Source organism: Veillonella sp. T14073-2 (assembly GCF_002959875.1).
GTDB lineage: Bacteria > Bacillota > Negativicutes > Veillonellales > Veillonellaceae > Veillonella > Veillonella infantium.
The window spans coordinates 634,388-692,058 of sequence record NZ_PPDC01000006.1; the positions used below are offsets into that span (position 1 = coordinate 634,388).

50 protein-coding genes, 1 tRNA gene, 2 other RNA genes and 1 other annotated feature (2 of these 54 running past the window's edge) are annotated in these 57,671 nt (G+C 39.2%); of the genes, 2 read left to right on the forward strand and 51 right to left on the reverse strand.

Annotated elements, in window-relative coordinates:
* On the reverse strand, positions 1 to 12 hold the 5' end (the start) of the coding sequence (locus VCHSUH04_RS06525; protein ID WP_105085851.1) for a hypothetical protein. The gene continues 1,209 nt to the left of window position 1, outside the view; only the first 12 of its 1,221 coding nucleotides appear in the window; its start codon is at positions 10 to 12; the stop codon falls past the left edge of the window.
* A gap of 111 nt (positions 13 to 123) precedes the next feature.
* On the opposite strand from VCHSUH04_RS06525, the gene VCHSUH04_RS06530 reads away from it, so the two are divergent.
* A complete protein-coding gene (locus VCHSUH04_RS06530; protein ID WP_158251483.1) occupies positions 124 to 360 on the forward strand; it encodes a hypothetical protein in 237 nt (78 codons plus the stop codon).
* A gap of 122 nt (positions 361 to 482) precedes the next feature.
* Here the strand turns inward: VCHSUH04_RS06530 and VCHSUH04_RS06535 are convergent, their stop codons facing one another.
* From VCHSUH04_RS06535 to infC, 5 genes are all read right to left on the reverse strand, one after another.
* Positions 483 to 1,124 carry a PdaC/SigV domain-containing protein gene (locus VCHSUH04_RS06535; RefSeq protein ID WP_105085853.1) on the reverse strand — a complete coding sequence of 214 codons (642 nt, stop codon included), beginning with the start codon at positions 1,122 to 1,124 and terminating at the stop codon, positions 483 to 485.
* Between the two features lie 141 nt (positions 1,125 to 1,265).
* Positions 1,266 to 1,817 (reverse strand): hypothetical protein, encoded by a 552-nt coding sequence (locus VCHSUH04_RS06540; RefSeq protein WP_105085854.1) that lies wholly within the window; start codon positions 1,815 to 1,817, stop codon positions 1,266 to 1,268.
* A 121-nt stretch (positions 1,818 to 1,938) separates the two neighbouring features.
* A complete protein-coding gene (rplT, locus tag VCHSUH04_RS06545) occupies positions 1,939 to 2,289 on the reverse strand; it encodes a 50S ribosomal protein L20 (RefSeq protein ID WP_005376311.1) in 351 nt (116 codons plus the stop codon).
* A gap of 46 nt (positions 2,290 to 2,335) precedes the next feature.
* The gene (gene rpmI / locus VCHSUH04_RS06550; protein WP_004696338.1) at positions 2,336 to 2,533 is read right to left on the reverse strand and encodes a 50S ribosomal protein L35; all 198 of its coding nucleotides are present in this window, start codon (positions 2,531 to 2,533) and stop codon (positions 2,336 to 2,338) included.
* Between the two features lie 21 nt (positions 2,534 to 2,554).
* A complete protein-coding gene (infC, locus tag VCHSUH04_RS06555) occupies positions 2,555 to 3,073 on the reverse strand; it encodes a translation initiation factor IF-3 (RefSeq protein WP_005386139.1) in 519 nt (172 codons plus the stop codon).
* A 435-nt stretch (positions 3,074 to 3,508) separates the two neighbouring features.
* Between infC and VCHSUH04_RS06560 the strand changes: the two genes are divergently transcribed.
* Positions 3,509 to 5,002, forward strand: a complete 1,494-nt coding sequence (locus VCHSUH04_RS06560) for a DASS family sodium-coupled anion symporter (RefSeq protein ID WP_105085855.1) — start codon at positions 3,509 to 3,511, stop codon at positions 5,000 to 5,002.
* 149 nt (positions 5,003 to 5,151) lie between these two features.
* Here VCHSUH04_RS06560 and VCHSUH04_RS06565 read toward each other — a convergent pair whose 3' ends face one another.
* From VCHSUH04_RS06565 to hydG, 45 genes are all read right to left on the reverse strand, one after another.
* On the reverse strand, positions 5,152 to 5,709 hold the full coding sequence (locus tag VCHSUH04_RS06565) for a MarR family winged helix-turn-helix transcriptional regulator (protein WP_105085856.1): 558 nt from the start codon (positions 5,707 to 5,709) through the stop codon (positions 5,152 to 5,154).
* A 678-nt stretch (positions 5,710 to 6,387) separates the two neighbouring features.
* The gene (locus VCHSUH04_RS06570) at positions 6,388 to 7,593 is read right to left on the reverse strand and encodes an MFS transporter (RefSeq protein WP_105085857.1); all 1,206 of its coding nucleotides are present in this window, start codon (positions 7,591 to 7,593) and stop codon (positions 6,388 to 6,390) included.
* Positions 7,594 to 7,708: 115 nt separating this feature from the next.
* A complete protein-coding gene (gene thrS, locus VCHSUH04_RS06575) occupies positions 7,709 to 9,619 on the reverse strand; it encodes a threonine--tRNA ligase (RefSeq protein WP_105085858.1) in 1,911 nt (636 codons plus the stop codon).
* 75 nt (positions 9,620 to 9,694) lie between these two features.
* Positions 9,695 to 9,927 (reverse strand) — a binding site (T-box leader).
* Between the two features lie 113 nt (positions 9,928 to 10,040).
* Complete coding sequence (locus tag VCHSUH04_RS06580; protein WP_105085859.1) at positions 10,041 to 11,030, reverse strand: hypothetical protein; 990 nt, start codon at positions 11,028 to 11,030, stop codon at positions 10,041 to 10,043.
* A gap of 61 nt (positions 11,031 to 11,091) precedes the next feature.
* A complete protein-coding gene (locus VCHSUH04_RS06585; RefSeq protein ID WP_105085860.1) occupies positions 11,092 to 11,367 on the reverse strand; it encodes a DUF4911 domain-containing protein in 276 nt (91 codons plus the stop codon).
* Between the two features lie 96 nt (positions 11,368 to 11,463).
* Entirely contained in the window at positions 11,464 to 12,705 is a 1,242-nt protein-coding gene (locus VCHSUH04_RS06590) for a U32 family peptidase (RefSeq protein ID WP_105085861.1), read from the reverse strand.
* Positions 12,705 to 13,313, reverse strand: coding sequence for an O-methyltransferase (locus VCHSUH04_RS06595; protein ID WP_024066665.1), 609 nt, complete (start codon positions 13,311 to 13,313; stop codon positions 12,705 to 12,707). The genes VCHSUH04_RS06590 and VCHSUH04_RS06595 overlap by 1 nt, the downstream gene beginning before the upstream one ends.
* 23 nt (positions 13,314 to 13,336) lie before the next feature.
* The gene (mltG, locus tag VCHSUH04_RS06600) at positions 13,337 to 14,743 is read right to left on the reverse strand and encodes an endolytic transglycosylase MltG (RefSeq protein WP_105085862.1); all 1,407 of its coding nucleotides are present in this window, start codon (positions 14,741 to 14,743) and stop codon (positions 13,337 to 13,339) included.
* Between the two features lie 170 nt (positions 14,744 to 14,913).
* Positions 14,914 to 15,210: a DUF1292 domain-containing protein gene (locus VCHSUH04_RS06605; protein ID WP_105085863.1), complete on the reverse strand. Its 297-nt coding sequence runs from the start codon at positions 15,208 to 15,210 to the stop codon at positions 14,914 to 14,916.
* Between the two features lie 26 nt (positions 15,211 to 15,236).
* Positions 15,237 to 15,656, reverse strand: coding sequence for a Holliday junction resolvase RuvX (gene ruvX / locus VCHSUH04_RS06610; protein ID WP_105085864.1), 420 nt, complete (start codon positions 15,654 to 15,656; stop codon positions 15,237 to 15,239).
* Entirely contained in the window at positions 15,656 to 15,916 is a 261-nt protein-coding gene (locus VCHSUH04_RS06615) for an IreB family regulatory phosphoprotein (protein WP_009351224.1), read from the reverse strand. The genes ruvX and VCHSUH04_RS06615 overlap by 1 nt, the downstream gene beginning before the upstream one ends.
* A gap of 154 nt (positions 15,917 to 16,070) precedes the next feature.
* Positions 16,071 to 18,686 carry an alanine--tRNA ligase gene (gene alaS / locus VCHSUH04_RS06620; RefSeq protein WP_105085865.1) on the reverse strand — a complete coding sequence of 872 codons (2,616 nt, stop codon included), beginning with the start codon at positions 18,684 to 18,686 and terminating at the stop codon, positions 16,071 to 16,073.
* Between the two features lie 216 nt (positions 18,687 to 18,902).
* On the reverse strand, positions 18,903 to 19,712 hold the full coding sequence (locus VCHSUH04_RS06625; RefSeq protein WP_105085866.1) for a C40 family peptidase: 810 nt from the start codon (positions 19,710 to 19,712) through the stop codon (positions 18,903 to 18,905).
* Positions 19,713 to 19,795: 83 nt separating this feature from the next.
* Positions 19,796 to 20,806, reverse strand: a complete 1,011-nt coding sequence (locus VCHSUH04_RS06630) for a glycosyltransferase family 2 protein (RefSeq protein WP_105085867.1) — start codon at positions 20,804 to 20,806, stop codon at positions 19,796 to 19,798.
* 522 nt (positions 20,807 to 21,328) lie between these two features.
* Complete coding sequence (locus tag VCHSUH04_RS06635) at positions 21,329 to 21,706, reverse strand: hydrogenase expression/formation C-terminal domain-containing protein (protein WP_060923948.1); 378 nt, start codon at positions 21,704 to 21,706, stop codon at positions 21,329 to 21,331.
* A 47-nt stretch (positions 21,707 to 21,753) separates the two neighbouring features.
* On the reverse strand, positions 21,754 to 22,332 hold the full coding sequence (locus VCHSUH04_RS06640) for a HyaD/HybD family hydrogenase maturation endopeptidase (RefSeq protein WP_024066802.1): 579 nt from the start codon (positions 22,330 to 22,332) through the stop codon (positions 21,754 to 21,756).
* Positions 22,325 to 23,134, reverse strand: a complete 810-nt coding sequence (gene cybH / locus VCHSUH04_RS06645) for a Ni/Fe-hydrogenase, b-type cytochrome subunit (RefSeq protein WP_105085868.1) — start codon at positions 23,132 to 23,134, stop codon at positions 22,325 to 22,327. Before cybH ends, VCHSUH04_RS06640 begins: the two co-directional genes overlap by 8 nt.
* A 14-nt stretch (positions 23,135 to 23,148) precedes the next feature.
* On the reverse strand, positions 23,149 to 25,050 hold the full coding sequence (locus VCHSUH04_RS06650) for a nickel-dependent hydrogenase large subunit (protein WP_105085869.1): 1,902 nt from the start codon (positions 25,048 to 25,050) through the stop codon (positions 23,149 to 23,151).
* Positions 25,050 to 26,189 carry a hydrogenase small subunit gene (locus VCHSUH04_RS06655; RefSeq protein WP_105085870.1) on the reverse strand — a complete coding sequence of 380 codons (1,140 nt, stop codon included), beginning with the start codon at positions 26,187 to 26,189 and terminating at the stop codon, positions 25,050 to 25,052. Before VCHSUH04_RS06655 ends, VCHSUH04_RS06650 begins: the two co-directional genes overlap by 1 nt.
* Before the next feature lie 273 nt (positions 26,190 to 26,462).
* Complete coding sequence (locus tag VCHSUH04_RS06660; protein ID WP_105085871.1) at positions 26,463 to 26,792, reverse strand: co-chaperone YbbN; 330 nt, start codon at positions 26,790 to 26,792, stop codon at positions 26,463 to 26,465.
* Between the two features lie 57 nt (positions 26,793 to 26,849).
* An RNA gene (gene rnpB, locus VCHSUH04_RS06665) (RNase P RNA component class A) lies at positions 26,850 to 27,200 on the reverse strand.
* 50 nt (positions 27,201 to 27,250) lie between these two features.
* Positions 27,251 to 28,354 carry a Nif3-like dinuclear metal center hexameric protein gene (locus VCHSUH04_RS06670; protein WP_105085872.1) on the reverse strand — a complete coding sequence of 368 codons (1,104 nt, stop codon included), beginning with the start codon at positions 28,352 to 28,354 and terminating at the stop codon, positions 27,251 to 27,253.
* 15 nt (positions 28,355 to 28,369) lie between these two features.
* Complete coding sequence (locus VCHSUH04_RS06675; RefSeq protein WP_105085873.1) at positions 28,370 to 29,101, reverse strand: class I SAM-dependent methyltransferase; 732 nt, start codon at positions 29,099 to 29,101, stop codon at positions 28,370 to 28,372.
* A gap of 71 nt (positions 29,102 to 29,172) precedes the next feature.
* Positions 29,173 to 29,247, reverse strand: a tRNA-Ile gene (locus VCHSUH04_RS06680).
* Positions 29,248 to 29,427: 180 nt separating this feature from the next.
* Entirely contained in the window at positions 29,428 to 30,591 is a 1,164-nt protein-coding gene (rpoD, locus tag VCHSUH04_RS06685; protein ID WP_105085874.1) for an RNA polymerase sigma factor RpoD, read from the reverse strand.
* A 23-nt stretch (positions 30,592 to 30,614) separates the two neighbouring features.
* The gene (gene dnaG, locus VCHSUH04_RS06690; protein WP_105085875.1) at positions 30,615 to 32,387 is read right to left on the reverse strand and encodes a DNA primase; all 1,773 of its coding nucleotides are present in this window, start codon (positions 32,385 to 32,387) and stop codon (positions 30,615 to 30,617) included.
* 251 nt (positions 32,388 to 32,638) lie between these two features.
* The gene (gene rny / locus VCHSUH04_RS06695; RefSeq protein WP_005386089.1) at positions 32,639 to 34,144 is read right to left on the reverse strand and encodes a ribonuclease Y; all 1,506 of its coding nucleotides are present in this window, start codon (positions 34,142 to 34,144) and stop codon (positions 32,639 to 32,641) included.
* Positions 34,145 to 34,357: 213 nt separating this feature from the next.
* The gene (locus VCHSUH04_RS06700; protein WP_105085876.1) at positions 34,358 to 34,801 is read right to left on the reverse strand and encodes a regulatory protein RecX; all 444 of its coding nucleotides are present in this window, start codon (positions 34,799 to 34,801) and stop codon (positions 34,358 to 34,360) included.
* Positions 34,802 to 34,803: 2 nt separating this feature from the next.
* A complete protein-coding gene (gene recA / locus VCHSUH04_RS06705) occupies positions 34,804 to 35,844 on the reverse strand; it encodes a recombinase RecA (RefSeq protein ID WP_105085877.1) in 1,041 nt (346 codons plus the stop codon).
* A gap of 4 nt (positions 35,845 to 35,848) precedes the next feature.
* Entirely contained in the window at positions 35,849 to 37,096 is a 1,248-nt protein-coding gene (locus tag VCHSUH04_RS06710; protein ID WP_105085878.1) for a competence/damage-inducible protein A, read from the reverse strand.
* Between the two features lie 37 nt (positions 37,097 to 37,133).
* The gene (gene rimO / locus VCHSUH04_RS06715) at positions 37,134 to 38,480 is read right to left on the reverse strand and encodes a 30S ribosomal protein S12 methylthiotransferase RimO (RefSeq protein WP_105085879.1); all 1,347 of its coding nucleotides are present in this window, start codon (positions 38,478 to 38,480) and stop codon (positions 37,134 to 37,136) included.
* Positions 38,481 to 38,546: 66 nt separating this feature from the next.
* Complete coding sequence (locus tag VCHSUH04_RS06720; protein WP_105085880.1) at positions 38,547 to 39,584, reverse strand: ABC transporter substrate-binding protein; 1,038 nt, start codon at positions 39,582 to 39,584, stop codon at positions 38,547 to 38,549.
* A 62-nt stretch (positions 39,585 to 39,646) separates the two neighbouring features.
* On the reverse strand, positions 39,647 to 41,608 hold the full coding sequence (locus VCHSUH04_RS06725; RefSeq protein ID WP_105085881.1) for a YgiQ family radical SAM protein: 1,962 nt from the start codon (positions 41,606 to 41,608) through the stop codon (positions 39,647 to 39,649).
* 30 nt (positions 41,609 to 41,638) lie between these two features.
* Entirely contained in the window at positions 41,639 to 42,091 is a 453-nt protein-coding gene (locus VCHSUH04_RS06730) for a helix-turn-helix transcriptional regulator (RefSeq protein ID WP_005386075.1), read from the reverse strand.
* Between the two features lie 48 nt (positions 42,092 to 42,139).
* Positions 42,140 to 44,884, reverse strand: a complete 2,745-nt coding sequence (locus VCHSUH04_RS06735) for a DNA translocase FtsK (protein WP_105085882.1) — start codon at positions 44,882 to 44,884, stop codon at positions 42,140 to 42,142.
* Positions 44,885 to 44,966: 82 nt separating this feature from the next.
* Positions 44,967 to 46,268: a replication-associated recombination protein A gene (locus tag VCHSUH04_RS06740; protein WP_105085883.1), complete on the reverse strand. Its 1,302-nt coding sequence runs from the start codon at positions 46,266 to 46,268 to the stop codon at positions 44,967 to 44,969.
* Between the two features lie 204 nt (positions 46,269 to 46,472).
* Positions 46,473 to 46,645, reverse strand: a non-coding RNA gene (gene ssrS, locus VCHSUH04_RS06745) — 6S RNA.
* 80 nt (positions 46,646 to 46,725) lie between these two features.
* The gene (aspS, locus tag VCHSUH04_RS06750) at positions 46,726 to 48,531 is read right to left on the reverse strand and encodes an aspartate--tRNA ligase (RefSeq protein WP_024065547.1); all 1,806 of its coding nucleotides are present in this window, start codon (positions 48,529 to 48,531) and stop codon (positions 46,726 to 46,728) included.
* Between the two features lie 8 nt (positions 48,532 to 48,539).
* The gene (gene hisS, locus VCHSUH04_RS06755; protein WP_105085884.1) at positions 48,540 to 49,811 is read right to left on the reverse strand and encodes a histidine--tRNA ligase; all 1,272 of its coding nucleotides are present in this window, start codon (positions 49,809 to 49,811) and stop codon (positions 48,540 to 48,542) included.
* Positions 49,811 to 51,238 (reverse strand): coproporphyrinogen dehydrogenase HemZ, encoded by a 1,428-nt coding sequence (gene hemZ, locus VCHSUH04_RS06760; RefSeq protein ID WP_105085885.1) that lies wholly within the window; start codon positions 51,236 to 51,238, stop codon positions 49,811 to 49,813. Before hemZ ends, hisS begins: the two co-directional genes overlap by 1 nt.
* Complete coding sequence (locus VCHSUH04_RS06765) at positions 51,231 to 51,722, reverse strand: Fur family transcriptional regulator (RefSeq protein ID WP_105085886.1); 492 nt, start codon at positions 51,720 to 51,722, stop codon at positions 51,231 to 51,233. Before VCHSUH04_RS06765 ends, hemZ begins: the two co-directional genes overlap by 8 nt.
* 40 nt (positions 51,723 to 51,762) lie before the next feature.
* Positions 51,763 to 52,398 carry an MBL fold metallo-hydrolase gene (locus VCHSUH04_RS06770; RefSeq protein WP_105085887.1) on the reverse strand — a complete coding sequence of 212 codons (636 nt, stop codon included), beginning with the start codon at positions 52,396 to 52,398 and terminating at the stop codon, positions 51,763 to 51,765.
* On the reverse strand, positions 52,398 to 54,638 hold the full coding sequence (locus VCHSUH04_RS06775; protein WP_105085888.1) for a bifunctional (p)ppGpp synthetase/guanosine-3',5'-bis(diphosphate) 3'-pyrophosphohydrolase: 2,241 nt from the start codon (positions 54,636 to 54,638) through the stop codon (positions 52,398 to 52,400). Before VCHSUH04_RS06775 ends, VCHSUH04_RS06770 begins: the two co-directional genes overlap by 1 nt.
* A gap of 11 nt (positions 54,639 to 54,649) precedes the next feature.
* Entirely contained in the window at positions 54,650 to 56,632 is a 1,983-nt protein-coding gene (gene recJ, locus VCHSUH04_RS06780; protein ID WP_105085889.1) for a single-stranded-DNA-specific exonuclease RecJ, read from the reverse strand.
* Positions 56,633 to 56,827: 195 nt separating this feature from the next.
* Positions 56,828 to 57,671 carry the 3' portion of a [FeFe] hydrogenase H-cluster radical SAM maturase HydG gene (gene hydG, locus VCHSUH04_RS06785; protein WP_060923969.1) on the reverse strand. It continues 575 nt past the right edge of the window, so 844 of the gene's 1,419 nt are visible here — the last part of the coding sequence; the start codon falls outside the window, past its right edge — the gene reads right to left on this strand; the stop codon is at positions 56,828 to 56,830.

Below are 57,671 nucleotides of genomic sequence, written 5' to 3' on the forward strand. Positions count from 1 at the left end.
ACGTTTCATCATAAACTCTCATCCTTTCACATAATGTCTCTCAAATATTATATATATAGAATATCATATTTTATTTGACTCATAGTAGTATAATATAAATATAGAAACAAGGAGGTAATATCTATGAAATTTACTAAACGTATAATTGTCATGACATTCTTAGCCGTAACTGCTGCTGTATCTACAGGATTTGCTTACGATTATGTATGCAATAACTCTCAGTACAATTGCAACACTAACACACAATACAACTCCGATAACAATACGAATAATACTAACTATGCACCAAGCAACAATAACAACCAAAATTATTGCGGTCCAAACTCTAATACTAGAGGATGCGGTGGATATAGAAGATAATATGGTAAGTATACTAAAAGCCTATAGTACTAAAAATGTACTATAGGCTTTTGTCGTATATTACAAGAATACTATTTAATTCATCAAAATACAGTTAGGATCAATATGTCAACATACTTTTATCAGGAGTTCATTCTGTTAAAGTATTCAATAGATTTTGGTGTAAAACCAATATAAGTATTACCAGCTGCGTACGGACCTAATTCATATGGTTGGTAAACTAAATCTATATTCCCCTTACCGCGTAAGCAGTAATTATCTGTCACATATTTGACACTCCATCCACTTGGAATGTAGCTCTTTGTATGATTACCTGTATAATAATTTAACACGTGGGATCGTAGGCCGTTATCCAATTGTTCTGCATTTGCAATTTTCACATAGTTATATAATGGAATACGTTGACCTGTTACTTTATTATATACAAGACCTCTTGTATTATACATACCATGAGCTGCTCCGGCGTAGTAATAATAGGTCGTTAGTAAAATTGAAACAACTTGACTATCCTCATAGGTAACCTTATAGTTTTGAGAAACTTGATAAATATGTTGATTGTAATACATATCTTTTGCTTCGAGCACATAATTTGCAATATCTGTATTAATAACTCTTTGAGCATAAGCATGATCTGTATAAACTAAAGGATACTTTAAATCTAAATTTACATCAGATTGACTACCTGTTACAACAGTTGCATACGTAGGCACAGCAATCATAACACCTAATATAGAGGTCATACATAGCTTTTTAAAGATTCCCATAATACTGTCTCCTTTTAACAAATACCTTTAAATAGGTCATTACTGTGTTACTTCTACAGGCTATGATAAAATTCCTCTTTTTCTATTTCACTTTTCTCATAATTTATTCATTATATAAAACGGCCAAAACTATCTACTATTTCACACTAAAGTGTTAGGAAGAACTCCGCCTAATACAGTAATAATAAGTCCAAGTACAATCATCCAAATTGATATAAACCTTAAAACAAAGGAAGTATGTGTATAGATTTGTATAATAAATTGATTATAATCAACCGATCCTTTAATCACCTTATCGCCTACTTTTTTCATTACTGTATCTAGCACAAAAGGATCTTCTGTAATGGACAGTCTATAGGTGCCTGGACCCGCATCAAAGGTATATAGTTCCATTCTTGAGTGAGTTAAACTATTAACCCGAGCACGCATAATAGATAGAAATAAAGGAATCGTCCTTCCCGTTGTTTCATCAACTAAGTTAAAGCCAAATTCGCCAATAGGCGCCTTTGTAAACATTTTTCCACTAAGCCACACCCCATACGTTCCTGCTTGCTCTAAAGTAAAAGTGCCTTCTTTATTTACATAAGGCATCTCATAGAGCATCTTAGCTCTACCAAAGCGAATCGTATATTTAATACCTAAATAGAACAAACAAAGTCCTAACGGTATCAACAGATAAAATAACTGTTCCATTACCTACTCCGCCTCTATTCTCCCGCTCTAACACAACACGATTGTATTTTTACTATAGCATACTTTCACCATGCAAAAAAGGACTCTCCAAAGAGAGTCCTTAGTCTGTATTGTTATGCTATTAAGCGTTTTTAGCTACTTCAACAAGTTTAGCGAATGCTGCTGCATCGTTAACTGCCAAGTCAGCCAACATTTTACGGTTAACTTCAACGCCTGCTTTAGTCAAACCAGCGATGAAACGGCTGTAAGTTGTGCCATTGATGCGAGCCGCTGCGTTGATACGAGCGATCCACAATTGACGGAATTCGCGTTTTTTCGCACGACGGTCACGACGAGCGTAGTACAACGCTTTCATTACTGTTTCGTTAGCTTTTTTGAACAAACGGGAACGAGTACCGCGGTAACCTTTAGCTAATTTTAAAATCTTTTTATGACGTGCATGAGCTGTAACGCCCTTTTTCACTCTTGCCATTGTATATTCCTCCTAAATTACGATATATCGATCTAATAGTTAACGATTAAGCGTATGGTAAGCATTTAGCTACGCGTTTGTGGTCAGCTTTTGCAACCAATGTAGCTTTACGCAAATTACGTTTACGAGCTGGAGATTTTTTCTCAAGAATGTGACTTTTGAAAGCTTTTGCACGCTTGAATTCACCAGTACCAGTTACTGCAAAACGTTTAGCCGCTGCGCGACGAGTTTTAATTTTTGGCATAATTATAATCCTCCCAAAACATTATTTACTTACTAAAATCATGGTCATGTTACGACCTTCTAATTTAGCTGCTTTTTCAATAGACGCTGTTTCTTTGAGTTCTTCAGCGAAACGTGTCAATACTGCCATGCCTAGTTCTGGATGTGAAAGTTCACGACCGCGGAACATGATAGTTACTTTTACTTTGTTACCTTCACCCAAGAATTTGGATGCGTTTTTCATTTTTACGTAAAAGTCATGGTCTTCAATATGTGGACGTAACTTAACTTCTTTTAAGGTTACGATTTTTTGTTTCTTTTTCGCTTCTTTCTCGCGTTTTTGTTGTTCATAACGATATTTACCGTAGTTCATAATGCGAGCTACCGGTGGTTTAGCGTTAGGTGCAATTTCCACAAGATCAAGATGCTTTTCTTCAGCCAATGCCAATGCCTCACGGCCAGACATAATGCCGATTTGTTCGTTTTCAGGACCTACGACACGAAGTTCACGAGCACGAATCTCTTCATTAATGCGTGGTGTATCCTTGCTAATAGCATTCACCTCCAAGAGAATAAAAAAAACGGACGGCAAACACCATCCGAATAGAGTTCTCTATATTAACCTCATACTTCATGGTATTAGGTGAGTGGCGGATGGCCTCTGCTTCATAAATTACTTAATTATAATAACAAATCGACTGATGAAAGTCAACAAAAAATATTGAACTTTTAACAATGAATTTGTTAATACAACTCTTATAGTATAACAGACATTATAAGTTCTGTATATAGGTATACTTACTGACACCTATCTCTCTTTATGTATACAATATTCCTATAAATTATACAACTAATTCTATAGAAAATACGATACAATAATATTTATAGAATAGTCTAGCTTATATAGTTTACTTTATAGGATAGTCTAGTTTATATAGCTTACCTTATTTATTATTATACAGTAATAGGTATTACACAAATTGAAAGGAGTTTTATTATGAGTGTAACAACCCCTGTCCCTCCTCAAAAGGCACGTACAACTGCTCAAAATATTGGTCTTATTTTATCTTTCATTGTTCTAGGTGGCATTTTATTATTACCTACACCAGAAACATTATCTACAGGTGGTCATCGTATGATCGGTGTTCTTGCCTTTGCTATTATCTTGTGGATGACCTCAGCTGTTTCCTATCCAGTGAGTGCTACTATGATTACAGCTCTTACAGCTTTACTATTAGGGTTCTCACCGAATCCGGAAGCACCAGCTAAAGCGATGGGTACAGCCAATGCCTTAAAGCTTATCATTTCTGGTTATTCTTCACCGGCTATGATTCTTGTAGGCGCAGCTATGTTTATCTCCGTAGCTATGCGTAAAACAGGTCTTGATCGGCGTATTGCTATGCTCGTTTTATCTAGTGTTGGTACTAAGGTGAGCCGCATCTATTTAGGTGTTATTATTACAGGTCTCATTCTCGCCTTTTTCGTACCAAGTGCAACGGCTCGAATTGCCTGCTTAGCACCGATTATCATCGGTATTGTTGAGAACCTAGGCATCGAACGTAAAAGCCGCGTAGCAGCTCTACTCATGGTAGGTGCTGTACAAGCCGATACATTTTGGAATATTATGATTCAAACTGCAGCAGCGCAAAACCTCGTGGCTGTAGGCTTTATGCAAACTCAGATGAATACTTCTATCAGTTGGATAGATTGGCTAACCGCAGCGGCTCCGTTCTCTATTATTATGGTTATCATCGCCTACTTCTTAACACAAGCATTAATTAAGCCGGAGTTTAAAGAACTTGTAGGTGGCGACGTACAACTCGCTAAAATGCGCCAAGAAATTGGTCCTATGAGCATGGATGAAAAGAAACTATTATGTATCTCTATTGGACTACTCGCATTGTGGGCTACTGGTGGCAAGCTCCATTCTATTGACACAACAACCACTACAATTGTGGCCATTGCATTATTCTTCTTCCCTAAAATTGGTATTATGGATTGGAAATTTGCACAGCCAAATATCGACTGGGGCTCCATCGTTATGTTTGGTGCTGGTATCGGTCTTGGCGCTGTATTACTTAAGACAAAAGCAGCCACTTGGCTTGCTCAAGTATTCGTAAACGCCTTCTCCCTTGAAAGCGCTAGCGTATTCATCTTAATAGCCGTAATGGCAGCCTTCCTCATTGTTATCCACCTAGGCTTTGCATCTGCTACAGCCCTATCCTCAGCTATGATTCCTATCGTAATTTCTATTGTAGTTGGACATAACGCAGAAGGTCTTAACCCAATCGGCGTAACCATGCTTATGCAATATGCGATCTGCTTTGGTTTAGTGTTACCAGTAAACTCACCTCAAGGTATGGTGGCTTACGGTACAGATACTTTCGATGTAAAAACATTTATGACTACAGGTATTCCATTGACTATCATTGGCTATGTAATGATGCTCGTATTTGCCCTTACATATTGGCACTGGATTGGTATAGCTTAAAACTAACTAACAAAACATCAAAATCCTGCAATTTCTTATTAACAAAAATTGTAGGATTTTTTGTTTTAACTGGTTAACTTACTCCATATCCCCACTTTATCTATTATGCTCACGCACTCTATCGCTTACTTCAATACTTACTCTATTTCTTACTCTATTTTTTCTGGACTAAAATGTCTAAGTATAAATGTTAGATCAGATTTAATATCACTCTTCTTATTTTTGCGCATAGCTGAAAACATATTACCTAATACTTTATCATGCACAACTTGTACTTCTTCAAATAAAAGCTTTCCTTCATAAGTTAAAGCAAGACTTTTAGATCGTCTATCAGTTGAACACACACTACAAGTCAATAAACCTTTCTTTGTTAAATTTTTTACAACTGCAAATAAATTTCCATACGACACTCGTAACTCATCAACAATAAATCCTAATGTTGGCTTACACGAGGAAACATAAACAAACTCCAAAACATTATACTGCATCGGTGTTAATCCAAACCGTTTTAATACGGCTACTTCCCTATCATAAACTACAGTATATATACGCTCAAATAAAAACCATAACTTCTTATCCTCTGGCATAAATACATCTCTAGGAACTTTTTTGGCTAACTTTAACCGTTTACCGTATCGCATAGCTCGCTCTAATCGATTAAAACCTTCTTCACTCTCACTAACCTCACGTAATCGTAATCGCGCCAATAGACTCACTCCTTTACTATTTTACAAATTTTCCATACATAACCTATTTTCCAGATACTACCAGTTAAAAATATTTATTTTTAACTGGTAGTATCTCTAAATCAGCTTATATCTCCGCTTAGCAGAATTACTTTTAACTGGTAGTATCTCTAAGTCAACTTATATCTCCACTTAGCAAAATTACTTTTAACTGGTAATATCTCTAAATCAGCTTATATCTCTGCTTATCAGAATTACTTTTAACTGGTAATATCTCTAAATCAGCTTATATCTTCACTTAGCAGAATTGCTTTTAACTGGTAGTATCTCTAAGTCAGCTTATATCTCTACTTAGCAAAATTACTTTTAACTGGTAGTATCTCTAAAATGACTTATATCTGTCCTTAAAAATTATTTTTAACTGGTAGTACCAGCAAAATAATATAATTAATTAAAGCTTGCATTGTATTTTTACATCAAAGTATGAATAACCAAAATAATATTCGACAAAGATTCTAAAACTCCTGCAAAATAACAGTATTATTCCGAATTACTAGAAATATAATTACAAATTAAAATACAAACAAAATTGAAATACAAGCACAAAAAAGCGCTGTCCGAAGACAGCGCTTAATGTAGTTAAATTATTTACTACTCTTATTTACTAGTTTTGTTTATTAATCTTATTTACTCGTTTTCTTATTCTAATTCCTTACCTTTAAGTTCAGGAATCAAGAATAGGGTTGCAAGAATATCAAGTACATAGATAATAGCTAGGAATGCAATTGCTACTTGGTAGGAGTACATAGAGATGATCATGCCTACTACCATTGGGCTAAAGCCGCCTACGGCACGACCAATATTAAATAGTACGTTTTGAGCCGTTGCACGAGCAGTTGTTGGGTAGGCTTCTGCCATCAAGGCACCATAGCCACCCATCATACCGTTTACAGCAGCACCTAAGATAGCACCAGCAAATAGCATGGCAGTTGGATCAGATAGTTGAGAGTAGATTAAAATAGATGCTACAGCACATACTTGGAATAGGATGAATGTAGGTTTACGACCTATTTTATCAGCCAAGCGACCAAATACCCAAATACCGACCATCATGCCACATACAGTAACAGCAGTCCATAAACCGGATTTTGTGAGGGAGAAACCTAATTGCTTACTTAAGAAATTAGGTAACCAAATCATAATACCGTAATAACCAAAGTTTTGAACAGATGTTAAAATAGCAACACCAATAGATGTCTTTGTAGTTCTTACATCTTTTACTAATAACTTGAAAGAGTTTGTATGTGAATGCTCTTTATCTTCTTTACTTTGTACAAAGATTTCTGGTTCATGTAGTTTCGCACGGAATACCCAAGCAATTAAAGCTGGAATAATGCCAACCATAAACATACCACGCCATCCAATAATAGGAATGAGTAATGGTGTTAACAAAGCAGCAGCCAACACGCCTAATTGCCAACCTAAGGCAACGTAGCTTGTTGCTTTTGCACGGTGTTGAGCAGGCCAAGCTTCAGCAGCGAGCGCCATACCAATACCAAATTCACCACCTAAACCAATACCTGCTATTGTGCGGTAGATAAGAAGATCCCAATAGCCTTGAGCAAAAGCACAGAGGCCAGTAAATATAGCAAATAAAACAATCGTCCAAGTTAAAACGCGAACGCGACCAAATTTATCTGACAAGGTACCGAAGATGAAACCACCAAGTACGGCACCAACCAAGGTCCACGTCACAAGAGACCCCGCTTGACCTGTGGTCAAACCTAAATCTCCAGAAATTAGTGTCAGCATAAAGCCAAGAATTAAGAGGTCAAAACCATCCATAGCATAACCAATGGAGGAACCAATAACGGCTTTCCAGCCATATGAATTTACTTCTTTCATAGTATTTCCTTTCGCTACTCACAGGTAACAATTAAAGAGATAGCCCCCACTATACAAATGGCCAACGCCTAGACTTAAGTCTAATGAAAGGCTTTAGTATATGGGGGCTACATATTTAGTTACGTTCTTTGATTTCGATTTTAATAGAATTGAAGAATTCTTCGAATGGTACAGAACCTAATTCGTCACCGCCGTGTTTACGAACGTTAACTGTGCCTTCTTCAACTTCTTTATCGCCTACCACAAGCATGTATGGAACTTTTGCCATTTGTGCTTGGCGGATTTTGTAGCCAATTTTTTCGCTACGATCATCCACTTCTACACGTACATAGTCGCGGTGCATTTGTTTTGCCAATTCTTTAGCATATTCAACATGTTTTTCAGAGATAGGTAAGATTTTAACTTGTACAGGAGCCATCCAAGTTGGGAATGCGCCTGCATAGTGTTCAGTTAAAATACCGATGAAACGTTCCATAGAACCGAAGCATGCACGGTGAATCATGATAGGACGATGTTTTTGACCATCTTCACCAATGTATTCGATTTGGAAACGTTCAGGCAAGTTCATATCCAATTGAATAGTACCACATTGCCATGTACGGCCTAAGGAATCTTCGATATGGTAGTCAAGTTTAGGGCCGTAGAATGCGCCGTCGCCAGGGTTAATTACATAAGGAATGCCTTTTGCTTCAATTGCATTGCGCAATGCTTCTGTAGCTGCTTCCCAAATGGCATCATCACCCATTGCGTTGTCTGGTTTAGTAGACAATTCCACATGATATTTTAAACCGAATTGGCTATAAATACGGTCGAACAATTCGATAACTTTCATCAATTCAGATTGCATTTGATCTGGCAACATGAATACATGCGCATCATCTTGTGTGAATGCACGTACACGGAATAAGCCGTGTAAAGCACCGGACAATTCATGACGGTGAACTAAACCAAGTTCAGCATAACGTAATGGGAAGTCGCGATAGGAATGCATTTCGTTTTGGTAAACCAAAATACCGCCTGGGCAGTTCATTGGTTTAATTGCATATTCTTCATCATCGATGATTGTAGTGTACATGTTTTCACGGTAATGGAACCAGTGACCAGATGTTTCCCATAATTGTTTATTTAAGATGATTGGTGTACGAATTTCTTCGTAATCGAATTCATGGTGAACTTCACGCCAGAAGTTTTCCAATTCGTTGCGAAGAGCCATACCTTTTGGTAAGAAGAATGGGAAGCCAGGACCTTCTTCTTTGATAACGAACAAGCCAAGTTCTTTACCAAGTTTACGATGGTCGCGTTTAGCTGCTTCTTCAAGCAAGTGAAGGTATGCATCAAGTTCTTCTTTCTTTTCAAATGCTGTACCGTAAATACGTTGCAACATTTTATTCTTTTCATCGCCGCGCCAGTATGCACCTGCAATGCTTTGTAATTTGAAAGCTTTTACCTTACCAGTAGATGCCACGTGAGGACCTGCACAAAGATCGATGAAGTCGCCTTGCGCATAGCAAGAGATAACAGCATCTTCAGGAAGATCTTCAATCAATTCTACCTTGTAATCTTCGTTTTTAGATTTGAAGAACTCGATAGCTTCTTGACGAGACATTACAGATTTAGTGATAGGCAAGTTTTCTTTCACAATACGGCTCATTTCCTTTTCGATTTTGCCTAAATCTTCAGGAGTCAAAGTATGTTCCATATCGATATCATAGTAGAAACCTTTATCGATAGCAGGACCGATAGCCAATTTAGCTTCAGGCCATAAGCGTTTTACCGCTTGAGCCAAGATATGAGATGCTGTGTGGCGCAAAGTATGTTTACCACCATCTTCTTCGAATGTTAAGAACGCTACTTCAGAACCATCGACTAATTCTTCGCGAAGGTCTGTTAATTCACCATTTACGTTTGCAGCTAGTACTTTTTTAGCCAAGCTGTTAGATAATTGTTTTACTGCTTCCCCAAGAGTAGTGCCAGCAGCGTATTCCTTTGCACTACCATCAGGTAAAATGATTTTTACATCTGCCATTTTAATTTCCTCCAATTTATTATCTAGGATAGACTGAATTTTTGTAATAAAAAAAAGACCCTCTATCCCTACAAAACAAGGGACGAAGATCATTCGCGGTTCCACCCTAGTTAACTACCTATACGAATATATGTGTATAGTTAATTCACTTCATTAAGCCCGATAACGGTGGCGGCCGTATTTGCCTACTTAGGTTCGACAAATCAGTTTAAAGGGGGTAACTCTGATATATGTGTAAGGCATTTCCAGCATCTGCCTCTCTCTGGTACACAGGGATATGAGAATCATGTCCTTTGCATAACTTTTACTAGATTATAGTATCACAGGGAATTAAAAAATTCAATACGGTTCAACAGTAAATTTCATAAATCTTATATATAACAAAACGGCCCGAGTATATCGAGCCGTTTGATATTGTATATTAGCGTTTGAAGTTTGTAGACAACATAGCACCAATTACTTTTTCCAATTTGCTATTGGAAAGGTCTGGGCCTTTGTAGAGTGTTAAAAGTACATCGTTAGAGTTATCTTGTTTAGAAACCATCATAACACCGCTACCGCGAGCACCGTTATCATCATAGTCTTTTGCTACGATAACGAGGTTCAAGTAATGATCCTTCATGTATGTGTACACTTTGCTTGTACGGGCAGAAGAACCAATCATTTTTGCCATGCTCATGCCACGGTTAAATACGATTGTATTTGCATTATGAGGATTTGCTGCTAATTGTTGTTTTTCCTCTTCATTTAAAGGCATGAGGTTTACCATGAGGGAGTCACCCATTTTACCACGGAACATAGCTGGCATTGTTTCACGCACGTCTTCAGGAATACCTGTGTCAGCAGTCAATTTTAATTCTTTAGGAACAGTCATATATAGAACGCCCTTGCTGTTTCGGCCTACCGCTGTTGTACTGAGGTCTACGGCGCTAAGCATAATAGAATCTTTAATAGTGGCTACTTGATTTGCCAATGGCTTTTCAGGAATGCCACGGCTTGCCAATTGTACGTCACCAGATTTAGTTTTTTTCAAGGTTTCTACATTCCAGTTAGCACCTTTTTTGTCAGCATCGCTAGCCTCTGTGAAAGCATTCGCCCCATCTTTTGTGCCTACATACACGTACGTTTGAGCTGGGATAATTGTATCTGGCGCACCAGTTTTATTGAACGCTGCACCATATACAACATTAGGAATCACAGTGGAGCCAACTTGTAAATTATTGTTAGTTTGACTTTCCACATCAAAGTTGATATTACCAGTGAAGGTCATATCAGGACCATGATTGATGACTACTACATCCCCTGCTTGAGGAATAATAACAGGGCCTACAGGACCTGCCATAGCTACGCCTGCCATAGATACACTTAGACAAGCTGTTAATAATGCACGTTTCAACATAGATTGTTTCATAGATATACTCTCATTTCTCTACTAGGTCTAAACATTTTGATGTAATTATAAAAATATGATATTAATCCTCGATAGTGATATAGTCCGATAGACTACTTAATAATTCAATAGCCAAGGGCCGTGTTGAAGGTGTACACCTTAGCATACATCGTCCATTTACATCAATAGATGTCATAACCCCTAAGTATTCATAGCCTTCAATGATGCGATTGATATAGTTCGTATACTTCGGTTCAAGATGAAAGTACACATACGCCTCTTCCCCAGAGGTTGCTAAATCTGGTACATCAGTAAATGCACCGATAGATTTACTCGGTTCTAAAGATGTACCACTCATAAGTCCTCCTACACATCATTACTATAAAATGTAAATGCTATACATGTCACTAGTATAGGCATCCATTAGATATGTTTGTCGTTAATATACTACGTACTAAGCTTCTTTTGGTTTGCACTCACGGCGCATCATAGAATACGGCTCAAGTGGTGTATCCATGTAGATACGTACTTTCATTTGCGCATGAGGCGCTACGTCGATTGGATTACCATCTTCGTCTGTCATTTTTTCAATTACAGTTTCCACAAGTTCACCTTTAGGTTGGCAGAATTCTACTTTATCTCCTACCTTGAAGTTATTACGTTGTTCAAGATCAACGTATTTTTCTTCTTCGTTGTAGCCCATAACTAAACCGATGAAGTCATGGCTTTGTGTATTGGTAGATTTACCATAGTTTTGAGCTGTTTCATCAGGACGACCTTCTGCAAAACCATCTGTATATGGACGGTGAGAAATCTTTTCTAATTCTGCAATCCATTCTGGACGAACATACCAGTCTTTACCTTCTTTAAGATATGTATCGATAGCTGTACGGTATACCTTTGCTACTGTTGCACAATAATGAACGGATTTCATACGGCCTTCAATTTTAAGGCTATCAATACCAGCTTCGTATAAATCTGGAATGCGGTGAATCAAGCACAAATCTTTAGAGTTAAAGATATATGTACCATGTTCATCCTCTTCAATTGGATAGTATTCACCAGGTCGGTTAGATTCCACGAGGGAGTATTTCCAACGACAAGATTGAGAACATTGACCGCGGTTCGCATCGCGATTGCCTGTCATGTAGTTAGACAATAGACAACGACCAGAGTAAGAAATACACATGGAGCCATGTACGAAGGATTCGATTTCGATATCTACATTGTCCTTCATTTCTTTAAGGTCCGCCAAAGACACTTCACGAGCTGCTACAACACGTGTAGCACCAAGTTCTTTCCACATTTGAACTGTATGCCAGTTTGTCGTAGATGCTTGTGTACTTACGTGAAGTTCAAGGCCTGGAGCTACGCGTTTAGCAAGGCTAAAAATACCCATATCGGCAACGATGATTGCATCAACGCCGATACTTTCAAGGAATTTCAAATAATCCTCTAAGCCTTCAAAGTCCTCGTTATGAGGAATGATATTACATGTTACATGGATTTTCTTGCCATGAGCATGTACAAATTCTACAGCTTCCTTTAATTCCTCGTCGGAGAAATTAGAGTTACCTGCGCGCAAGCCAAAGCGTTTACCTGCGCAATATACGGCATCCGCACCATAGCGAATTGCCATTTTAAGCTTGTCCATATTACCAGCTGGACAAAGCAATTCCATAAAATGTTCTGCCATTATTTGTTGTGCCCTTTCCACACACTCACACTCATGCCATCCCCCATTGGGTAAATGGTGGTGTTAAACAATTCTTTATTTTCAACATATGTTAAGTATTCTTTTAACCGTTTTACGATAGTTTTGAACCGTTTTGGCGGCTCCTTATCGCCCCTTACATAGCCTCTAAAGAGTACATTGTCCGCCAGGATAACGCCTCCTTCTTTCACATGAGGCAAAATGAGCTCTAATTGCTTTAGATATTGCCCCTTAGGGCCATCTAAGAACACTAGATCATATTCACCAGTGAGTTCCGTTAAGACTTGAGACGCATCGCCTTTCAACAATGTAATTTTATCGGCATAATCAGATTGGTTAATATAATATTTCGCCATTTCGTGACGCACATCATCTAATTCAATAGATGTAATGTGTCCCTCCTCTTTATCAAGTAGCGGAGCCATCAATAAAGCTGAGTAACCAATGGCGGTGCCCACCTCTAACACAGAGGTGGGCCGGTACAAACCTATTAATTCTTCAAAGAGATGAACCTCAGATTCTCGTAGAATCGGTACATCATTAATCATCGCGTAAATACGCTGTTCATTTAAAATATCATTTAATGTCATGAAAGTAGATTCAATCTCCTACATTATTTATTGCTATTACCACTAGGAACTACCAACGTAGAACGATCCACAGATTCAGCTGGCTTTACTTCAATATGGGGTACTTGTTGTGTACTTGGTACAACATTTTGCATAGATTCTGGAGCAGGTGTTGTAGTTGGCACATAAGAGTTAGAACTAGATGATTGAGTTGCTGGTGCAGATTGAGCTGGTGCTTGTGGAGCTGGTGTTGGTGCTGGAATTTCAGCAGCTGGAACAGTTGTTGGCGTGTATTTATACGTAGGTTCAACGTCAACATATTGAGAATCAGCTTCGACCGCTTCTGCAGAACTATAGTTGTAGTCAGGCTCCGTAGTTGCCACAGCCACGTCATAGTTAGGACCTGCTTGTACTGCAGCCCCAGTATTAGAAGAAGTAGCCGTATCATTACCATAAATTTTATGAACCGCTGCTAAATGCTCTTCATATGTTTTAGAGAAGTGGTTATGTCCATCTTTATCTGCTACAAAGTATAAATAATCTGTATCTTCAGAATGCAATACTGCATCTAACGCTTTTTTACCAGGGTTAGCAATCGGTCCTGGTGGTAAACCTTTAGACACATAGGTGTTATAAGGACTTTGTAACTGCGTATCACCAATAGTTACATCTTCCTTCGCATAACCTAGAACATAGGAAATGGTTGCATCCGATTGCAATGGAATACCATGGGCTAACCGTTTTTTAAATACCCCTGCAATTGTTGGACGGTCTGCATCAAACAAAGATTCACGTTCAACAATGGATGCCAATGTTACAAAGTCATGAATACTCATGTGTTGAGCTTGAATTTGTTTCTTCACAGCTGGTGTGAGGTAACGATTCATTTCGTCAGCCATCATTTGAATCACTTCACGTGGCGTTGCACCTACTGGAATTTCATAGGTACTTGGGAATAAGAAGCCCTCTACCGGATATGTAGCAGGTCTTGTACCTTTCATATAAGGATATGGTACAAAGGTCTTTGCTTCTGCTAAGAAATCCTTTGCCTTCATAATTTGATTTTTTTCAAGAACGATAGCAATATCACCAACTGTGTATCCTTCAGGAATTGTAACACGAATAGATTCTACATGACCTTCTTGTAATAAAGAAATGAGTTCGCGCACAGTTACCTTGTTAGGAATTTGGTAGTGACCAGTTTGAAGTTTATCATTGGTGCCGCTCAAATATAACCAAAGCTTAAAGCCTTGTGTGGAACGAATAAGACCTCGTTCATAGAGCATGTCTGCAATTTCAGTACCAGTCTGCCCTTTTTCAATGACAAGAACTTGTGTACCATCATCTTGAGCAAAGGTATTTGGCACTAAATAAATTGCTCCCAAACCACCTGCGATGATTAATACGCCTACAATAATAAGGATTAAAATATATCTTAAGGCTTTTCTCACGACGTTGAGTTCCTTTCTGTAACATAACAGTATTTATCATCTTATTATACCATAAAGTCCATATTTCCCCTATATAAAAGGACATTATCATATTATGGACCCCTTAATAAATAGCAAATAAAAATAGCGTATTGCCCAAAGACAACACGCTAGATTTATAAAGAATACGACTACTCGCCATCTTCCATTTCTTCATACAATTTTACTAGAGTTTCAAAGTTTTCATCATCTTCATCTAAAGGTACGTATTCTTCTACGCCTTCTTCATTTTTTTCGATGCGAGCCAAGATCATGTATGTATCATCTTGACCTTCGTGGTCAGCCTCTTCATCTTGTACATGTACAAGAACAGCATATTCTTGGCCTTCATGACTTAAAATAATGTCCTCTGTGAAGTACTGTTTGTTACCATTTTCATCTTCGAATTCCAAGTAATATACTTCGCCTTCAAAATTTTGGTCAACCATCGGAAACCCTCCTTAAGAAAAAATACTTATTTATTAAACTGCAAGCGATCTAAATATCCTTGCAAAATTACAACCGCTGCCATTTTATCAATAACGGACTTACGTTTTTTACGACTCACGTCAGCTGCAATGAGTTGGCGTTCAGCCATAACTGTAGATAACCGCTCATCCCAATATGTAACAGGTAAATCGATGACTTCCTTCATCTTTTCAACGAATTCTTCGGTCTTTTCAGCCCGTTCACCTTTTGTACCATTCATATTTTTCGGCATACCTACTACAAGTTCATGTACTTCATACTCAGTAATGAGTTCTTGTAAGCGGTTAAAGTCTTTTTCAAGAGATGTTCTACGAATGGTTTCAATACCTTGTGCTGTCATGAGCAGTGCATCACTACAGGCAATACCGATAGTACGGCTGCCCACATCTAATGACATAATTCTCATTATAGTTGTTTTGCCTTTGCGTATTCTTTCAACAATTCCTCAATCAAGTCATCCCGTTCTAAACGACGGATATCAGAACGTGCATTATTATAGCTTGTAATGTACGCTGGATCCCCAGAAATAAGATACCCTAAGATTTGATTGATTGGATTGTAACCTTTTTCTTGAATAGATTGATAAACACGAGTAAGAACCTCTTCAGCTGTCATCGGTTCATCGTCTACTTTACGGAATAACATAGTTTCATCAGAAACCTTCATCGTATCCCTCCTTTTTATTACATTGGCAGGTTTCACTGTAAAAGTGAAACCTCGCCTCCTATTATACTTGAATTAAAGCTACAAAGTCAGTAACTTTTTATGCATTATAAGATTTTTCTATAACAGATACAAGTATAATTATAAAATTATATGCCTATTGTAACATAGATGTTAAAGCTTCACCACCAGCTTTTAACGCTTCCATCAATTTAGCTGGTTCTTTACCACCTGCTTGAGCCATATCTGGACGGCCACCGCCATTACCACCAGCTACTTGAGCTGCTGCTTTTACGATATTACCAGCTTTAGCGCCTTTAGCCACTACATCTTTGGATACTTTACATACAAAGTTGACTTTGTCATCACCCATAGCAGCGCCTACAAGCACTACGCCAGAACCATCTAATTTATCAAGGCCCATATCAGCCATATCACGTAACTCATCAATAGAGGAAGCTTTTACAGCAGCCGCTACAAATGCTACATCGCCAATCATTACCTTACCAGCAATGATATCTGCCGCACCAGCTGCAGAAACCTCTTTGCGAATTTGTTCTAATTCTTTAGCAGTTTCTTTTGCTTCAGCCAATACTTGGTGCAAACGTTCTTCTACTTGAGGTGCTTTAGTTTTAAGTTCGCCTGCCATGCGTTCAATAGTCAAGCGATCATGTTTTGCTGCATCTAGAGCTGCGCGACCTGTAATTGCTTCAATACGACGTACACCAGAGCCGATACCCGCTTCAGATGTTAAGCGGAAGGAACTAATGAAAGCTGTATTACCTACATGAGAACCACCACATAATTCAACGGAGAAACCAGGAACCTCTACAACGCGAACTACATCACCATATTTATCACCAAAGAGTGCCATCGCACCTTTAGCTTTTGCTTCGTCCATAGACATTTCAGCAATAGCTAAATCTGTAGCTTTTAAAATCTCTTCATTTACAAGAGCTTCAATTTGATCAAGTTCCTCTTGTGTTACAGGAGAGAAGTGAGTGAAGTCGAAACGCAAGTAATCTGGAGTTACTAAGGAACCAGCTTGGTTAACATGCTCGCCTAGAACCTTTTTCAATGCTGCATGTAACAAATGTGTTGCTGTATGATTACGAGCCATAGCAGCACGGCGATTTGTATCTACTTCAAGTGTTACATCATCGCCTTCGGAAATGGAGCCTTCCACAACAGTACCAATATGGTATACAGTGCCTTCAGGTAAACGTTTCGTATTATGAACCTCTACCTTACCCATTGGGCCAACGATAAAGCCTGTATCACCTAATTGACCGCCCCCTTCAGCGTGGAATGGTGTGGTGCGTACGATAACAGTAATTTCATCGCCATCAGCAGCTGTTTGCAAACGTTCAGAGCCTTTGCCGATCATCAATACGGAAGAAGCAGTTACAGCTTCATCTTCAAGAAGCTCTTCGTCTTTCAAGAATGTGATGTCAGGTGTTGCTACCTTAGCATCTTCTTTTACACGAGCTTCACGAGCGCGTTCACGTTGTTCCTTCATAGCTGCTTCAAAACCTTCATGGTCGATTGTAAAGCCGCGTTCAGAAGCGATTTCTTCTGTTAATTCCCAAGGGAATCCGTATGTATCATATAGTTTGAATACTTCTGTACCAGGCACTACAGTTGCTTTTTCAGCCGCAAGTGTATCAATCAAAGAATTCAACAATTCAAGACCTTGTTCCAAGGTTTGGTTGAATCGTTCTTCTTCATTTTGTACAACCCGTTTAACGAAGTCTTGTTTCTCAGCAATAGATTTAATACCAGGGCCAAGAATATCTACTACTACATCAATAAGTGGTGTTAAGAAGATACCTTCAATACCAAGTAAACGGCCATGACGAACAGCACGACGTAAAATACGACGCAGTACGTAACCACGACCTTCGTTAGATGGCAATACGCCATCGGAAATTAATGCAGTTACAGCGCGAGCATGGTCAGCGATAACCTTTAAAGAAACATCAGTATTTGGATTTTCGTTATATGTAACACCAGCGCGTTTAGCTGTAGCTTCAATAATTGGGAAAATCAAATCTGTTTCAAAGTTTGTTTTACAACCTTGTAATACGGAAGCCAATCGTTCAAGACCAGCGCCGGTATCGATGTTTTTATGTTGCAATGGTTCATAAGAACCATCTGGCATTTTATTAAATTGAGTGAATACTAAGTTCCAGATTTCAAGATAGCGATCGCAGTCACAACCTGGTGCACAGTTAGGATCATCACAACCATGTTCAGGACCTTGGTCGAAGAAGATTTCACTATCAGGACCACATGGGCCTTCACCGATTTCCCAGAAGTTATCTTCAAGGCGTGTAATATGACTTTCTTCTACGCCACAATCATTGTGCCATGTATCATATGCTTCTTGGTCATCTGGATATACAGTAACATACAATCTATTTTTATCGAGTTTAATAACTTCAGTTAAGAACTCCCACGCCCAGTGAATTGCTTCTTTTTTGAAGTAGTCACCAAAGGAGAAGTTGCCAAGCATTTCAAAGAATGTATGGTGACGAGCTGTGCGACCTACGTTTTCAAGGTCACCTGTACGCATACATTTTTGGCTTGTTGTAATACGATGACAAGGAGGTACCAATTTACCTGTAAAGAAAGGCTTTAATGGCGCCATACCTGCCCCAATCAATAATAGAGATGGATCGTTTTCTGGTATAAGAGAAAAACTATCTAATTTTAAATGTCCTTTGCTTTCAAAAAACTGCAAGTATGCTTGACGCAGTTCATTACCCTTCATGTGTATATTCCTCCTAAAATTATTTACTCTTCATTATATCGTAAAAATGACATAAAATCTATTAAAAACATTGAGATTATGCGGAATTTACCGACTTTCACAATAGCAAATATAAGGATAAAATTCAATATTTCTAGAAATAAGAAAAAGAGGTTATACAAATCAACAGAACATAATTGATTCGTATAGCCTCTTTTAAAGCTAGTATGTATTGGTTTATACAACGCGTTTTGCGCCGATATAGCGTTCACCCCAATAGCCAGTATCAAGATCTGCTACTGCTACACCACGACTGGAAGTGGCGCTGATGAACTTGCCATCACCAATGTAAATACCGGAGTGAGATGGACCTGGTTCATATGTTTCAAAGAATACCAAATCCCCTGCTTTTAAGTTTGCACGAGAAACCTCAACACCTACGTTATATTGTTCATCTGCTAAACGTGGCAAAGAAATACCTTGTTTTGCAAATACATATTTAACGTAACCAGAGCAGTCGAAACCACTTGGTGTAGTACCACCAAATACATACGGTACACCGCGGTATTTATCCGCTTCAGCCAAGATAGCGTTGATACTGCTTGGAGTTGCATTTTTTGTAATATTATTTAATTTAATATTTTTGCCAGTAATGGATTGACCAGCAATACGACGAGATGTCGCATTGTTGTTTGTGAAAGCGGATTTTGTTGCTACTGCTTTAGTCGCAGCATTTTGAGTCAATACTGCCTTCGTAGAACGAGGAGCGCTCATCAATGCATTATATGTAGCAGGACCTACAATACCGTCCACTGGTAAGCCACGATCTTGTTGGAACAGACGAACTGCCCATTTCGTTTCTTTACCATATACACCATTTTTATCTGTAGCATTATAACCGTGTTTAATTAGTTGTTGTTGAACCGCTGTAACACTTTTGCCCTTATCACCATATTGTAATGTTGTTGCACCTACCATGGCTGTTGTGGCACACACAAAAGTTAATGTTAATGCCGTTATTTTAACCTTACTATATTTTGACTTCATATGCTTCCTTTCCAAAAACTTTTAAAGTAAGTTATTTATTCAAAATATACTAACCGTCTATTTATTTGCATTCACAAATACAGCTAGTCTTCTTTGCTTTTGTTAGTATAAGTCTCAGGTGCCATAAACACATCTGCACTACTCGGTCCAAGTAATGGAGCCTCTTCATGCTCATCAAAGTTTATAGCTGACTTAACCCAATACAAAGGCCGTTGCTTCACCTCTTCAAAAATACGACCTACATACTCGCCAATAATTCCCAGTCCGACGAGTTGAATTCCACCAATGAACAAAATTGATACGCCCAAGGTAGTCCATCCATTCAAGGCTTGTCCCGTAAGATATACATACAAGAGGTGTAATATAAGCAAGAAGCTTAACCCACCACATAGTACACCGACGTATAAAGCAGCCCGTAAAGGAACTCTTGAAAAGGCGGTTACCCCATCGAGAGCAAATCGTATCATTTTACGCACACTAAACTTTGAGACACCTGCAAAACGAGGTGGCGCCACAAAGTGCAACTCAGCTTGTCTATACCCCAAGGCACCGACAATACCGCGCAAGAAACGACCATGTTCTCTAAACCGTTTCAATGTGCCCAATGCTTTACTATTCATGAGACGGAAATCAGATCCACCTTCAACAATAGGAACATCGGCCATTTTGTTCATTAGTTTGTAATAATACTTAGACGTAAAAGATTTAGCCCAACTAGCATCTTCAGTTGAATCACGTATGGTGCGCACCACATCATAGCCTGACTCCCACAACCTAACAAGTTCAGGAATCAAAGCCGGTGGATGCTGCATGTCACCGTCCATTGTAATAACTGCATCTCCATGAGCATAATCAAGACCACAAGTAAGCGCAGTCTGATGCCCAAAATTACGAGCAAGCAATAACACTTTGACATGTTTATCATTGTAAGCAATTTCACGCAATATCATAGCTGACGAATCACTAGAACCATCATCTACGAAGATTAGTTCATAATCGTACGTGAGTCCTGACATAACATCAGTTACAGCTTTATAAAAATTTGCTATGTTCTCTTCTTCGTTATATACAGGCACTACAATAGAAAGTAACATAAATCCTCCAAAGTATTTTACTCACATATTTTATGTTAATTAGTAAATTAAGGCAAATCATCGAGGTTAACAATAGGAAAAATAATATCTATAACCCCAGTAATCATGCGATTTCTACAAACTCTATAGATATTTCTCTTCATTTACTCTATATATAAGTATGATGAATAAGTTATTATTTCACTTATTCGAATAACTACTCAATAATCCATATTATAAAATAAATTTATATCACTAAAAATCTATGAAATACTTTTAATTACTGATTTAATTGCTAATTAATCAAAATATCAAATATATTTTTTACTATAAATATAAGAGTTTCAACTAATTTCATCTTAAATTCATGAAAATTGAAATAATTTCACTAATCACTCTGTGCATAAACCAATTATATATGCCCTAAAATATGCATAAAATACTAATAATATAAAAAACTAACATTATGGTATTAACAAAATAGATTTACTAGAATCTTTTCATCAATAGAGAAGAAAGAGACCCTTATTAGGGTCTCTTTTATTATAGGCCAGCAGCATCAATCCAAGATTGTAAATCTTCCTCTGCAAGCTCCATATCCTCTTCATATGCACCAGCTACCACAGGATACTTTGAAACCTCTACGGTGTGCAAAATCGAATCATCTCGGCCATTTTTAAAAGTTCCAATCCAAATTCCAGAGAATTGAGATTCATACCACTCTACAGGCTGATCAGTTTCATTGAAGTTAATCGTAATATGACCACGGCCAAGTGTTTCTAATACTTCCACTTGTTCTTCCTCTGTGAGCCCTGTTTTCTCAATATAAATTGAATATGTCTCACCCGTTTCTCGCAAGTTTTTAAGAGCTAAACGCAACTCATTTAAAACAGCGCGAACATTACTATAATTCTCAATCATAAATACTCCTATTAGAGATACTCTTTATATCCTATAAACGCATTATTTTAAGTATTAAGCTCTGCAGTTACGCCCCATTCTTGTAGAACATGTAATACACGCTCTTTTACCTCTGGTAATGCTCGTTGTACAGGCGCACTAGGTTCAAAGCCAATTTCTAGTGATTCTGGTTCTACGCCAATAACCACTGCATCCTCTAATGGATCCTCTTGAATAGCACGAATACGTAAAATATCTTGCATCCCTACTTCATGTACAGAAATATGCTCTGTAAAATATTGTTCTAATTCCTTATGAGGAAACTCATATATAGTTCCTGGTGCTTCTCCACCATTGATAGCATCTACAAGAAGAATTTTCTTCATACCACGCATATACGTAAGTAGCTCCATCCCCATTGTGCCACCATCAATAATGGAAATGGCTGGTGTAAATGTGAAAGATTCTTTCAACTCTTTCACTACATGAACACCTAATCCCTCATCCGTAAGCAATATATTCCCTACGCCAAGTAGAACAATTTCATTATTCCCATCATCATAAAGGCTATTTAAATCAATACGCGGACCCTCAGAGTCCGCGTATTGTTCCAAGCCGCTGATGATATCAGTACTTGTATTAGTCATTATCTTGTAATTCTCTTTCTCTAGGATCATTAGGGTCACTTGGACGATATGTTGTACCAGATGGTTTATCAATACGTTCACCACGACGGCGTTTACCGTTTAGATCTTCAATATCGATTGGATCATGAGCATAATACTTCATACCGGAAACCATAGCAGATACTTCGCCAGATTCCTCCATAACGTCTTCTCGGAATGCCATGTACACATGGACAATAGTAAAGAACAAGAAGCCCCAAGCAATATAGTGATGGATAATATGAACTTTATATTCCCCACCAAATAATGTAACTACTGGTGCAAATAAAGTTCCTAAAATACCATTAGGGTTAACCATAGAAAACATTGCAAACCCCGTTAAGATTTCAAAGAAAAACATTACATACACCATCATGTATGCTGTTCTTGCTAAAGAATTGCGAAGCCAATGATGTTCATGTTTTTGTGGAATCATCAAATAGTGCAATGTAGTTTCTTTAAGACCATACCAATACCGTTTTTGGCGGAATTTAGGTAATAATCTATCTCCTCGATTCCAAAGCGCACCTGCAAATCGGAAAATAAAGGAGAATGTTAAGATAACCCCTGCAATGAAATGGATACGACGCATAGTTTCCATAGAGAACCAGCCATCAATAGCAAAAGTTGGCTCTGGATTACCTGTAATAGCAGCAAACCCTGGATCACCAATATATAAACCAGTCCAGAATAAAGCCGTTACACTAAGCACCATAGTCCAGTGGAATATGCGTAGCCATAAACTAAATACGACATACGCCTTTTTGTCAGTATGTATTAACATAAGTCCACCACCCTTTATTTACACAATGCATCTGTATTGACGGAAACAATTTTTTCGCCTTTTTTATTGTATAAATGGGTTGCACAGGCAAGACATGGGTCGAAGGAGTGAATTACCTTCAAAATTTCAAGTGGTTTATCCACAATTTTTACATGTGTATCAATCATAGCATCTTCGTATGCGCCATGTTCATTTGCTGCAGTCTTAGGACATGCGTTCCATGTAGATGGGACGATACATTGGTAATTTGCAGAGCGACCATCTTTAATATGGATCCAGTGACCCAAGCCACCTCGAGGCGCATCTACAAGACCAACACCTTTTGCGTCTTTATCCCATGTTTTTGGCTCAAATTTAGTCATATCCGCTACTGTAGTATCACCATTTTTAATGTTTTCTACAAGTTTATCGAAGTAATATTGGCTGATGTTAGACGCAACTTGTGCATCAAGACCACGACAAGCTGTACGACCAACCATAGTTGTCATCCATACATGAGCAGGTACCCCAAGTACTTGAGATACTGTATCGATTTGACGAACAATCATAGACTCAGCCCAAGTCGGATCTTTAATAATACCTTGTTTAACTTTTGTATATACAACGATATATTTAGCTAATGGACCAACTTCTGCAGTTTTACCTTTGAAAGTCGGGGATTTAATCCAAGAATATTTTTTATCTTCATCAAGGAATTCCCATTTTTCTTTTGTACCAGATTTAGGACCTGTAAACTTAGGATCTGTTACACCTTCAAGTGGATGAAGTGTGGTAGTACCATTTGGATATTCAAACCAAGAATGGTCAACTTCTTCACTGAGGTATTGTGGATCCATGAAATCTTTACCTTCTAGTGGAATAAATGTAGCCTTATCTACACCCAAAGCAAAGTTTTCTACTACACCATTGGATCGAACAATACATTTTTTATGGTAATCACCATTAGAAATACCAGTATACGTATCATCTGGATAATCACCATAAGACATAACACGTTTCTTTGCAAGGCCGCCACCATCGACTATACCTTTTTCAACATAGATTTTTCCAATAGCAAGTAAATCAGGCAAGTAGAAATTACTTACCAAATCTTTGGCTAATGCAATAGATTCTTCTACCGCAGCAAGACGTGCTGTATTGATAGGCGCATTCATATCATTCATAGAAATGGAACATGGCATACCACCTACAACATAATGCGGGTGAGGGTTTTTACCACCAAATACAACGTGAGGAATTACGATATCACGTTGACGATCAAGAATATTCAAGTAATGGGATATGGCCATTAAATGAACCTCTGGTGGCAACAAATTGTAATCAGGATGATCCCACCACTGAGCGGCGAAAATACCTAATTGACCGGACTCTACAATTTTCTTAACCTTTTGTTGTACAGCTGCGAAATATGCAGTAGTCGCTTTAGGGAACTCTTTAGGATATGCAGAGTCTTTAGATGCCGTTTCAGCTGGTGCCAAGCCACCTACATTATAGGTTGTTAAAATTTCATTTTGTAATTGAGCTGTCTTCGCAGGATCTGCACTCAATGCTGCTATAGGACTAACCCAATCAAGAGCATGTAAGTGATAGAAATGTACAATATGGTCATGTACATCTAAACAGCTATGCATGATATTACGAATATAGTTTGCATTTTTAGGAATAGTAATACCAAGTGCATCCTCCACAGCACGTAATGCTGCCAAAGCATGTGTTGTAGTACATACGCCACAAATACGTTGTACAAATGCCCAAAGGTCACGAGGATCGCGATCTTTAGCAACAAGTTCGATACCGCGCCAAGCAGTACCAGAAGACAATGCGTCCTCTACTTTACCACTCGCTTCATCAACTTTTATTTCTACCCGTAAATGACCTTCAATACGGGAAATCGGATCTACTACTACGCGTTTCATTAGTGACCTCCTCCATTATTATGCTTCGTTTCATCCCATAAGCCTTGTTCTTTTAAGCGTTTTTCTTCTTTCATATCAAGAATTTTATTACGCGTAAGAGTTGCAGCACCATGAACGATAACCGCTGCAGTGGCACCAACAGCAGCTACTGTACCGATTGTATCAGCAGTTGTGATGGTATTAGCCAATGGGATATCTGGTAAACGTTTGTAGAATACATCATTATCCCAAAAGCCCTTTTCAGAGCAACCAATACAGCCATGACCGGATTGAATTGGGTAGGATAAACCATTCCACCAACGTAAGTTACCACAAGAATTATATGTTTGAGGTCCACGACAACCTACCTTGTACAAGCACCAACCAGATTTGGATGCATCATCATCAAATTTTTCAACGAAGAGACCAGAATCAAAGAAGGCACGACGATAGCATGTGTCATGAATACGATTGCCATAAAATTGTTTAGGGCGGCCCTGAGAATCAAGAGGTGGAATTTGACCGAATAAAGCATAATGCATTACTACACCAGTCATAACCTCTGGAATTGGAGGACAGCCGGGAACCTTGATGATAGGTTTACCAGATACAACAGAGGATACAGATACTGTATTTGTTGGATTTGGCTTAGCCGCTTGAATACCGCCCCAAGACGCACAGGAACCATATTCAATAATTGCAGCAGCACCTTTAGCCGCTTCTAACAAGGATTGTTTAAAAGTACGTCCGCCAACAGTACAGTAAATGCCATCTTCATCAAGTGGCACGCCACCTTCAACAGCTAAAATATATTTGCCTGCTTTTTCTTTGATAATTTTTTCTAAATGTTCCTCTAATGGTGCACCAGACGCTGCCGACAAAGTATCATCATATTCAAGAGAAATCATATTTAAAATAACATCAGAAGTAAATGGAGAGGATGAACGGATGAAAGACTCACTACAACCAGTACATTCATGACCATGTAGCCAAATTACCGTAGGCAATTCAGTTGTCTCAGCAGCCTTAACAACGGTGTCTAACATCGTTGGTGGTAGACCTAAAATAGCGGTAAGTGCTACACAGGACTTCATAAATGTGCGTCGACTCAAACGGCGCTCTTGGAAGAGTGTCCATAGACTGTTTACACGATTCTTCACGGAATATAGCCTCCTTACAACAACTTTGCGCAATATATGTATATTACTTAATAAACTACAACAATATGATATAAATCATTTTTATAAGCTTAATTTATCATACGATAAAGTTCAAATATCATGATACAATCACATTCTTACTATTTTATTATAGCACTTTATAAAACTAATAACTATAGAATTTATGCAAAAAAAGCTGTATATAAGAGGTAATTTCTCTTATATACAGCTCTGTATGCTATGTTTTGTAAATTTTTAACAGTTATTAGACTGTTATATGATTTCCTTAATTAGGGCCTCAAGCACGTCAGCTTTTTTGTAACCTACAAGGGAATCAAGCATTTTGCCATCACGGAAGAATACCATGGATGGAATACCATCGATATCTTCTTTCAATAAAATACCACGAAGATTTTTATCTTCCGCATCAACACTAAAGAACTCTACTTGTCCTTTAAAACGTTCTGCTACGGCTTCTACCTCCGGACGCATAACAGTACATGGTTCGCACCAAGCAGCCCAGAAATCAACAATAGCCAAGCCTTTAGAGCCAAGTACTTTTTCATCAAATTCTTGTACACTAGTAATTGCTGTAATTGCCATGAAGTTCTCCTAACAAAGATCTACAATCTTATATATTATAAATTATATCCCGCATATAGAAGCAAGCAATCAATAAGCCGAGTTCTGTTCCGCTTGCGCGGTGACGATTATCTTTCTAGGCGTACAGTCGCCTGCACGCTCGAGCGACACAACCCGGAAGGTAGGCGGGACCACCCTTAGCCCTTCCCTATTCGGTCTTGCTCCGGATGGGGTTTACCGAGCCAGCCTGTTACCAGACTGCTGGTGAGCTCTTACCTCACCTTTCCACCCTTACCACTGACGTGGCGGTTTCCTTTTCTATGGCACTTTCCCTAAGGTCACCCTCGCCAGACGTTATCTGGCATCCTGCCCTATGGAGCTCGGACTTTCCTCGAGTCCTACGGACTCGCAACCGTCTTTCATACTTGCTTCAATTCAGTTTATCATAGCTAAGCTATTTGTTGCAAGAAAATACAACATTATAAGAAAAAGAAATCATTTTGTTCTGTGAAAGCTTGAACAGGAATAGAAAGACCTGTTCCAATCAAATAGTCTCGCAAACCATCAGCTACAATGGATTCCGTACCAAAATGCCCCGCATCGACCACGAGCAAACCAAGTTCTTTAGCTAATTGTGCATCATGATATTTCACATCACCAGTAATATATGCATCCACATGCAAGCGAGCAGCATCCTTAATAAATTCAGCACCAGCTCCGGAGCATAATGCAATGGATTGAATCTCCTTAGGTGCAATACCTGCAAAGCGAATATTTGCCAACGGTAATGCTTCTTGTACCCATTCACGGAAGGTATCTATATTTAATGCATTTGGTAATCTACCAATACGACCTAAATATTGAGTCGCCCCTTTCGGCTCAACTAAGGATAGTACCTCATAAGCAACCTCTTCATAAGGATGTGCTGCTTTCATAGATTCAATCACTTGGCTTAAATGAATACCATCTACAATTGCATTCACTTGTACCTCAGGTGCTACCGTCAAAGTACCTGCTTCACCGATGACGGGATGAGACGCTTCATTGCCAATGAAGCGTCCTTCTCCGTGAAGACTAAAGCTACAGTACTCATAGTTACCGATTTTTCCTGCCCCTGCGGTCCCCATAGCATGACGAACCGCATCAGCAGCGCTTTCAGGTACAAAGGTAATCACCTTATATAGCGCGTCTTCCCCGGTTTTAACAAAACCTTTTATATCTATAAGACCTAATTGATTTGCCAACATATCATTAAGACCGCCTGGTGCAATATCGAGGTTTGTATGAGCACTATAAACGGCAATCTTATGTTGAATCAACTGATTAATCATACGACCTTGCGCCGTATCGCAAGATAGCTGTTTTAAACCTTTAAAGATTAATGGGTGGTGGCTGACAATCAAATTACAGTTATGCTCAATAGCATAGGCTATAGCTTCCTCAGTTACATCTAAGGTCATTAATACGCCTGTAACTACTGCATTGCGATTGCCTACCATAAGACCTACATTATCCCATGATTCAGCATAGGAACGAGGTGCTAATTGTTCCATTAACGAAATAACATGTTGAACTGTTGTCATATATCTCACTTCTTTCTATCTATTTTCTAAAAGACTACGAAGAAACGCTACTTCATCATCTAGTTCCTTATATTTATCTGTATGGCTCAATTGCTCAGTCATACCGTCTAGTGCACATTGCCGTTGATATATTAAGTACTCAATATATTTCGACCAAAGTGATGGTCGTTCCTGTTCTAAAAGAGCACCTACAGACCATAATAATGAATCCTCTGGTAATGATTGATAAACATCTACGTATTCAGTCATACCCGTATACGCTTCTACTCGATCATTACGCACTGCTAAGAATGCAGTGTATAGCTTTCCTGTATCTTCAACGATGATTTCAAGGACGATAACATAGCCCTTTTGTACCATATATTGACGTAATTCTTTTTGTCCATTCTGTGGTTGTAATACGTAGAACTCTAAAGGCTCTGGACCAGCGTCTACAATATCGCGCATGAGGTATCCACCCATACCACAGCAAATGGCACCATTTAATTCGCCCTTCTCTGTTACCTTTAGACCATCCCCTAATCGACAATCTACTTTAGAAGTTAATCCATAAGATTGAACATATTCTTTTGCAGATTCTAAAGGTCCTTTATGCACATCGCCAGCAATAACAAATTCAGCACGATTACGGTTGATAAGTTCTACTGCTAAATATCCATGATCAGTACCAATATCAGCAATAGCATGAGCCTTTGGCACGATTGAAAACACCGCTTCCAAGCGCTCCATCATAGGTCTAGGTTCCATAATATCCTCTACTATTAGTATATAAAAATAACCGCCCTTGAATTCTCAAGGACGGTAGATATCAGCATAATTGGTGGGCCCACCTGGGATCGAACCAGGGACCGACCGGTTATGAGCCGGTTGCTCTACCCCTGAGCTATAGGCCCACAGTTAGTTTCTAGCTTATTAATTATACCGAATAGGCTAGTACTAAGTCAAGGCACACCGTATTTCTATGACTGTTTCATAAGCATAAAACGATGAATCATACTCCTTATTATAACACAAAAGGGCTGTAACACAGTGCTAGAGAACACTGCATTACAACCCTTACGAGTTTCTTTATCTTATAAGAAGTCTTTAATTTTATCGCGTTTACCGCGGTTACGCAATTTAGTAAGCGCCTTACCTTCGATTTGACGAATGCGTTCACGAGTTACATTGAAATGTTGACCTACTTCTTCCAATGTACGAGGTTTACCGTCCTTCAAACCAAAGCGCAAGATCAATACTTGTTGCTCACGATCAGTTAAGCATGTAAATACATCTTCAATTTGTTCTTGTAATAAGATGTAGCTAGCTGCATCGTCCGGAGCAATAGCATCTTGGTCCTCAATAAAGTCTCCCAAGTGAGAGTCTTCCTCTTCACCAATTGGAGTCTCCAATGATACTGGCTCTTGTGCAATTTTTTGAATTTCACGCACGCGCTCTACCGTAATGCCCATACCTTCTGCAATTTCTTCTGGTAATGGTTCACGACCTTTATCTTGCAATAATTGTCGGGAAATACGAATCAATTTATTGATTGTTTCTACCATATGTACAGGAATACGAATCGTACGAGCTTGGTCCGCAATAGCACGAGTAATAGCTTGACGAATCCACCATGTAGCATATGTGGAGAATTTATAACCCTTTGTATAATCGAACTTATCTACAGCCTTAATAAGGCCCAAGTTACCTTCTTGAATCAAATCCAAGAATAACATGCCGCGACCTACATAACGTTTTGCAATACTTACAACTAGACGCAAGTTCGCATCTACCAATTTTTTCTTAGCCTTTTTGGCAAGTTGAATATCTTTATATGTAGCATCTTCTGCTGCGCCAGCCTCAATTTGTTTTGCTAAAACGATTTCTTCATCTGCAGAAAGCAATGGGACACGACCAATTTCCTTGAGGTACATACGCACAGGATCATCAATGTTAACACCAGAGTCTACACTTAAATCAATGGAGATATTCTTTTCATTAGAAGTATCTTCTTCATCCTCTTCTTCTGGTTCTATTGGATTAGCGTCCGTATCCTCACTGTCGATATCAGCCACTACTTCAATATTTAATTTACCAAATGTAGTATAAATATCATCTAATTGTTCCGCAGTAAGATCAGTCTGCTCATGAAGAGCATCTGAAATCTCTGATTGTGTCAACACGCCAGTTTTTCGGCCTTTTTCAAGAAGTTGTTCTACAATCTCCTCTATTTGACTTTTTTGTACTTTCTTAGCCACAGCGCTCTCCTTCTTACATCATATTACTTAGACCATTCTCTAATTAAGTTCTGTATTTCCTGACACTTATGTAATTCGCTAATAAATGTCGAATCTCCTGCCCGTTTTAATTGATCCGCCATAATTGAATGCGCTTTATATTGTTCACGCAATGAATGGATCCTTATCTTGCGGATTAATCCAGGCACTTGCCCCTTATATTCATCGTTACTCATAACAACTAATCTAGAGTAAATATCATACTCCGATGGGGATAAAACAGACTGAATGGCAGTATCATCTAGACGACCTTCTTGTTTAAATAAGGTGAATATCTTTTCTATTATACCTCGATATTCAATTTTTTCAAAGTCTTCTAATGGCAAATAGCTCATCATATGTTGTAACACTTCACCATCTGTAAAGGCTAAGGACAATAATTTTTCTGCATCACCTTTAGGTAAATCCTGTGTTGGTAACGGTGCAGACGCAGTATCAACCAATTCAATTTGTCCTTTTTTTACATAGTCTCGGAAATATCTAAAAATACTACTATTATCAAGCCATAGTGGTAATGCCAATGTCTTTAGAGCATCATCCCGTTGTGTTTGACTATCTATATTAGCAATATATGGGAATACATCAGCCATAACAGCTTGCTTCCCTTCAGTATCATTTGTGTCGTGTTTAATTAAGGACTCGCTTAATAAATAATCAAGTGGCTTAACCGCTTTAGCCACCAAATCTTTAAATGCTTGTCCTCCATGATTACGTACATAATCATCAGGGTCTTTGCCATCTGGCATAGCCAGAACACGTACCTTGAAGTCCGTATTTTGTAATAATTCTATAGCCCTAGCTGCTGCCTGACGACCTGCTCCATCCATATCATAGGCCAGCACAATTTCATCAGCCTGCCTCATTAAAATATGACCATGATCTCGTGTATAAGCCGTCCCCAAGGATGCTACTACATTTGTAACACCGTGGTTATGAGCAGATATAACGTCCATATACCCTTCCACAAGGATAGCCTGTCGCTCTTGACGAATAGATTTATAAGCCTTATCAAAGGCAAATAATAGTTTTCCTTTTTCAAAGATGGCTGATTCTGGTGAGTTTAAATATTTTGGCGTACTGTCATCCATAACACGACCACCAAAGGCAACTACACGCCCTTTACCATCCATAATAGGAAACATAATTCGGTTTCTAAAGAAATCGTAAAACTGCCCCTTTTGGTTTTTACGAACCAGATTCAACTCCAAGAGAATAGAATCATCAACACCACGTTCGTGAAAGGCGCGATACAACTTATCCCACCCATCTGGAGCAAAACCTAGTTTAAATTTTTCAATCGTATCTTTTGTAAGGCCCCGTTTTTTTAAGTAATCAAGGCCCACCTTACCCATCGATGTTTGAGTAAGGCAGTTATAGAAAAATGTAGCCGCTAATTCTGAAGCTTCATATAGTTTTTTTCGTCGTTCATCTCGAGCTCGTTGTTCTGGTGACAGTTTTGCCTCTGGCAAAGGAATATTAGCACGATTAGCAAGCCGCTCTAGAACCTCTACAAAGCTTAAATGCTCTAGTTCCATGAGGAATTTAATGACATTCCCCGATGCATGACAGCCAAAACAATAATAAAAGCCCTTTTCAGGGGCAACACTAAAGGACGGCGTCTTTTCATTATGAAATGGACAACAACCCCAATAGTTCTTGCCCCGTTTCTTTAAGGCTACATGCTCGGATATTACAGATACAATATCATTTGCATCTTTGATTTGCTCAATCAATTCATTTTCAAAATATCTGCTCATAGCCAACGCCTCCTTCCCTTATATATATTAATTCGATATACAAATAAAAAATCCTCTATTTGTAAAGTAATTTAATCAATTATCGAATCAATCAGTTTAATAACTGATACGAATCATAGGAATCCTTATCTATTAAAGATTAATACATAAGGATTCCTATACTCCGTATCTTTAAATGATATGCAAATGAAGTTTGATAATAATAGGCTGCAATGAGATCATTGCAGCCTATACTTATCGCTTATAGCATATTATTTTGCGTAATCCACAACGCGAGTTTCACGAATAATTACGACCTTAATTTGGCCTGGATATTCGAGTTCAGACTCGATGCGTTTTACGATATTCCGAACAAGTAATGTAGACTCAGCTTCATCAATCTTATCCGGTTTTACTACAACGCGAATCTCACGACCTGCTTGAATAGCAAAGCATTTTTCAACGCCTTCGAAGGATTCAGCGATTTCTTCCAATTTAGATAAACGTTTTAAGTAGTTTTCTAATGTTTCTCGACGTGCTCCTGGACGAGCCGCAGAGATAGCATCAGCAGCTGCTACTAATACAGCTTCTACAGATTGGAACTCTTCATCACCATGATGAGCGCCTATGCAGTTAATTACTGCTGCGCTTTCACGATATTTACGAGCCACATCAACACCGATTTGAACATGAGAACCTTCAAGTTCACGGTCTAATGCTTTACCAATATCATGGATCAACCCACCTCGTTTAGCCAATGTTACATCACAGCCTAGTTCAGCTGCCATCAAACCTGCTAAATGAGATACTTCAATAGAATGTTTCAAAACGTTTTGACCGTAACTAGTACGATATTTCAAACGACCTAAAATTTTAACAATTTCAGGATGTAAGCCATGAACATCAGCTTCAAATGTTGCTTGTTCACCAGCTTCTTTAATAGTTTGGTCAACCTCTTTACGAGCTTTACCAACCATTTCTTCAATACGAGCTGGATGGATACGACCATCTACAATCAATTTTTCTAAAGCAATACGAGCCACTTCACGACGAATTGGATCGAAGCCAGAAAGAATAACTGCTTCTGGTGTGTCATCGATAATCAAGTCAATACCTGTTAATGTTTCGAGTGCACGAATATTACGGCCCTCACGACCAATAATGCGGCCTTTCATTTCATCATTAGGCAATGCCACTACGGATACGGTAGTCTCCGCCACATGGTCAGCTGCGCAACGTTGGATTGCAGAGGAGATAATTTCTTTTGCTTTTTTCTCCGCATCATCCTTAGCTTGCTGCTCCATTTCCTTAACCATAATTGCCGTTTCATGACGAATTTCTTGTTCTACATTTGTTAACAAGATATTCTTAGCTTCTTCAAATGTCATGCCAGAAATACGTTCTAACTCTGCCATTTGTTTTTCATACAAAGCTTCAATTTTTTCACGGCTTTGGGCTAAGTCAGCTTCTTTGCGATGTAAAGCTTCCTCTTTGTGTTCAATATTGTCTAATTTTTTATCCAAAGATTCTTCTTTTTGAAGAATACGACGTTCCATACGTTGAAGTTCAGAACGGCGATCTTTATTTTCTCGTTCTACATCAGAACGGAGCTTATGAATTTCTTCTTTCGCTTCTAATAAAGCTTCTTTCTTTTTAGACTCAGCTGTGCGCTCACCATTTGCGATGATGCGTGCAGCCTCTTGTTCAGCTTGATTCAGTTTTCCTTCAGCAATATTTTTTCGTAAAAAATAGCCTACCCCTAGTCCAATCAGTACCATTACCACTGCAATTAGACTATACTCTAAAATCAGTCTCACCTCCTCTTAAATTCTCAAAATTGAGCTTTCATGCTCCTTTTATGCCCTTCATGCATTAAATTATCATTTAGCCATATCATCATATAAATAAATAAGGCTATTATTAATTTTAGACTTGAAAGCCCTTTCTGTCAAGATTTTACAAGCCTGGTAAGGCCTCAGAAAAAGTACTATCTATTCATAAAAATCATTGCACACAACTTGGATAGTACTCGTTGAAAACCCTCTATATTTGAGAAAATTAAAGACTTTTACACGAGGAGTGCAGTCCTCATTGAGAATGGAACCAAATTTTTTCTCCACTACACGATAAGCAGCTTTCACTTCATCATAATCAGAGATTTTCGGAGGCACCGTAAGACCTCTAAGTTTCATCTTTTGCTTAATCATATAAGCGCCGTATTTTTGTTCTTTCATCAAATAGTCTAATACTTGTTCAGACAGGCGCTCATCATTGATATAATCATAGTCTCTAAGACGTTCGAGGACCCGCTCAATGATTGGGTCCTCGATTTGTTTACGTCTCATTTTTTGTGTCAGTTCATAGGAACTAAGAAATCGTTGAGCTAGGAAGCGATACGCTTGATCCATAGCAGCTTGCATCGTTTCTTCACTCATGATTATACTTCTTCAGCTACTTCTTCACCGATTACATCGATTTCTTCTGTACCAACCGCTAATGTATCGCGAATAATACGATCAATCTCATCAGCGATTTGTGGATTGTCGAGTAAGTATTGTTTTGCCGCCTCTTTACCTTGGCCCATACGTTCCCCATTGTAGGAATACCATGCACCAGATTTATTGATGATTTCCATATTTGTACCGATATCGATAAGCGTACCAGCTTTAGAAATACCTTCACCATACATCAAGTCAAATTCTGCTGTTTTGAATGGAGGTGCTACTTTGTTTTTAACTACTTTAACTTTAGTGCGAGCACCAACGTTTTCATTGTTAGCTTTAATAAGTTCACCCTTACGAACATCAAGGCGTACAGAAGAATAGAATTTCAATGCACGACCACCTGTTGTAGTTTCAGGATTACCAAACATAACGCCTACTTTTTCACGCAATTGGTTGATAAAAATAACAACAGTTTTAGACTTGCTGATAATACCAGTTAATTTACGCAATGCTTTACTCATCAAACGAGCTTGTAGGCCTACGTGAGCATCACCCATTTCGCCTTCGATTTCAGCTTTAGGAACTAAAGCGGCAACGGAGTCAACTACGACGATATCTACAGCGCCACTGCGAACAAGAGCTTCCGTAATTTCAAGAGCTTGCTCACCATTATCTGGTTGAGAAATCAATAAGTTATTAATATCTACGCCCAAGTTACGAGCATATACTGGATCCATCGCATGTTCCGCATCAATAAAAGCCGCAATGCCACCTTGTTTTTGTGCTTCTGCTACAGCGTGAAGTGCTACTGTTGTTTTACCAGAAGATTCTGGGCCGTAGATTTCAATAACACGACCACGAGGGAAACCACCTACGCCAACAGCGATATCGATAGCAAGAGAACCGGAGGAGATAACCTCTACGTTCATGCGATCAGCCGCTTCACCAAGACGCATAATAGCGCCTTTACCAAAGTCTTTTTCAATTTGTTTTAACGCGTTATCCAACGCTGCTTGTCTGCCATCTACAGCCATTATTTTATTTCCCCTTTTCTGTTATATAAGTATACACATAGTAAAGTGCTAATTCTGCTGCACTTTGTCTAATATCTTCACGATTACCAATTAAATTAGCCTTGTGAGCTACTGTCCCATGAGGTCCAGTTACACCGAACCACACAAGACCAACTGGCTTTTCAGGGCTTCCGCCGCCAGGTCCTGCTATGCCCGTCGTAGACACAGCATAGGTCGTTTGTCCTACAGTTCGAGCTCCTTCTGCCATAGCCTTAGCAACTTGCTCACTAACAGCCCCATACGTATCTAGCATATCTTGAGGTACACCTAACACACGATGTTTTACGTCATTGCTATAGGAGATAACACCACCCATGTAGTACTCGCTACTGCCACTCACATTAGTTAGTAATTTACCAACCAAACCGGAAGTACAGGATTCAGCAGTACTAATAGTGCTATGTTCTTCAAGCAATACATGTCCAAGTGTTTCCTCCATAGAAACAGTCAAGTCACGGCCTACACGAGAGCCTAATCGTTCTCGAATGATAGCATCCCAAGGATTGAGAAGCTTTTGTGCCACCTCTAAAGTATCTGCCTTAGCAGTAATACGAACCTCTATGTACCCCTTCTTAATGAGTAACGCAATGGTTGGATTCGATTGGTTCTTAATGAGATCCATTAAGGTATTTTCTAAATCAATTTCACGAATATCATATACACCATAGCGATAAGAGGTAACAACACCTTGCGAACCAAATCGATTCATTAAATAAGGCACTACACTATCGTGGAACATACCCTTCATCTCACCAGGAGGCCCTGGCAATAGTATGTATGTAGTATCGCCATCTTCCACTACAACACCAGGTGCCACGCCTACCGGATTATGTAATACGTTTGCGCCTTCAGGCAACTCAGCTTCTCGACGACTTGCATCGGGCACGGTACGTTTTACACGGTCAAAGAATTTTTTAACCTCATCCATAGCCTCTTGATTAAATACAATAGGTCGTCCAATAGAATCGGCTAATACATTTCGTGTAATATCTCCTTGCGTTGGTCCTAATCCGCCAGTACTAATAACGATGTCCGCTCTAGTGCTAGCTAATTGAAAGACCTCTGCCATGCGTTTAGGATTATCCCCCACTACAGATTGATGAGCAATAGTATAGCCTAATTTATTTAATTCTTGTGCTAGCCAAGATACATTTGTATTCACTGTATCGCCTAGCAATAACTCTGAACCTGTAGAAATAAGTTCTACAATCATCAGATCACCTCCACAATCGAAAGAATCGAGCTGTGTTTTATTCTACAACCGTAGCTACTAGATCGTAAGCAAAGCCTTGCTCTACCTGTACCTTAAGAATATCACCAGGTTGAACCTCTTCACCGCAGTCCTCAATGTACATATTTCCGTCTACATCAGGTGCTTGAGATTTCAAGCGTCCTTTAGCTAATAATGTACCATTCTCGCCGTCCTCGATTTCTTCCACCATTGCATAGTCAACAGTACCTTCTAAATCGCGATTATTCTCTTCAGAAATAGCTGCTTGAATGGACATGAGAATATGATAACGTTCTTCTTTCACCTCTTCTGGCACTTGATCTTCACGGGCACCAGCTGGTGTACCTTCCTCTTGAGAGTAAGTAAATACGCCCATATTATCGAATTTTATTTCTTTTACAAAGTCACAAAGTTCCTCAAATTGCTCGTCTGTTTCACCAGGGAAACCAACGATAATAGATGTGCGCAATGTAATATGGGTCGGTGCATTTCTAATCTTCTTAAGCAAACGCTCAATATCACTACGATCATCGCGACGATTCATTTGCTTCAAAATATCGTTATTAACATGCTGCAACGGAATATCTACATATTTGCAAAGTTTTGGCTCATTAACGATAATATCTAACAATTCATCAGAGAAGAATGTTGGATATAAGTAAAGCATACGAATCCATTCGATGCCTTCTACGGTAGTTAATTCTTTTAACAACGTAGTCAACAATGGTTTACCATCGTTGAGGTCAATACCATAGCTAGTCGTATCTTGAGCGATAAGAACGATCTCTTTAACACCGGATGCAGCCAATCGTTCTACTTCGGCCTTAATAGACTCGATAGTACGACTGCGGAATGCACCACGCACTTTTGGAATAATACAGAAAGTACAACCATTGTTACAGCCTTCCGCAATTTTTACATATGCACTGTACCGAGGCGTTGTTTGAATACGCGGCATACGCTCATCATAAATATTTGTAATATTTTCCATGATACAACTGCGATTGCCATGCTCAATAGCATCAACGGCTACCATAATCTGGTCCCATGCACCTGTACCGATTAAAGCATCAATTTCAGGAATTTCTTGGAATAATTCATCTTGATATTGTTGGCTTAAGCAACCTGCTACAATAAGACCTTTACATTTACCATCCTCTTTATATTGAGCTACCTCAAGAATAGTATTAATAGACTCGGCTTTTGCTTTCTCAATAAAGGTACAGGTATTTACAACGATAAGATCTGCTTCGCTTAGGTCCTCTGTAATCGTATAGCCATTATCTTTCAATAAGCCTAACATTACCTCTGTATCTACTAAGTTTTTAGCACAACCTAGGCTAACATACCCTAATTTCTTACCCATTCTATATCCTTTCATAACTAGTTTATTTCTCAATTTACTTCCTGTAATAGGATCTATATAACTGAGTTACTCCTTACGGAAACGCACTTGGCTAACCCAGTGATTTAACAATAATTTTTTACCATCTATAGTGTAACCACCATTAACAGGCCATAAAATTAACTCGTGCCCCAATGAGTCTTTTGGCTCATCCATTTCTGGATTCGTAAATATATAGGTGAAATTATTTTCAACCATATATTTTGCAGTCTTTGTAGATAACAACCAATTAATAAATTCAACGCTATCTGCTTTATGCTTTGAATTTTTTAATACAGCAGCGCCAGTTACATAATAAGATGTTCCATCTGTTGGGTATATAACCTTAATCGGATATCCATGACGAGTGTATTGGGCCGCATCAGACAAATTACCAATGCCGATATTAGACTCTCCTAATGCAGTTAAGCGAACTGGAGTAGACAAGAACTTGGCATGTTGTATTATATGTGGCTTTAAGCTATATAAATAGTTCAGTGCCTCAGGCTCGCCTCTATATTCCACCATGTTATATAACAAATTAGCTGCATTTTGGGATGCTACAAAATCGGTCATCACAATAGACCAATCGCCTTGTTTTCCCAATGTATCCCAAGTAGTAATATATTTACCTATCCCATTGTAGAAGGTGTCATTTTGAACAAATACAATAGGATCATACCAAAGACCTACCCAATACCCATTTATATCTTTTAGATTATCACGTACTTCGTCAATTCTCTCATTAACGATAGGTGCATATTTCCCTACATTTGCCCCAACAACGAGATTATCTTCAGAGGTAAGTACCAGATCACCAGATGTATCAGCTACATTTGAAGCCGACCGTTGGGTCATTTGCTCTTCTGTAAGAGGCATAACTGTAACTTTTATATTTTTCTCCTCTTCATATCGATCGGCAAGCAATGTAGTTATATTGTTCGGCAAGTCTGTATAAACTGTAATCTCACCACGAACAGGTTCTTTTTCATGTTCTAACTGTTCCTGATGATAAAAGTTTACACCATAGGTTAACATTCCTATAACAAATAGGGCTAAAATGCCCGGAGCAATCCACCGTTTCATATATGCCTCCTATAAGACATAAAGTATTCCCAAACCAGAATAGACAAAGCTATTCTCCATTATTAACGACTACCACGTCCTCGATTACTATTAGATGGGCGACTTTTGGTCATGCCATTACGAGAGGGTCTACCCTTATTACTTCTCTCACTAGACTGACATCCGTTGCGACGATCATTATTCTTCCCACTATTACGAGAACCACTAGATTGACTAGGACGATTAGTCCGACCAATTGGGCGTGGTGGAATCAAACATTCAGGTCCAAATCCTATTAAGTCACGTCGATTAGCCTCAATGAGCGCCTCTTTTACAAGGTCATAATTTTCAATATTTTTATATTGCATTAAAGCCCGCTGCTTAGCTTTATCTCTACCTTTTTTTGCAACATATACAGGTTTTCCATCCAGTGGGTTAATGCCCGTATAGTACATGCATGTCGATAAGCTCCCCGGCGTAGGAATAAAGTCTTGCACTTGTTCTGGATACATATGTTGATCACGTAAGAACTCGGCTAATTCAATAGCATCTTCCAAGGCACAACCTGGATGAGAGCTCATAAAATATGGTACTAAATATTGCTTTTTACCAAGCTTTTTATTGGCCTCCTCAAACCAAGATTTGAAGGTGAGGAACTCTTCCTTACCAGCTTTGCCCATCATATTGGTAACGCGTTTAGAAACATGTTCTGGCGCTACTTTTAGTTGTCCACTTACATGAAATTCACAAAGCTCGCGGACAAAATCTTTATTGTTATCCGCTAGAACATAGTCATAACGCAAGCCAGAACGAACAAATACTTTTTTTACGCCTTTTAGCTTACGTAATTTACGGAGTATAGCAATATAGTCATCATGGTTTGTATTTAGATTTTCACAAGGCTCTGGAGCCGCACAAGTACGACCTTTACAAGCACCATATACAGCTTGTTTGTCACAAGCTAAATGACGGAAGTTCGCCGTAGGGCCTCCAACATCATGAATATATCCTTTAAAGTTATCCATATTAATCATAGTTTGAGCTTCATCAAGTAAAGACTCATGACTACGATTTTGGATGATACGACCTTGATGATTTGTTATTGCACAGAATGAACAGCTACCAAAGCATCCCCGTTGACTTACAAGGCTAAACTGTACTTCGCTTAATGCTGGTACGCCACCCTTATCATCATATTTAGGATGCCACTTGCGAGTATACGGCAAATTATATACGCCATCCATTTCCTCCTGCGTAAGTGGCAATGCAGGTGTGTTTTGAACAAGATATCTATCCCCATGTTTTTGTACTACTATACGACCATAGAAAGGATCTTGTTCATCATACTGCATACGGAATGCATCGGCAAAAGCCATCTTATCCGCTTTAATTTCCTCAAAAGATGGACACTCAACATAGTCTATGGTAGGGATTTCCTTGGCCATATAACAAATACCACGAATAAATGGCAAGGACTCTTTAAATCTACCTTGATCTAACGCATCAGCTAATTCTACAATTTGAAGTTCACCCATACCATAAATGAGTACATCCGCCTTTGAATCAACTAAAATAGAACGACGCACAGTATCTGACCAATAATCATAATGACCAAATCGGCGTAAGGACGCCTCTATGCCACCGATAATAAGAGGCACATCACTGTAAGCCTCCTTCATACGATTCGCATATACCAAGGTAGCTCGATCTGGGCGATGGCCCGCTTCTCCACCTGGAGAATAGTCATCTTGTCGACGAATTTTCTTAGCCGCCGTAAATTTATTGAGCATTGAGTCTAGATTCCCTGCCGTAACAAGGGATGCTAGACGCGGTTTACCAAGTTTTTTGAAAGCCTCTACATCATTCCAATCTGGTTGATCTATAATACCTACACGATACCCTTTGGATTCTAAGTATCTGCCGATAACTGCAGGTGCAAAGGAAGGATGGTCCACATAGGCGTCCCCACTAATGAGGACAAAATCTAATTCGGCCCAACCACGTTTCTTCATATCCGAAGGTTCTGTTACTAAAAATCTATCCATTAATTGAATAAATGCCTTTCTTTCCTTTTATTAGAAAAGGAATAACCATAGTAAAAATAATGCCATACAGAATAAAATAATCCCTAAAATAATGCGTTCTTGTACGATAGAACGTTGACGTTTACGTTGACGCGTTTCTAAGGACATACGCTTTTTGGATGTTTGGTATTCAACGAATTCACTTTGCACCAAATTTGGCGCAGCTTGTGCCTTCTGACGCGTCACAGAACGCAAAGAAAACGTATCTATATCACCTACTTGACTTTGGTAGGCTTTTACCAAGCGATCACCATCAAGATCTAAATAATTACCGTAATTACGAATAAAGCCTTTTACGTAGACCTGACCAGGAATGATGTCATACTTACCATCTTCGATAGCTTCCAAATAGGTTGTTTTAATGTGCAGTACTTGCTCCACATCTTTAAAGGTTAAATTACGTCTTACTCGTTCACGTCGTAATTCTTCGCCTAATTCAGCCATTTTCGTTCCTCTCTTAATCTACATAATACTCATATCGTAATCATTTAATTATTGCTCATCATTAGAGTCTGAGAAATATCGCGCCTTAGCTTGTTCAGGGCTCATCAAAATTTCTCGAGCCTTACTGCCCATACTAGGACCAACAATTTTAAGATCTTCCATCGTATCAACAAGGCGAGCCGCACGAGTATACCCAATGCGGAATCGACGCTGTAACATAGACACAGAAGCTTGACCAGACTCCATAACGAGATTAACAGCACGTTCTAATAATTCATCGCGGTAGATATCATTTTCTTCTGATGATTCTTTTTCGGTTTCCTTTTCAGCCTCTTGTGTAACAGTATCGTCATATTCTGGTTCACGTTGAGCTTTTACAAATTCCACAAGATGTTCTACCTCATCATCAGAGATAAACGCACCTTGTACACGAATTGGTTTATTCGCCCCAATTGGAGCAAACAGCATATCCCCTTTACCAAGCAGTTTCTCAGCACCTGCCATATCGAGAATAGTACGGGAGTCAATTTGAGAACCTACTGCAAAGGAAATACGACTAGGTACATTAGCCTTAATAGAGCCTGTAATAACGTTGACAGAAGGACGTTGCGTAGCAAGTACCATGTGAATACCTGCAGCACGCGCCATTTGTGCTAAGCGACTAATAGATTCTTCAATATCATCAGGAGCCGTCATCATAAGGTCAGCTAACTCATCGATAATTAATACAATCAAAGGCATAGCCGCCTTAGGGTGTGCTTCGTTATAACTCTTAATATCCCGTTTACCAGATGCGGCAAAGGCTTTATATCGAGCCTCCATTTCACGAACGGCCCAACGCAATACAGCGGCTGCTTTTTTCATATCTGTTACAACTGGTGCCATCAAATGAGGAATACCGTTATAAATAGATAGTTCAACCATCTTAGGGTCGATTAATAAAAGCTTAACCTCTTCTGGCTTACGACTAAAGAGAATACTGGAAATCAATGTATTTACACATACAGATTTACCAGAACCAGTCGTACCTGCTACAAGCAAGTGAGGCATCTTCGCAAGGTCAGTAATCACAGGCTTACCTGCAATATCCTTGCCAAGACCTACCGGAATACCCCCACGAGCGTCCTTGAAGTCACTACAATCAAGAACATCACGCAAATGAACGGCCTCTGTTGTCTTATTAGGTACCTCGATACCGATGGCGGATTTACCAGGGATTGGAGCCTCCATCCGAATATGTTGAGCCGCTAAGTTTAAGGCAATATCATCAGTTAAATTGACGATACGGCTAACCTTTACACCAGGCGCAGGTTCAATTTCGTAGCGTGTAACAGTTGGACCTTGTGTAGCATTAACCACCTTAGCAGTAATACCAAAGTTACTCAATACATTTTCAAGCATCATTGCATTTTGCGCTACTTCTTCACCATTGCTTTGACTCCCCTTCCCTTTCGCCAAAATATCAAGGCTTGGGAAATGATAAGGTCTATCATAGGTACGATGAATTTGACCATCTTTAGATACTGCTACTTGTGCTGTATCTTCTGTAGTACTAATAGTAGATGGTACTTGTAAACTCATACCAGACATACCGGCACCAGCACTTACAGAACTTGCTGCAGCACCTGTACCAGGTACAGCAGAAGCTATGGCAGCGTGATTAGTTTCCAATGGACCAATTGTTGTATTTTGATATGTAAACTCTGGTTGTTCCTCATGGTTATTCTCTACTGATTCAGATTCATCTGTATATCCTTCGTCTGGAGTATATGTATAATCCTCATCTGGAGTATATACATAGTCATCACCTGTAGATCTACTAGCATCAGAGAATTGATCAAAATCATCTGCATCATAAGACTTCGCATCACCAGCATCTTCAGAAATATTCGCCAATTGTTCTGCTGCACGGTTACGCGCTTCTATTTCAGCTAATTCTTTCCAAGATGTAGGAGCCTTTGGAGATTCTACAGTCGTTACTGTATCCACCATAGGTTCATTATCTACAACCGCACTCGTTTCAAAGTTATCTCGATCGGTAGTGATACCTCGTTTTTCAAGTGTATCTAACGCTTGGTCTGCAGCATCAGCAAAGCGTGTATCCTTTTCCCTGTTATACGCTTTACGTTGTTCTGCAGCTTCTTTACGTTGTTCATTCCAATCTTCAAAGACCTCTTTAGCTACAGCCACCTTCTCAGCAGCCACTTCTTTAGCTACATCTAAGCCTACTTGTGTTTTATCCGCTGCCTTTTGCAAGCCACTACGCAAAGATAAACGCGTAATTAGAATACCAAAGGCTAATAATAAGAACACATCTAAAATGATGGCCCCTAGCTCACCTAACAGTGTACGAAGGAATGTAGCGATAGCTCCACCTACAACACCGCCTTGATTAGCCAATTGTGTGGTGATTAGTTCCTGCCCCTCAGGAACGCGCCACAATGGAACAAGGGCTAGCAAGAACAGGAAGAACAAAGTCATTACAACGCCCCGTTTAGTAAGGGAAATAAATGTTCCTTTATACAATAATCGCCAGCCAATCCAGAACACACCAAGGCAAGGAATAATACCGCCTAGGCCAAAACCATAACGGAATATACCTGTTAAAATCTGTCCTACAAGACCGAGTTCAAACCCAAAGAATCCGAGCAAGGAAATAACTGCAAAGGCAATTACAATTAAGCCTTTAACTTCGCTGCGCAAGGAAAACCCTTGAGACTTAGTTTGCTGTTTTGTACTTGTTCGCTTTCGTCGTGTATTGCGTTTTTTGGTGGAAGTTTTTTCTTCTGCCATAAATCTATACAAACCCCTTACTTATATAACACTACTGTAAATTAACTTATCATTATATTATAGCATATATCGAAGTATTTAGTTAGCTTTTACGCCGTTTCTCCCAGTCACAAAGTAACTGTTCTTCCTTACCTCTTTTAATACCATTGTAGTACGAAGCATCCATAAGAGGTGTTGGTAGATACTGCTGTTTTACATAGCCATTTGGATAGTTGTGGGCATACTTATAGGTGTTCCCATGACCTAGCTTGCTAGCCCCACTATAATGACTATCTTTTAAATGATCTGGCACCTGTCCACAATCCTTGTGGCGCACATCGGCAATTGCTGCATCGATAGCCAAATAAGCCGAATTACTTTTCGGTGCTAATGCTACATAACAAGCCGCCTCAGACAATATGATGCGAGCCTCTGGAAATCCTACCATATGAGCTGCTTGAGCCGCTGCATTGGCTAGAATCAAAGCTTGCGGATCTGCAAGGCCTACATCCTCAGCTGCACATATTACGATACGACGAGCAATAAAATTAGGATCCTCTCCTGCTTCAATCATACGTGCCAAATAATGCACAGTCGCTTGTACATCAGAGCCACGCATACTTTTAATAAAAGCAGAGATTGTATCGTAGTGGCTGTCGCCTTTTTTATCATATGTGTAAATTCGACGTCCCACAACTTTTTCAAGAACCTCTATGGTTATAGTCCCTTCATCCTGTACCATAGCTGCAGCCTGTTCTAAAATATTCAAAGCCATACGACCGTCGCCATTAACGAAAATTCCTACATCCTCTAGCACTTCATCGGTTACTTGTAAACGGCGTTTACCAAGACCTACCTCTTCATCTGTAATAGCACGACGCAAAATTTGACCAATCGCCTTTGGTGTCAAAGCCTCCAATGTTATGAGTCGCAAACGGGATAAAAGTGGTCTATTAACCTCAAAAAACGGATTTTCTGTAGTGGCACCAATGAGGATAATCGTACCATCTTCTACACAAGGTAATAACACATCCTGTTGGCTTTTATTGAAACGGTGGATTTCATCGAGGAATAATATAGTTCTTTGTTGTAATGACCGTACGCGCTTACGAGCATCCTCTATGATGTTACGCAACTCACCTATACCAGCATTGGTAGCATTTAAATTTACAAAATGACTATTACTTACCTTCGCAATGATACCTGCTAGTGTAGTTTTCCCGGTTCCACAAGGCCCATAAAAAAGCATAGATGGTATGGTATCCTTTTCTACCATAGCACGTAAGAAGGTCCCCTTCCCTACGGCCTTCTCTTGACCGTATAAATGATCCAACTTGGTAGGGCGCATACGCACAGGAAGTGGCTCATATGCATTTGTAGGCTCTAAATCAAACAAACTATCCATTCTATCACCTCAATTCACAGTATCTAAACTATTAATATCCACATTTCTAAACCATTGATGTTCTCATTTTAGAAATCAGATATGTTAGACCATCAAACTGTATTGCTCTCAAATATGAATACCTATGACAAGCATCATACATCGATATACCTTATTGTATTTCCATATATAGTATATGACATTATATGCCATTTTTACACGCAAAAAAGCCCCACCATGCCGTAATGTACCGCGTTTTGATCCTGCTTAGGGCAGGTGGGTGTCCTCCTCATCCTGCAGTTGTCCCATAAGGGCATAACGTTCAGACGAGAGTTCGGACTCCCGAAGTAAATGTGTTGGCTCAAAACTGCGATATCACACGCACATGGCAGGGATATCTTATACATAAATAGTATCAGAAAGATTCGTAATAAACAAGTCTTGACATTTGAATTTTAATCAATTCTTGCCTATGTTTTTACACCAAAGATTGCTCTTCTTCTTCCTCAATATCTGGTTTAATATGCAACTCTTTTAATTGTTTAGGTTCTACTTCAGATGGCGCTTGGCTCATAACATCAGAAGCAGATTGAGTTTTAGGGAATGCGATTACGTCGCGGATAGATTGACGTTTTGCCATCAACATAACAAGACGATCAAGGCCGAATGCACAGCCTGCATGAGGAGGTGCACCATATTGGAATGCATCAAGCATGAAGCCGAATTTGGATTTTGCTTCTTCTTCAGACAAGCCAATAGCTTTGAATACTTTTTCTTGTACATCAGATTGGTAAATACGCAAGGAACCGCCACCGATTTCAACACCGTTCAATACCATATCATAAGCGATTGCTTTTACGCTGCCAGGATCGGATTCCAATTTATCAAGGTCTTCATGACGAGGCATTGTGAACGGATGATGCATTGCAACATAACGTTTTTCATCTTCGTTATATTCGAACATAGGGAAATCAGTTACCCATGTGAATGCCAATTTATCTGGATCAATCATGTTCATACGACGTGCCATTTCAAGGCGCAATTCGCCCAATGCACGTGCTACAGTTGCTGGTTTATCAGCAATCATCAATACGAGGTCGCCACCTTTAGCGCCCATTTTTTCACCGATGTTGCGGATTGTATCTTCACCTAAGAACTTCATGATTTGAGACTTGATAGAACCATCTTCGTTGAAGCAAGCCCATGCAAGACCTTTTGCACCATAACGGTTTACATATTCAACAAGGTCATCAAGTTCACGACGAGGAATACCAGCATCACCAGGTACTACGATACCTTTAACTACGCCACCATTGTCGATAACAGAACGGAATACTTTAAATTCTGTATCTTTTACAAGATCAGTTACATCAGTAAAGGCCATATCGAAACGAAGGTCTGGTTTATCAGAACCATATTTATCCATTGCTTCATCCCATGTAATGCGAGGCATAGGCAATGTGATTTCTTTGCCCAATGTAGTTTTAAATACATGAGCAACCATTTCTTCAAGCATAGAATAAATGTCTTCTTCATCTACGAAGGACATTTCCAAGTCGAGCTGAGTGAACTCTGGTTGACGGTCTGCACGCAAATCTTCATCGCGGAAGCAACGAACGATTTGGAAATATTTTTCATAACCAGCTACCATCAAGATTTGTTTGAAAATTTGTGGAGATTGTGGCAATGCATAGAATGTACCAGCATTTACACGAGAAGGTACTAGATAGTCACGAGCGCCTTCTGGTGTAGATTTAGTAAGCATTGGAGTTTCAATTTCCAAGAAATCGCGGCTATCGAAGAAGTCGCGCATTGCTTTCGTTACTTTGTGGCGTAAAATCAAGTTACGTTGCATTTCTGGACGACGTAAGTCAAGGTAACGATATTTTAAACGAATATTTTCATCTACATCGATATCATCTTGGATATAGAATGGAGGTGTTTTAGCGGAGTTCAATACGCGCAACTCTTCACAGTACATTTCATATGCACCAGTTGGAAGATTTGGATTGATAGCAGCTTCATCACGTTTTGTAATTTTACCACGTACACAAAGTACATATTCGTTACGAACATCCTCTGCTTTGTGGAAAGATTCCACGTTATGATCTGGAGATGCCACTACTTGTACTACACCAGAACGATCACGTAAATCCAAGAAAATCAAACCACCATGGTCACGACGGCGTTCAACCCAACCACATAATACGACCTCTTTACCTACCTCTTGTTCAGAGATGGTGCCACAACCGTGCGTACGGTGTAAGCCTTGCATTGTTTCCATTCTAATTGTCATCCTTTCACCAAAGAAGTTATACGTTCAGAAACTGTATCGAGTGGTACAATTTCTTGTTCACTAGTTTCCATGAATCGGATTATGGCTTCCCCACGAGCCAATTCATCATCACCCAATATGATAACATATTTTGCATTAATTTTGTTAGCATATTTTAATTGTGCCTTCATACTCTTGCCCTGTCCGTCCATTTCAACGGTTACATACGCATCATGTAATGCTTGGCAAATTTTGAAAGCTTCCACCTTAGCCGCATCACCTAGAGCTACGACGAAAGCAGATGGTTCTACAGCAGGTTCAGGCAATAAGTTTTGTTTTTCAAGCGCCAAGAGCAAGCGCTCCATGCCCATAGCAAAACCAATGGCAGGCGTATGAGGACCATCGAGTTCCTCTACGAGGCCATCGTAACGGCCACCACCGGCTACGGCACTTTGTGCGCCTAATGGAGTGTATTGAACTTCGAAGGCTGTTTTAGTGTAATAATCAAGACCACGTACGAGACGAGGATTCAATGTATATTGCACATTAGCAGCCGTTAAATAGGTCTTCAATTCCTCAAAATGATCATGACACTCTTCACATAAATGTTCGTGAATTTCAGGAGCACCTACGGATAAAGATTTACATGTTTCATTTTTACAGTCCAAGATACGCAATGGATTTTTGTATAAACGCTCTTGGCAATCGCTACATAATTGTTCTTTTTTAGGTTCAAAGAATTCAATTAATTTTTCACGGTATACAGGGCGACAAGTCGGGCAGCCTACAGAGTTCACCTCTACGTTGAGATCTTTAAGGCCAAAGTCTTTCAACAATTGCACTACCATGCAGATAACTTCGCTATCTACCACTGGAGATTGAGAGCCTAATACCTCTGCCCCGAATTGGTGGAATTGGCGGTAACGGCCTGCTTGTGGTTTATCATGTCGGAACATAGGCCCCATGTAATACCATTTTGTAAGGCCTTCTTTGCCATATACTTTGTTTTCTAAGTATGCGCGCACAGCAGATGCTGTATTTTCAGGGCGCAACGTGAAGCTAGAGCCACCTTCATCACCTGTGGTAAAGGTGTACATCTCTTTTTGTACTACATCTGTAGTTTCACCGATGCCGCGCAAGAATAATTTAGTATCTTCAAAGGCAGGTGTGCGAATTTCATTGAACCCGTATACTTTGCAAATCTCGCGCATACGTTGTTCAATATAGTGCCAATTTATCATTTGTTCTGGCAAAAAGTCTTGTGTACCTCTTGGTTTTCTAATAGCCATTACACAACCTCCCAAAATTTTTCACAAATTCTATGTCGTTTCTCTAATAGTGCATCTATCGTTCCGTGGTAAACATCTACATCCTTTGGCATATGCTGTTTCAACTGCCGATATTCAGGGGCGCGCATCCACTTAGATGAACTACCAGGCCCCATGGAAAGAATACTTTGCCGTTCTTCCATGATCTGAATATTATATGCGCACGCTTTACCTGGCAAGGTGTAGCCAATATTTTCTAACTGCCCTCGCATATATTGTTGGCGATATAGATAATATGGCACATAGCCAGCCGCTTCTAGACGCTCTTTACCATATTGTACCATTTCTGCTACGAGATGTTCCTCTGGAATATCATCTTGCATATTTAAATCATACAATGGGCTACCACGTTTTAATGCTAACGTATGAATTGTAACATTTTCCGGCAAATTTTGACATACATAATCCATATTCTCTATCATGTTTTGCATCGTTTGATTTGGCAAACCGGCAATAAAATCCATATTTACCGCTAACGACGTATTATGTTTGACATATTGTAACAACTCATCAATATCACGTGCACTATGTCCACGCCCTATGCTGCGTAAAATATCATCTTGCATCGTTTGTGGGTTAATACTGATACGATTGACACCTAAATTAAGCATAGATCGTAACTTTGTAGGATTAACAGAATCTGGTCGCCCCGCCTCTACAGTAAATTCATGACCTTCTGGCACAAGTATAGATAACTGTTTTAGAACTTGGTGAAAGTCTTCGTCCCCTAACACTGTCGGTGTACCGCCCCCCATATAGATGGTATCTACCGTTAAGCCATAAGATTCAACAATACTTTTCATATCCTCTATGTCCCGGCCTAAGGCAGTTAAAAATTGGCTTTTACCATCATAATCCTGATAGAGTCCATACGGAAAGGAGCAGTAAACACAGCGGGTGTCACAAAAAGGAATGCCACAATAGAGACTCACCTTTTTATGGTCTGTATCAGCTAAAAATGGACGTTGGTATTCACCTATAGAGCCTAAAGTGGCAAGTTTTTCCATAGACACAGAAAACTCGTCCCTAATGTGACGAGTTGCTGTGTGGACTGATCCATATGTATCTATATATTTATGTAGTAGCTTTGTAGGGCGTACACCAACCATAGTCCCCCATGGTGCATCAACTGGCAAGCCTTGATATTCACGCAAATAGCTTAACAAAGCTTGCCCTATTTGACGTCGTCCCATAGAGGAAACGGGGCCTTCAAAAGTCTGAACAGTCTCACCAATGGTAACTGTTAAGGTATACAATCCATCAACTTCGTGAGCTTCAAGGATAACATCTGGATACACCTTGTCAGAAAACAGGCCTGCAGCACCACAATTATGGGCCACTACAGAACCAAGTGGTAATGGTCCCGTATAAAGATATCCATTAAGCATGGTGATGAGCCATACGTTCTAATTTTTCAAGCTCTGCTTCAGACATATGATTTTGGCAGTCGCTGCAATAACCATATACTTTCAATTGATGGTCGATAGTGCGGAAGTTCAATTTTTTAGCAATGATGGATTCTAGTGTTTCAAGCATATCATCTTCAAACTCGGATACTTTGCCACATTTTACGCAGATCAAATGATGGTGAAAATGAGCAAACTCTTCGTCGTTCAATTCGTAACGGTTACGACCATCGCCGAAATCAAGACGTTTCAACAAATCAAGTTCAGTGAAGAGATCAAGTGTTCTGTAAATAGTAGCCAAGCCGATATCAGGAGCCACTTCTTTTACAAGTACATATACGTCTTCTGCACTTAAATGATTTTCATCAGCATCGATGAAGGCTTGTAAAATTGTTTGACGTTGTGTAGTCAATTTGTATTTTTTGTCTTTAATGCGTTCTTTTAATTTTTCTAATGTTGTATTCATGATAACTATCCCCTTTACTTCTTACAAAATTTTATAAAACCTACGCTCCAACGAATGGATTGTATTGTTTTTCATAACCTATCTTGGTTTCCGGTCCATGACCAGGATACACCATTGTATTATCAGGCAACTTATAGAGCTGCGTTTTAATGGATTCCATTAACGACTCATAAGAGCCATTTGGAAAATCTGTACGTCCCACGGAATCTCTAAATAGTGTATCGCCTACAAAGACAAGGCCTTCCATATAATAACATATCCCACCTGGCGTATGACCTGGCGTTTCAAGTACTTCAAGGTCAATAGCGCCACATGTAATATGGTCACCTTGCTTAACCTCGATGATATCAGCATTCACCTTAATGGGTGTAGGATTGCTATACGTACTGAGATTAAGCTCAGGATCAGCCAAATATGGTACATCGCCCTTATGAATATATACAGGTACTTGATATGTATCTACAATCTCTTGAACACCACCAATATGATCTCCGTGACCATGAGTTAGCAAAATGGCCTTTGGTTTTAAGTCATGCTTCTTAAGAGACTCTAATACTTCCGCCGTAGCAGGATCAATAATAAACGCTTCTCCTACTGCTTTATCGCCTATGACATAGCAATTTGTTCCTAGTGGACCCAAGGGCATACGCATAAGCACTAGTTGTTGTTCACTCATTAAGCCCCTCCTTTACTACGCTGTACCGTATACACTTCACGGATACGACGCAATTTAGTCATTACAAAATCTAATTGTGAAATATCGCGAATATCAACTACTACATTGATACTTACAGTTTTAGTATCTTCTTGAACCTTAGCATTGATGTTTGTAATGGTGATTTTCAATTCTGAAAGTACAGCCATAACCTCCATCAACAGACCATTTCGATCATAAGCTTGGATATCGATGCCTACGTGGAAAGATTCACCAGAGGAACCATCCCAGGAGACCTCAATCATACGCTCTAAATCTTCTGGCGTATGCCCTAGACTCGTACAATCGGAGCGATGGATGGATACCCCACGACCACGCGTGATATAACCGATGATATCATCACCAGGTACAGGGCTACAGCATTTCGCCATACGCACCATAACACCAGCTTCGCCTTTTACAAGAACGCCTGTATCATTCTTGGTCGTTTTCGGACCTTGAGCTTTTAGTTTCTCAATGATTTGTTCAGTGCTGTGTTTAGACTCTTCTGCTTCTTTAGATTTTTTATAGAGTTCAATTAACCGCAATAGAACAGTGCTTACAGGGATGCCACCATAACCGCAAGCGGCAAACATTTCTTCTTCTGTACATGCTTTGAGCTGTTTCGTAACCTGTTGAAGTCGATTGTCGGTAATCAATTCTTTCCAGTTATAATTTAATCGTTTTGCTTCTTTTTCAAGAGCTTCTAAGCCTTTTTCAATATTTTCAGCTTTATTTTCACGCTTGAACCAGTTGCGTATTTTACTCTTACTTTCAGAAGAACCTACGATATTAAGCCAATCAAGGCTCGGACGACCTGTTTTAGATGTAATGATATCTACGATATCACCATTTTGCAAGGTGTAATCAAGAGGTACAATTTTACCATTTACCTTGGCACCTACGCATCTATGCCCTACATCGGTATGAACACGATATGCAAAGTCTAGTGGAACAGAACCTATCGGCAATTTAACAACATCGCCTTTTGGTGTAAATACGAATACTTCACCGGAGAATACGTCTAATTTTAAAGCGTTTACAAGCTCTGTTGGATTACTTGTATCTTGCCATTCCAATACTTGGCGCAACCACGCAACCTTTTGGTCGAAATCCTTATCGCCATTTTTATTGCCTTCTTTATAACGCCAATGGGCTGCAACACCGTATTCAGATACGCGGTGCATTTCCCATGTACGGATTTGAATTTCTACAGGTTGCCCCATGGTACCGATAACCGTAGTATGTAACGATTGATACATATTAGATTTCGGCATGGAAATATAATCTTTGAAACGATATGGCAATGGTTTCCACAAACTATGAGCAATGCCTAGTACCGCGTAACAATCAGGAATTGTATCAACGATAACGCGAACTGCAAGCAAGTCATAGATTTGAGATAAATCGCGATTGTCCTTTTTCATCTTCTTGTAAATACTGTAGAAATGTTTTGGACGACCTTTGATATCCGCCTTAATATGAGCTTCGCCTAAAGCCTTAGTGAGTTGACTCATCGTATCATTTACAATGTCTTCACGAGCTTGGCGTTTTTGTTTCATTTGATCTACAAGATCATAGTATTTTTCTGGTTCTAAATACCGGAATGATAAATCTTCCAGCTCCCATTTCACATTGAAGATACCAAGGCGATGTGCTAAAGGAGCAAAGATTTCTAATGTTTCCTTGGCAATGCGCTTTTGTTTGTCGCTACGCATATGCTTTAAGGTACGCATATTATGTAGGCGATCACCTAGTTTAATAACAACGACGCGCACATCTTTCGCCATGGCTAAAATCATCTTCCGATAATTTTCCATTTGCCGATCTTCTTTTGTTTCATATTGGAATTGGTTTAATTTCGTTACACCATCAACAAGGAATGCTACTTCAGAGCCAAACATTTCCTCCAAGTCTTCCTTTGAATATGATGTATCCTCAACCACATCATGCATGAGTGCTGCCATAAGTGTGATATGGTCAATTTGTAAGTGTGCCAAAATATCAGCTACTGCTAGTGGATGCATGATATACGGTTCACCAGAAGCTCTAAGCTGACCTTCGTGAGCCTTATCTGCAAGCTCAAAAGCCTTTAATACTTGGTTACACTCATCATCTGTTAAATAGGTATGGATATACTCCATAAATTCAGCTAAAGCTTTTCCTTTATTAAAAGTGCTTTGTTCTACTAAAGCTTTGCCTTCTTCATTTACAGTTGTCATGGTGTCACCTCCTATACACTATAGGTAAGAAATGTTACGGACGTGACAAGATCTAATTTTCCTTCAATGGCATTCCATCTTAGCATTAATTGACCATCATCACTGGTATATTCTTCTATGATGCCCAACTCCTTAAATACATCTAAGGATGTAAGGGCACTGCGATTATTTTGATCTGCCGGCTTACGGCGCAAAATTTCTTGTTCCACATTATAAACCGATTGACTACGACCACGCATAGCTTGTTTTACTATGACATACATTTGTCTAAGACCTTCCGTGGAAAGCGTAATCGGCTCTTCAGTGAGCGGTTCAATAGCTTGGATCATAAGCTGTGGAGAAACCATCCCTTGCCATTCATTCTTTTGCAATGAAAATGCTACTTTCACCACAGTTCCAATGAATATAGTTTTAAATAAATCGGGACGATTCCAAGCAATGGCATCCAATGTGCCACTAGAGGTTTCTAAAATCACCTTGCAATGATTTTTCAATTGTCCCATTAGCATTATATCTTGTACAGTTGCTTCCATAACGGCAAAGACCGGCGTACTATTGGCCATACCATATGGCTCAAGGGCTGATACGCGATCAATAATATCAACATCGATATCATCAACAGGTAGTTCCGCATCAATAGCAACAACAGGAATGTATTCCTCTGCTGTTACATGATCCTTACAATACGCAGTCAAACGGTCTCGCAATTCATCTATACGATTTGCATCAATACTGAAGCCTGCTGCTGCAGCATGGCCACCGAATTGTAATAATACATCTTCGCAAGACTTCAGTGCATCGTAGATATTAAAACCATCGATACTACGGCAGGAGCCTTTGCCAATACCATCATGAATACTAATGACTAAGGTTGGTTTGTAGAACTCCTCTACGAGACGAGAAGCAACGATACCGATAACACCAGAATGCCACTCATCACCGGCTACAACGGTTACATAGTCAGCTTTATGACCTTGATTAGCCACATCGATACGAGCTAGTTCGTGAATATTCCGCTCTAGTTCTTGACGCTCACGATTTGTTTCATTTAATTCTTCAGCAATCGCTTCAGCCATGTCAGCATTATCAGTAACTAGCAACTCAACAGCACGTGTTGCATGAGTTACACGACCTGCTGCATTTAGCCGTGGGGCTAAGGTGAAACCAATATGTCCAGATGTTATAGTCCGTTCATGGAGACCTGCTACATCGATTAGCTTTTTAATTCCTAGATTTGGATGACTATTCATCTTTTCAAGGCCTGCTTTTACAATGATGCGGTTCTCACCGACTAACGGCACAACGTCTGCCACAGTGCCTAAGGCAACGATATCTAGATCATCTAAATACCATTCACCAGTCTTTGTAAGCCACAATGCTTGGCATAATTTAAAAGCCACACCAACACCGGATAAGTTCTTATCCTTGTAGTGACAGTCCTTTTGCTTGTGGTTAATAACAGCCTTTGCTCGTGGAATCATATCTGGTGCCGTATGATGATCCGTAATAATCATATCGATACGATCTCGTACAGCCTCTACAATATCGTAAGAGCTAATACCACAATCTACGGTAATTACTAGAGCTGTTCCCTGCTCTATAAGATGCTCTAAAGCCTCTAAATTGAGGCCATACCCTTCGCTTTGACGCTCTGGTATGTAATAGGTAACATCAGCACCTAGTTTCTTTAAAAAGCGATATAGAACAGATGTTGCAGTAATACCATCTACATCATAATCACCATAAATAACGATTGGTTTATGTTTTTCAATTGTCTCCTGAACTAGCGAAACAGCTACATCCATATCTTTTAATGCAAATGGATCTAACAAATTAGACAAAGAGCCTTGTAAAAATCGACGCCCTTCATCAACATCTATGTGGCGATTAACCATTAATTTGGCCACAATAGGATTCACACCAAGTTCACGGATTAAGATATTCTCTTGTTCTTTGTCGCTTGTGGAAATGCGCCAACGTTTTTTCTTAATCATCATATCCCTCAGTAGTTTATAATCAATATTAGTATAAAACTTCAACGTATTATCATTATCATTTTTATTTATTATACATCAAAAAGTGAATAAAATAAACTATTTTATATACTTTATTCTCATTTAAACTTTGTGTTTTTCTCAACAAAAAAGAACCTCCCATTATCAATAGGAGGTTCTCGATCAGTGAATTACTTAGAACCGGAAGTCTCGTTCGCCGTCTTTCATCTGTGCAATATAAGCTTTAGCTTTATCTTTAACTAAATCATTTTTGATATTTTCTAACTGTTGTTCAATAACCTTAGCGCCATGAGCTTTAGTTTTTTCGTCACCATAATCCATGATGTATTCGTTTAATGTCATCAATGCATTAGGTTGGCAACAGTTATGGATTTGGCCGGATTTAGCGAGGGCCATAAATCTGTCCCCTGTTCTACCTGCTCGATAGCATGCAGTACAGAAACTAGGCACATATCCAAGATCTAGTAACCAATCTACGATTTCATCTAATGTACGTGTGTCACTGCGATCAAATTGAGCCGAATTATCCTCTGGTTTCTCTTCTTCTTTGTAACCACCTACGCTAGTACGAGAGCCACCACTAATTTGGGAGATACCTAATGCCAAACCGCGTTCACGCATGGATTGACTTTCACGGGTAGACATAATCATACCTGTATACGGTGTGGATACACGAATAAGAGCAACGATTTTCTCAAATATATCATCAGGTACAGCATTACTGAAATCATCTACATCGATATCATCAGCTGGACAAATACGAGGTACAGAAATAGTATGTGGACCTACACCAAATACAGCCTCTAAATGCTCTGCATGCATCAACAAACCTACAAAATCATATTTATAATGTTCTAAGCCATAAAGAACACCGATACCAACATCATCAATGCCACCTTGCATAGCACGGTCCATCGCCTCTGTATGGTAGGCGTAGTCGCTCTTAGGGCCTGTTGGATGAAGTGCTTCGTAGTTTTCTTTATTGTACGTTTCTTGGAATAATGTATATGTACCAATA

Bases quoted from the DNA above. Each gene is read 5' to 3' on its own strand.
- VCHSUH04_RS06530 (WP_158251483.1), top strand. From the start codon at position 124: ATGAAATTTACTAAACGTATAATTGTCATGACATTCTTAGCCGTAACT.
- VCHSUH04_RS06535 (WP_105085853.1), bottom strand. From the start codon at position 1,124: ATGGGAATCTTTAAAAAGCTATGTATGACCTCTATATTAGGTGTTATG.
- VCHSUH04_RS06540 (WP_105085854.1), bottom strand. From the start codon at position 1,817: ATGGAACAGTTATTTTATCTGTTGATACCGTTAGGACTTTGTTTGTTC.
- rplT (WP_005376311.1), bottom strand. From the start codon at position 2,289: ATGGCAAGAGTGAAAAAGGGCGTTACAGCTCATGCACGTCATAAAAAG.
- rpmI (WP_004696338.1), bottom strand. From the start codon at position 2,533: ATGCCAAAAATTAAAACTCGTCGCGCAGCGGCTAAACGTTTTGCAGTA.
- VCHSUH04_RS06560 (WP_105085855.1), top strand. From the start codon at position 3,509: ATGAGTGTAACAACCCCTGTCCCTCCTCAAAAGGCACGTACAACTGCT.
- VCHSUH04_RS06570 (WP_105085857.1), bottom strand. From the start codon at position 7,593: ATGAAAGAAGTAAATTCATATGGCTGGAAAGCCGTTATTGGTTCCTCC.
- thrS (WP_105085858.1), bottom strand. From the start codon at position 9,619: ATGGCAGATGTAAAAATCATTTTACCTGATGGTAGTGCAAAGGAATAC.
- VCHSUH04_RS06580 (WP_105085859.1), bottom strand. From the start codon at position 11,030: ATGAAACAATCTATGTTGAAACGTGCATTATTAACAGCTTGTCTAAGT.
- VCHSUH04_RS06585 (WP_105085860.1), bottom strand. From the start codon at position 11,367: ATGAGTGGTACATCTTTAGAACCGAGTAAATCTATCGGTGCATTTACT.
- VCHSUH04_RS06590 (WP_105085861.1), bottom strand. From the start codon at position 12,705: ATGGCAGAACATTTTATGGAATTGCTTTGTCCAGCTGGTAATATGGAC.
- VCHSUH04_RS06595 (WP_024066665.1), bottom strand. From the start codon at position 13,313: ATGACATTAAATGATATTTTAAATGAACAGCGTATTTACGCGATGATT.
- VCHSUH04_RS06605 (WP_105085863.1), bottom strand. From the start codon at position 15,210: ATGGTTGACCAAAATTTTGAAGGCGAAGTATATTACTTGGAATTCGAA.
- ruvX (WP_105085864.1), bottom strand. From the start codon at position 15,656: ATGAGAATTATGTCATTAGATGTGGGCAGCCGTACTATCGGTATTGCC.
- VCHSUH04_RS06615 (WP_009351224.1), bottom strand. From the start codon at position 15,916: ATGAAGGTTTCTGATGAAACTATGTTATTCCGTAAAGTAGACGATGAA.
- alaS (WP_105085865.1), bottom strand. From the start codon at position 18,686: ATGAAGGGTAATGAACTGCGTCAAGCATACTTGCAGTTTTTTGAAAGC.
- VCHSUH04_RS06625 (WP_105085866.1), bottom strand. From the start codon at position 19,712: ATGAAGTCAAAATATAGTAAGGTTAAAATAACGGCATTAACATTAACT.
- VCHSUH04_RS06630 (WP_105085867.1), bottom strand. From the start codon at position 20,806: ATGTTACTTTCTATTGTAGTGCCTGTATATAACGAAGAAGAGAACATA.
- VCHSUH04_RS06635 (WP_060923948.1), bottom strand. From the start codon at position 21,706: ATGATTGAGAATTATAGTAATGTTCGCGCTGTTTTAAATGAGTTGCGT.
- VCHSUH04_RS06640 (WP_024066802.1), bottom strand. From the start codon at position 22,332: ATGACTAATACAAGTACTGATATCATCAGCGGCTTGGAACAATACGCG.
- cybH (WP_105085868.1), bottom strand. From the start codon at position 23,134: ATGTTAATACATACTGACAAAAAGGCGTATGTCGTATTTAGTTTATGG.
- VCHSUH04_RS06650 (WP_105085869.1), bottom strand. From the start codon at position 25,050: ATGAAACGCGTAGTAGTAGATCCGATTTCCCGTATTGAAGGTCATTTA.
- VCHSUH04_RS06660 (WP_105085871.1), bottom strand. From the start codon at position 26,792: ATGGCAATTACAGCAATTACTAGTGTACAAGAATTTGATGAAAAAGTA.
- VCHSUH04_RS06670 (WP_105085872.1), bottom strand. From the start codon at position 28,354: ATGACAACAGTTCAACATGTTATTTCGTTAATGGAACAATTAGCACCT.
- VCHSUH04_RS06675 (WP_105085873.1), bottom strand. From the start codon at position 29,101: ATGGAACCTAGACCTATGATGGAGCGCTTGGAAGCGGTGTTTTCAATC.
- dnaG (WP_105085875.1), bottom strand. From the start codon at position 32,387: ATGAGCAGATATTTTGAAAATGAATTGATTGAGCAAATCAAAGATGCA.
- rny (WP_005386089.1), bottom strand. From the start codon at position 34,144: ATGGTACTGATTGGACTAGGGGTAGGCTATTTTTTACGAAAAAATATT.
- VCHSUH04_RS06700 (WP_105085876.1), bottom strand. From the start codon at position 34,801: ATGAGTGAAGAAACGATGCAAGCTGCTATGGATCAAGCGTATCGCTTC.
- recA (WP_105085877.1), bottom strand. From the start codon at position 35,844: ATGGCTGTAGATGGCAGACAAGCAGCGTTGGATAACGCGTTAAAACAA.
- VCHSUH04_RS06710 (WP_105085878.1), bottom strand. From the start codon at position 37,096: ATGATTGTAGAACTTATTTCTACAGGTTCAGAGTTATTGCTAGGCGAT.
- rimO (WP_105085879.1), bottom strand. From the start codon at position 38,480: ATGGGTAAGAAATTAGGGTATGTTAGCCTAGGTTGTGCTAAAAACTTA.
- VCHSUH04_RS06720 (WP_105085880.1), bottom strand. From the start codon at position 39,584: ATGAAACGGTGGATTGCTCCGGGCATTTTAGCCCTATTTGTTATAGGA.
- VCHSUH04_RS06725 (WP_105085881.1), bottom strand. From the start codon at position 41,608: ATGGATAGATTTTTAGTAACAGAACCTTCGGATATGAAGAAACGTGGT.
- VCHSUH04_RS06730 (WP_005386075.1), bottom strand. From the start codon at position 42,091: ATGGCTGAATTAGGCGAAGAATTACGACGTGAACGAGTAAGACGTAAT.
- VCHSUH04_RS06735 (WP_105085882.1), bottom strand. From the start codon at position 44,884: ATGGCAGAAGAAAAAACTTCCACCAAAAAACGCAATACACGACGAAAG.
- VCHSUH04_RS06740 (WP_105085883.1), bottom strand. From the start codon at position 46,268: ATGGATAGTTTGTTTGATTTAGAGCCTACAAATGCATATGAGCCACTT.
- aspS (WP_024065547.1), bottom strand. From the start codon at position 48,531: ATGGAAACAATGCAAGGCTTACACCGTACGCACGGTTGTGGCACCATC.
- hisS (WP_105085884.1), bottom strand. From the start codon at position 49,811: ATGGCTATTAGAAAACCAAGAGGTACACAAGACTTTTTGCCAGAACAA.
- hemZ (WP_105085885.1), bottom strand. From the start codon at position 51,238: ATGCTTAATGGATATCTTTATACGGGACCATTACCACTTGGTTCTGTA.
- VCHSUH04_RS06765 (WP_105085886.1), bottom strand. From the start codon at position 51,722: ATGAATACAACATTAGAAAAATTAAAAGAACGCATTAAAGACAAAAAA.
- VCHSUH04_RS06770 (WP_105085887.1), bottom strand. From the start codon at position 52,398: ATGAGTGAACAACAACTAGTGCTTATGCGTATGCCCTTGGGTCCACTA.
- VCHSUH04_RS06775 (WP_105085888.1), bottom strand. From the start codon at position 54,638: ATGACAACTGTAAATGAAGAAGGCAAAGCTTTAGTAGAACAAAGCACT.
- recJ (WP_105085889.1), bottom strand. From the start codon at position 56,632: ATGATTAAGAAAAAACGTTGGCGCATTTCCACAAGCGACAAAGAACAA.